General features: G+C 38.1%; 40 protein-coding genes, 1 pseudogene and 3 other annotated features. Of the genes and pseudogenes, 38 read left to right on the top strand and 3 right to left on the bottom strand.

Annotated elements, in window-relative coordinates:
- From BM163_RS09780 to BM163_RS09640, 29 genes are all read left to right on the top strand, one after another.
- Positions 1-183, top strand: a 183-nt coding sequence (locus BM163_RS09780; protein WP_143088218.1) for a zinc ribbon domain-containing protein, incomplete at its 5' end; no start/stop codon positions are given.
- A 1,174-nt stretch (positions 184-1,357) separates the two neighbouring features.
- Positions 1,358-4,636 (top strand): DNA polymerase III subunit alpha, encoded by a 3,279-nt coding sequence (locus tag BM163_RS09775; protein ID WP_089802640.1) that lies wholly within the window; start codon positions 1,358-1,360, stop codon positions 4,634-4,636.
- A 194-nt stretch (positions 4,637-4,830) separates the two neighbouring features.
- Positions 4,831-6,024 carry an NAD(P)-dependent malic enzyme gene (locus tag BM163_RS09770; protein ID WP_089802639.1) on the top strand — a complete coding sequence of 398 codons (1,194 nt, stop codon included), beginning with the start codon at positions 4,831-4,833 and terminating at the stop codon, positions 6,022-6,024.
- Positions 6,002-6,592 (top strand): FadR/GntR family transcriptional regulator, encoded by a 591-nt coding sequence (locus BM163_RS09765; protein WP_229675548.1) that lies wholly within the window; start codon positions 6,002-6,004, stop codon positions 6,590-6,592. The genes BM163_RS09770 and BM163_RS09765 overlap by 23 nt, the downstream gene beginning before the upstream one ends.
- A 14-nt stretch (positions 6,593-6,606) precedes the next feature.
- Positions 6,607-7,470 carry an acetyl-CoA carboxylase, carboxyltransferase subunit beta gene (gene accD, locus BM163_RS09760; protein ID WP_089802637.1) on the top strand — a complete coding sequence of 288 codons (864 nt, stop codon included), beginning with the start codon at positions 6,607-6,609 and terminating at the stop codon, positions 7,468-7,470.
- On the top strand, positions 7,470-8,423 hold the full coding sequence (locus BM163_RS09755; RefSeq protein WP_089802635.1) for an acetyl-CoA carboxylase carboxyltransferase subunit alpha: 954 nt from the start codon (positions 7,470-7,472) through the stop codon (positions 8,421-8,423). Before accD ends, BM163_RS09755 begins: the two co-directional genes overlap by 1 nt.
- A 208-nt stretch (positions 8,424-8,631) precedes the next feature.
- On the top strand, positions 8,632-9,591 hold the full coding sequence (pfkA, locus tag BM163_RS09750) for a 6-phosphofructokinase (RefSeq protein WP_089802633.1): 960 nt from the start codon (positions 8,632-8,634) through the stop codon (positions 9,589-9,591).
- A 48-nt stretch (positions 9,592-9,639) separates the two neighbouring features.
- A complete protein-coding gene (gene pyk, locus BM163_RS09745) occupies positions 9,640-11,403 on the top strand; it encodes a pyruvate kinase (protein ID WP_089802631.1) in 1,764 nt (587 codons plus the stop codon).
- A gap of 119 nt (positions 11,404-11,522) precedes the next feature.
- On the top strand, positions 11,523-11,918 hold the full coding sequence (locus tag BM163_RS09740) for an FxsA family protein (protein WP_089802629.1): 396 nt from the start codon (positions 11,523-11,525) through the stop codon (positions 11,916-11,918).
- A gap of 218 nt (positions 11,919-12,136) precedes the next feature.
- Positions 12,137-12,607 carry a DUF441 domain-containing protein gene (locus BM163_RS09735; RefSeq protein WP_089802627.1) on the top strand — a complete coding sequence of 157 codons (471 nt, stop codon included), beginning with the start codon at positions 12,137-12,139 and terminating at the stop codon, positions 12,605-12,607.
- A gap of 20 nt (positions 12,608-12,627) precedes the next feature.
- Positions 12,628-13,743: a citrate/2-methylcitrate synthase gene (locus BM163_RS09730; protein ID WP_089802625.1), complete on the top strand. Its 1,116-nt coding sequence runs from the start codon at positions 12,628-12,630 to the stop codon at positions 13,741-13,743.
- Positions 13,744-13,785: 42 nt separating this feature from the next.
- On the top strand, positions 13,786-15,057 hold the full coding sequence (gene icd / locus BM163_RS09725) for an NADP-dependent isocitrate dehydrogenase (protein WP_089802623.1): 1,272 nt from the start codon (positions 13,786-13,788) through the stop codon (positions 15,055-15,057).
- Between the two features lie 274 nt (positions 15,058-15,331).
- Positions 15,332-16,027 (top strand): response regulator transcription factor, encoded by a 696-nt coding sequence (locus tag BM163_RS09720; RefSeq protein WP_089802621.1) that lies wholly within the window; start codon positions 15,332-15,334, stop codon positions 16,025-16,027.
- Entirely contained in the window at positions 16,024-17,397 is a 1,374-nt protein-coding gene (gene pnpS / locus BM163_RS09715; RefSeq protein ID WP_089802619.1) for a two-component system histidine kinase PnpS, read from the top strand. Before BM163_RS09720 ends, pnpS begins: the two co-directional genes overlap by 4 nt.
- 143 nt (positions 17,398-17,540) lie before the next feature.
- Entirely contained in the window at positions 17,541-20,171 is a 2,631-nt protein-coding gene (gene polA, locus BM163_RS09710) for a DNA polymerase I (RefSeq protein ID WP_089802617.1), read from the top strand.
- 16 nt (positions 20,172-20,187) lie between these two features.
- The gene (mutM, locus tag BM163_RS09705) at positions 20,188-21,021 is read left to right on the top strand and encodes a DNA-formamidopyrimidine glycosylase (protein WP_089802615.1); all 834 of its coding nucleotides are present in this window, start codon (positions 20,188-20,190) and stop codon (positions 21,019-21,021) included.
- A gap of 16 nt (positions 21,022-21,037) precedes the next feature.
- Positions 21,038-21,655: a dephospho-CoA kinase gene (gene coaE, locus BM163_RS09700; protein WP_089802613.1), complete on the top strand. Its 618-nt coding sequence runs from the start codon at positions 21,038-21,040 to the stop codon at positions 21,653-21,655.
- A 245-nt stretch (positions 21,656-21,900) separates the two neighbouring features.
- Positions 21,901-22,278 (top strand): adenosylmethionine decarboxylase, encoded by a 378-nt coding sequence (gene speD / locus BM163_RS09695; protein ID WP_143088216.1) that lies wholly within the window; start codon positions 21,901-21,903, stop codon positions 22,276-22,278.
- Between the two features lie 185 nt (positions 22,279-22,463).
- The gene (locus BM163_RS09690) at positions 22,464-22,841 is read left to right on the top strand and encodes a cytosolic protein (RefSeq protein WP_089802608.1); all 378 of its coding nucleotides are present in this window, start codon (positions 22,464-22,466) and stop codon (positions 22,839-22,841) included.
- Between the two features lie 41 nt (positions 22,842-22,882).
- Entirely contained in the window at positions 22,883-23,347 is a 465-nt protein-coding gene (gene nrdR, locus BM163_RS09685; RefSeq protein ID WP_089802606.1) for a transcriptional regulator NrdR, read from the top strand.
- A gap of 133 nt (positions 23,348-23,480) precedes the next feature.
- On the top strand, positions 23,481-24,845 hold the full coding sequence (locus BM163_RS09680; protein WP_089802604.1) for a replication initiation and membrane attachment family protein: 1,365 nt from the start codon (positions 23,481-23,483) through the stop codon (positions 24,843-24,845).
- Between the two features lie 65 nt (positions 24,846-24,910).
- A complete protein-coding gene (gene dnaI, locus BM163_RS09675; protein ID WP_089802602.1) occupies positions 24,911-25,846 on the top strand; it encodes a primosomal protein DnaI in 936 nt (311 codons plus the stop codon).
- Positions 25,847-25,915: 69 nt separating this feature from the next.
- Positions 25,916-26,143, top strand: a binding site (T-box leader).
- 76 nt (positions 26,144-26,219) lie between these two features.
- The gene (gene thrS / locus BM163_RS09670) at positions 26,220-28,172 is read left to right on the top strand and encodes a threonine--tRNA ligase (protein WP_089802600.1); all 1,953 of its coding nucleotides are present in this window, start codon (positions 26,220-26,222) and stop codon (positions 28,170-28,172) included.
- Between the two features lie 240 nt (positions 28,173-28,412).
- Positions 28,413-28,545: a sequence feature (ribosomal protein L20 leader region), on the top strand.
- A gap of 106 nt (positions 28,546-28,651) precedes the next feature.
- Positions 28,652-29,173, top strand: coding sequence for a translation initiation factor IF-3 (infC, locus tag BM163_RS09665; RefSeq protein ID WP_089802598.1), 522 nt, complete (start codon positions 28,652-28,654; stop codon positions 29,171-29,173).
- Positions 29,174-29,208: 35 nt separating this feature from the next.
- Positions 29,209-29,403 (top strand): 50S ribosomal protein L35, encoded by a 195-nt coding sequence (gene rpmI / locus BM163_RS09660; protein WP_089802596.1) that lies wholly within the window; start codon positions 29,209-29,211, stop codon positions 29,401-29,403.
- 43 nt (positions 29,404-29,446) lie between these two features.
- The gene (rplT, locus tag BM163_RS09655) at positions 29,447-29,806 is read left to right on the top strand and encodes a 50S ribosomal protein L20 (RefSeq protein WP_089802594.1); all 360 of its coding nucleotides are present in this window, start codon (positions 29,447-29,449) and stop codon (positions 29,804-29,806) included.
- Positions 29,807-29,886: 80 nt separating this feature from the next.
- Positions 29,887-30,165: a DUF1294 domain-containing protein gene (locus tag BM163_RS09650; RefSeq protein ID WP_089802592.1), complete on the top strand. Its 279-nt coding sequence runs from the start codon at positions 29,887-29,889 to the stop codon at positions 30,163-30,165.
- Positions 30,166-30,207: 42 nt separating this feature from the next.
- The gene (locus BM163_RS09645) at positions 30,208-30,693 is read left to right on the top strand and encodes a dUTP diphosphatase (RefSeq protein WP_089802590.1); all 486 of its coding nucleotides are present in this window, start codon (positions 30,208-30,210) and stop codon (positions 30,691-30,693) included.
- A 31-nt stretch (positions 30,694-30,724) separates the two neighbouring features.
- Entirely contained in the window at positions 30,725-31,801 is a 1,077-nt protein-coding gene (locus BM163_RS09640) for a M42 family metallopeptidase (protein WP_089802588.1), read from the top strand.
- Positions 31,802-31,887: 86 nt separating this feature from the next.
- Here BM163_RS09640 and BM163_RS14120 read toward each other — a convergent pair whose 3' ends face one another.
- Both BM163_RS14120 and sspI read right to left on the bottom strand, forming a co-directional pair.
- Positions 31,888-32,478, bottom strand: coding sequence for a lytic transglycosylase domain-containing protein (locus tag BM163_RS14120; RefSeq protein WP_089802586.1), 591 nt, complete (start codon positions 32,476-32,478; stop codon positions 31,888-31,890).
- Positions 32,479-32,622: 144 nt separating this feature from the next.
- Positions 32,623-32,835, bottom strand: a complete 213-nt coding sequence (sspI, locus tag BM163_RS09630) for a small acid-soluble spore protein SspI (protein WP_089802585.1) — start codon at positions 32,833-32,835, stop codon at positions 32,623-32,625.
- A gap of 96 nt (positions 32,836-32,931) precedes the next feature.
- Between sspI and BM163_RS09625 the strand changes: the two genes are divergently transcribed.
- From BM163_RS09625 to pheT, 3 genes are all read left to right on the top strand, one after another.
- A complete protein-coding gene (locus tag BM163_RS09625; RefSeq protein ID WP_309250425.1) occupies positions 32,932-33,675 on the top strand; it encodes a TrmH family RNA methyltransferase in 744 nt (247 codons plus the stop codon).
- 128 nt (positions 33,676-33,803) lie between these two features.
- Positions 33,804-34,049: a binding site (T-box leader), on the top strand.
- A 55-nt stretch (positions 34,050-34,104) separates the two neighbouring features.
- Positions 34,105-35,139, top strand: a complete 1,035-nt coding sequence (gene pheS / locus BM163_RS09620; RefSeq protein ID WP_089802581.1) for a phenylalanine--tRNA ligase subunit alpha — start codon at positions 34,105-34,107, stop codon at positions 35,137-35,139.
- Positions 35,140-35,161: 22 nt separating this feature from the next.
- Positions 35,162-37,588: a phenylalanine--tRNA ligase subunit beta gene (gene pheT, locus BM163_RS09615; protein ID WP_089802579.1), complete on the top strand. Its 2,427-nt coding sequence runs from the start codon at positions 35,162-35,164 to the stop codon at positions 37,586-37,588.
- Between the two features lie 19 nt (positions 37,589-37,607).
- Here the strand turns inward: pheT and rnhC are convergent, their stop codons facing one another.
- On the bottom strand, positions 37,608-38,537 hold the full coding sequence (gene rnhC, locus BM163_RS09610) for a ribonuclease HIII (protein ID WP_089802577.1): 930 nt from the start codon (positions 38,535-38,537) through the stop codon (positions 37,608-37,610).
- A gap of 122 nt (positions 38,538-38,659) precedes the next feature.
- Here rnhC and zapA point away from each other — a divergent pair, with 122 nt between their 5' ends.
- The 6 genes and pseudogenes from zapA to BM163_RS09580 all read left to right on the top strand — a co-directional run.
- A complete protein-coding gene (zapA, locus tag BM163_RS09605) occupies positions 38,660-38,926 on the top strand; it encodes a cell division protein ZapA (RefSeq protein ID WP_089802575.1) in 267 nt (88 codons plus the stop codon).
- 1 nt (position 38,927) lies between these two features.
- Positions 38,928-39,455, top strand: coding sequence for a CvpA family protein (locus BM163_RS09600; RefSeq protein ID WP_089802573.1), 528 nt, complete (start codon positions 38,928-38,930; stop codon positions 39,453-39,455).
- 116 nt (positions 39,456-39,571) lie between these two features.
- Positions 39,572-41,311, top strand: a complete 1,740-nt coding sequence (polX, locus tag BM163_RS09595; RefSeq protein WP_089802571.1) for a DNA polymerase/3'-5' exonuclease PolX — start codon at positions 39,572-39,574, stop codon at positions 41,309-41,311.
- 9 nt (positions 41,312-41,320) lie between these two features.
- Positions 41,321-43,663: an endonuclease MutS2 gene (locus BM163_RS09590; protein WP_089802569.1), complete on the top strand. Its 2,343-nt coding sequence runs from the start codon at positions 41,321-41,323 to the stop codon at positions 43,661-43,663.
- Positions 43,664-43,755: 92 nt separating this feature from the next.
- Entirely contained in the window at positions 43,756-44,070 is a 315-nt protein-coding gene (gene trxA, locus BM163_RS09585; protein ID WP_089802567.1) for a thioredoxin, read from the top strand.
- Positions 44,071-44,259: 189 nt separating this feature from the next.
- Positions 44,260-44,476, top strand: a pseudogene (locus tag BM163_RS09580) (hypothetical protein); the annotation flags it as partial.

The following is a 44,476-nucleotide window of genomic DNA, read 5'->3' as shown; positions in this document are numbered from 1 at the left end:
CAGCTTGTCAAAATAGACAAATGGTTCCCCTCTACAAAAACTTGCTCTAACTGTGGTTTTGTAAAAGAAATCAAATTATCAGAGCGCACTTATCGATGTGATTGTGGATTAAACCTTGATAGAGATTATAATTCAGCACTCAATATCAAAAAAGAAGGTATTCACTTATTAGCAAGTGCCTAATGAAAATATAAACTCTTGGAACAAGAGGGTTAGCTTGGTCAATTTCGTCAGCTATCAAAAGTGGCGATTACCCAAGAAGCCCCCACTTCAAGCAACCCGTAAGGGTGGTAAGTGGTGGGAGTAGTTCACTAAAGATGACTCTCTTAAGGTGGTCATTCAATACAAGAAAAATGGGGAATACGAAACTTTAGAACGAGACTTTTTACTAAAAGATTACATGCAAAAACACTGAATTTAAGAGTTCATATTAAATAGTTAAAAAAGATGAATGAAAAACAGCCCTACAGTTGTTATAAAAAATTGTGGGGTTGTTTTTCTGTGGTTAAATGGGTTGATCATTTTAGAGTAAGAAGATACCTGTCACCGTCATAACACAGTGAAGGAGTGGGTAACAGAGCGTTACGGTTAGATAACCACTTCTGGACGAGAAGATGCCCAATTGGGTAACTTTGTATTTCATTATCGGGCAGAGAGTCACACCCTCACCTTTAAGATAATCGCTTAGTGTGTGATTAGCCTCTCTGACGTTGTTTTCCCTTATGGTCAAGATTATGTCACGCATGCCGTTTTGATACAAATGCATCTAAAAGATAAGGAAAAGTACGGAAAGCCCATTGGATGGTCACTTGAGGACCATGGTGACTACTACAACGTTAAATGTTTGATTGACGTGTCGCCTGTACCCTATGTGAATGCCTCAACATCAACCGGCATGATTGGATGCAATGGACGTTTATGACGTGCACCCCGTTTTTTGTCAGAACGCAGGTGTTCTATAAGACAGAACGATTTAACCAAAGCAAGTTGTGCACTATTTCCCCAAGAGGCTTTAACAGATGTTGAGAAAATAGGTTTGCGGCTAGAAAACCCCCTGCTTAGTTGAACGAGCAGGGGGCACCTTTGTCGTCCCCTTTTGGAATCATCTTCCTCAAATGTTCATTAGAATGTTAGGTGGGGATAGTTCAATTAGAATTTAACGGGTTGAGTCGAGTGTTTTTTAGGGCAATGATGCTGGGTAAGGCATTTTCGCTTAAAGACGGATGAAAGATAGGAAATATGCTACACTAGAGGTATGTCGATATATGTGATTTGATTATCGCTGCATATTGATTTGAACGACTATATGTAATAAACTAGGGAGAAGAACGTACGTTTCCTGGAGGTGGAATTTAACGTGATACATTTAAGGGTAAGAAGTGGTTATAGCTTTATGCAGAGCACAGTGAAATTGACCAACTACATAACCTTCGCAAAAGAACATCAATTAAATAGACTTGTTTTGACAGATGATGATACCTTATTCGGAGCGTATAACTTCTACGAACTGTGTTTAAAACACCAAGTGACACCTGTTATTGGTATGTCAATTAAAGTTAAATCCGATGACTTAACAGAGCGTGTGCTAATCTATTGTAAAAATTACCAAGGTTATCAGGCATTGATGGAGCTAAGTTCATATACCCAGCTTAATAAAGAACCGATTTCAATGGCTCAATTAAAAGATTATGATGAAGATATAAAAATTATTGTGCCAGACAAGTTTCTCTTACGCAAAGCAGATCAAGAGATGTTAACTTTAGCTATAATCGATCAGTGCTTAGCTGAGTGGCCAAAAGAAACACATATAGGCCTTTCAAAGTTAACGGTATCTGAAGCTGTTTTACAACATGAAAAGACAGTTTTGTTGACGGATGTCTGCTATTTAAGACTGGAAGAAAAGGAAGCGTATCAAGCATTACGCAAAATGGACAAGCAAAATAATCAAGACAGCGCCGACGCTGGTCACCATTACTTAACTCAAGAAGAACTTATCAATCAAGTGCCAGAAACCTTAATTAACCGAACGAATCAATTTACACAAGCGTGTACGTTTGATATGCCGCCAAAGGAAAAACTCTTACCGAAATTTCCGTTACCTGAGAATCAATCACCTCATCGTTATTTAACTAAACTATGTGAAGAAGCGCTAGAGAAGCGCTACGGTGCTCATGAAGTAGCAAAAGAACGCCTCAAATACGAACTTGCTGTCATTAATAAAATGGGTTTCAGTGATTATTTTTTAATTGTTTCAGACTTCATTCGCTATGCACGAGAAAATCAAATTATGGTGGGACCAGGACGTGGATCGGCTGCGGGGTCCATTGTAAGTTACTTACTCAACATTACGCTAATTGATCCGCTGAAATACGGCTTGTTATTTGAGCGGTTTTTGAACCCAGAGCGAGTAACGATGCCTGATATTGACATTGATTTTTCAGATTACGGGCGAGAAAAAGTAATTCATTACGTCAAGGATAAATATGGGCGAGAACACGTAGCTCAAATTGGCACGTTTGGAACATTTAAAGTACGATCAACAATCCGTGAACTGGCAAAAGTATATCATCTGCCTGATGATACTTTACAGTATATTCTTAAATTATTGCCTCATGACCCCTCGCTAACCATTGCGCGAGCGGTCAAAGAGTCGCCAGACTTGCTAAGTTATATTAAGCAGTCGGATGAATTACAGCGCTTCTTTAAAATTGCCCACACAATAGAGGATTTGCCGAGGAATTTATCAACGCATGCAGCAGGACTCGTTATCTATCATGATTGTCTAACAAAGCACACGCCATTAACGTTAGATAGTGAAGGGCATTATTTAACACAGTATAATATGACTGATTTAGAGTCAATTGGCCTACTTAAAATCGACTTTTTAGGACTGAAAAACTTAACCATTATTGAACAGATTGTTAAAGATGTGAGGAAAAAACATGCGCCCGATTTTAAGATTGAGGACGTCTTACTAGATGATGTGAAAACATATGATTTATTGACCAAAGGTCATACATTAGGGGTTTTTCAGTTAGAATCAAAAGGGATGCAAGAGACATTGACACGGTTAAAGCCAACACATTTTGAAGATATTGTTGCCGTAAATGCTTTGTATCGTCCAGGTCCGATGGCCTTTATTGACACGTATATTAAACGTAAAGAAGGACGTGAACAGGTTCAGTATCTACACACTGATTTAGCGCCGATTTTGTCGGACAGTTATGGTGTATTAATATATCAAGAACAAATCATTCAAGTGGCGCATCAATTTGCTGGCCTTACTTTGGGCGAAGCCGATTTATTACGTCGTGCTGTTAGTAAGAAAAACAAAGAAGCTATCGAGAAAGCGAAAGTAAGATTTTCATACGGATGTTTACAAAAAGGTTATAAGCCAGCGATTGTTGAAGAAGTTTTTTCTTGGATTTTAAACTTTGCTAATTATGGTTTTAACCGTAGTCATGCGGTTAGTTACAGTATGATTTCATATCAACTGGCTTTTTTGAAAGCTCATTACCCTAAAAGTTTTTATACGGCTTTATTAAATGATGCTTACGGATCACAAGAGAAGTTGATGCAGTATGGTCATGAAGTGAAACGAACGGGTATTAAATTGCTTGCACCAAATGTAAATCAAAGCCTGCATGCGTTTACTTCAGAAAAATACGGTATCCGTATGGGGTTGAGAGCAATAAAAGGGCTAAGTTATCCAGTCATTGACGCTATAGTCAAAGAACGCCGCATAGCGCCATATCAGAGCTTATATGACTTTTGTTTGCGTGTGCCTTTAGATATTGTCAAAAGAAAAGATATTGAAACACTGGTGCTTGCAGGTGCGTTTGATATTTTTAATATAGAACGTGCAGCCCTCTTACAATCCATTGATGCTGCGATTGAAAACGGTACGCTATTTGGTGATATTAGGGGTGATATTGACTGGTTAGACGGTTTTTATCAGATGGAAGAACAATATCCAGACGTCGAACCGATGCCATTAATGGAAAAGCTTAGTTTTGAAAAGGCGCTTGTCGGTATGTATGTTTCTGAGCACCCTTTAAGGCATTATCGACAACAGATTAGGCAACACGGGATTGTAAGTTTAAGTTTCTTAGCGGATGATGGCGTGGTTAAGGAAGTCTATCATATAGTGGCCTATACTGAAGCATTACGCGCGATTAGAACCAAGCGCGGGGAATCAATGGCTTTTTTACAGTTATCTGATGAAGATGCCGAATTTGATATGGTTATATTCCCTGAACAATATCGGGAATATAAAGCGCGACTAGAAGAAGGGCAATTTGTTCAAATTGAATGTAAATTGGAAGAACGTCAAGGAAGGAGACAGGCAATTTTACAAACGGTGTCGACTTTTAGTTTTGATAAGATGCAAGAGGAGAATGTAACGGGTCTAGCCTACTATATTCAGGTCTTAGAATCCTCATTAAATGATGTCTTAGAAAAACTGCAACCACTTATGAGAAAGTATCCAGGTGCCTGCCCTGTTATGCTTTATCAAGCGAGAGATAAGCAACTGTATAAACTTAAAGCGGAATATTATTTAAAAGATCATTATGCTGTAAAAAAACAGTTAATCATAATGTTTGGTGAGGCCAACGTTAAACAAAAAAATATATAGCAATTATCGCCCCTTCAAATCGACATTAAACATGTTGCGTGAGTATTTGAAGGGTTTTTTGCTTCAAACTCGTTAGAAAGTTCGATATTTTCCGAATAAGAGGGGTTGTTATTTACACTAGGTACTAATTTGGTGTAAGATAGTTTTTAGAGTGGTCAGACCAGTAGAAAAAATAAAAAGGGTGGACATTGTTGATGACATTAAGAGAAGAAGCTTTGAACATGCATAAAGAAAATCGTGGTAAGTTAGCCGTCAAATCAAAAGTTGCGATTAACGATAAGCGCGACCTTAGCCTGGCATACTCACCTGGAGTTGCAGAACCGTGTCTTGAAATAGAAAAAGATGAAACAAAAGCGTATATGTACACAATGAAGTCAAATATGGTAGGGGTTGTTACTAACGGAACAGCTGTCTTAGGTCTTGGTGCAATTGGCGCCCAAGCTTCTTTACCTGTCATGGAAGGTAAAGCTGTGTTATTTAAAAACTTTGCTGATGTGGATGCTTTTCCCATTTGCTTAAATACAACTGACCCAGATGAGGTTATTAAAACAGTTGAATTAATGGCACCTACATTTGGTGGCATTAATCTTGAAGATATAAAGGCACCTGAGTGCTTTTATATTGAACAAACATTAAAAGAACGTCTTAATATTCCCGTCTTTCATGATGACCAACATGGGACGGCTATTGTAACACTTGCAGGATTAGTTAATGCATTACATCTTGTTAAGAAAACATTTGCTGAGATTAAGGTTGTCATAAATGGTGCAGGTGCTGCCGGTATCGCCATCGTTAAGCTATTACACTACTTTGGTGTAAAAGATATGATTTTGTGCGATTCTAAAGGTGCTGTTTATAAAGGGCGAGAGACAAGTATGAATAAAGAGAAAGAAGCTGTACTGGCTTACACAAATAAAGACAACCAAACAGGTAGCTTGCGAGAAGTTATGAAAGATGCAGATGTCTTTATTGGTGTTTCGCTGAAAGATTTAGTTGATGAAGATATGATCCGCTCAATGAAACGTGATCCGGTTATTTTCGCAATGGCCAATCCAGACCCGGAGATTACACCAGAGCGTGCTAAAAAAGCAGGTGCCCGTGTGATTGGTACAGGCCGGAGTGATTATCCTAATCAAGTAAACAATGTTCTTGCGTTTCCGGGTATTTTTAAAGGTGCTTTAGCAGTTAATGCAACAGATATAAATGAAGAAATGAAAGTCGCTGCTGTACATGCTATCGCAGAAATTATTGATAAGAAAGATTTACATGAAGAGTATGTCATCCCAGATCCATTTAACCCACAAGTAGCTTTAGCGGTAGCGGAAGCTGTTAGTAAGGCGGCTATTAGGAGTGGTGTAAGTCAAGGTGAATGCATTGATCAACAATAAGCCTCGCACTAAAGCTTACCAAAATGTGTTAGAGAAAATAAAAGATTATATTCAGATTGATCAGCTTAAGCCAGGGGATCGGTTACCTTCAGAGCGAGAGATGGCTGAAGATTTAAAGTTAAGCCGCTCTACTGTCCGAGAAGGTCTAAGAGCCATTGAACTTTTAGGGTTAATTGAAACAAGAAGAGGAGAAGGGACGTTTTTACGTCCTTATCAATCCTATCAGACGTTATCATTATTAGCTGGTTTTATTTTTCAAGATGCCAAAACGAAAGAAAATGTTGATGAGACACTGGTCATGATTGAAAATCTAATTGTCGATTTAGGTCGCTGTCGAGGTCTGAGCAAAATACAACATAAGTGGTCGGGCCACGGTTACAGTTATTGGTGTCGTCGCGGCTACAAAGCAACATTTGAGGTCATTTTAGATGTGATGGATAATCAGTTGTTAGAAAAAATATGGTATTTACTTTACGCTTTTTATTTATCAATTGAAGATAAGCAACATATAAGAACAGTAAAGGATTTATTTAAGTTATTTGATGTAGAAATTAAAGCTGAACAATAAAGGGGGAGTCATTGATGCAGTTTAAGAATATCTTTCATAAAAAGAAAAAGTATGCGTCAATTCCAACAGAAAAAGCAAAGCAAGATATTCCAGAAGGACTTGTAGAAAAGTGTAGCTCATGCGGAAAGATTTTTTACGAAAAAGAATGGTCTCAACAGTTAAAAGTATGCCCGAATTGTGGGACACATCATAGATTAACGGCATATGAACGGATTCAGTCATTACTAGATGACAATACATTCATCGAATGGGATCAACAGATGGAGACAACAAATCCACTAAACTTCCCCGACTACCAAGAGAAATTAAAAAAAGATCAACAAAAAACGGGTTTAAAGGATGCGGTTGTCACAGGTAAAGGAACCATTAACGGTTTCCAGACAGCGATCGTCGTGATGGATCCTTTCTTCCGAATGGCGAGTATGGGCGCCGTTGTTGGTGAAAAAATCACACGTACGCTTGAAAATGCTCGTGTTGAGCAATTGCCTGTTATTATCTTTACTGCCTCAGGCGGTGCTCGCATGCAAGAAGGAATGATTAGTTTGATGCAGATGGCAAAGACGTCAATGGCCGTTGATCGCTTCAGTCGAAGTGGTGGTTGTTTAATTAATGTATTTACTCATCCAACAACGGGCGGTGTAACCGCAAGTTTTGCTTCGATTGGTGATTATCATTTTGCTGAACCGAAAGCATTGATTGGTTTTGCGGGACGACGCATTATTGAGCAAACAATCCGCGAGAAGTTGCCAGAAGATTTTCAAACAGCGGAGTTTCAACTTGAACATGGTCAAGTGGATAAAGTGATACACCGCCATGAACTAAAGACGGTATTAACAACTGTCCTTGACATGCACCAAGTGAAAGGGCGTGAGAGATAGTGAGACAAGCATTGGCATTCGAAAAACCTATTGTAGAGTTAAAAGATAAAATAAAAGAACTAAAAAAGCTGGCAGAAGAGAATGATTTAACACTAGATGATGAAATTAAAACGATGGAACAAAGACTGGAACGTTTAGAGCAAGATGTTTATGATCATTTATCTATTTGGGATCGCGTTCAGATAGCGAGACATCCAGAAAGACCTACAGCACTTGATTATATCGATCGCTTATTTACTGGCTTTATTGAACTACATGGTGATCGATTGTTCCGAGATGATCCGGCGATTATTACAGGCATAGCTAAATATAAAGATGTGCCTGTAACGATTGTTGCCCAGCAACGCGGGAAGAACACAAAAGAAAATTTATATAGAAATTTTGCCAGTCCGCATCCTGAAGGTTATCGAAAAGCTTTACGTCAAATGAAGTTAGCAGAAAAATTTAATCGTCCAATCATTAGCTTGATTGATACAAAGGGGGCGCATCCAGGTAAAGGCGCAGAAGAACGAGGTCAAGGTGAAGCAATTGCTCGAAATTTAATGGAAATGGCACACTTAACAGTACCGATTATTGCGATTGTCATCGGAGAAGGTGGCAGTGGTGGTGCTTTAGGTATTGGGTTGGCTGATCAAGTGCATATGCTAGAAAATGCGACGTATTCTGTTATTTCGCCAGAAGGTGCGGCTAGTATCTTATGGAAAGATGCAACGAAAGCTGAACAAGCAGCAGAATCTTTAAAGATTACAGCGAAAGACCTAAAAAAGCTTGGAATTATTGATGAAATTATCCCTGAAGTAAGAGGTGGGGCCCATAGAGATGTCACAATGCAAGTTGCATATCTGGATGCTTACTTAGAAAAAACGATGCAGTATTTAGCTAAAATTCCCGCAGAACAGTTACCGGAATTAAGATGGAGTAAATACAAGAAATTAGGAGGAGTTATCGAATAAAAATCGTAAGTGTATGGCAAAAAGTATGAAAAAATCTTAAAACTTAGTTAAAATATTAAATTATCTTGAAAACACCCCTAATTCTCTTGATTTAGGGGTGAGATTTTGTCGGCTTTCATGTATAATCATAGATGAAATTACATTCATCGATAATGTATGTTATAATGAGTGAGTTTTAAAAGAGAAAGAAGCTAATTGAGGTGAAAGCATGAAAAGAATTGGAGTTTTAACTAGTGGGGGCGATGCTCCAGGTATGAACGCAGCGATTCGTGCTGTTGTTCGTAAAGCGATTTATCATGACATGGAGGTTTATGGCATCTATAATGGATACCAAGGCCTTATGGACGGTAAAATCGAGCAGTTGAATGTAGGTTCAGTTGGTGACATCATCCAAAGAGGTGGTACGATACTTTATTCTGCGCGTTGTGAAGAATTTAAAACAGATGAAGGTCAGAATAAAGGGATTGAACAGCTGAAGAAATTAGGAATTGAGGGCCTCATCGTTATCGGCGGGGATGGTTCATTCCAAGGTGCTGCAAAATTAACAGCTAAAGGGTTCCCGTGTATTGGTATTCCTGGAACGATTGATAATGATATCGCAGGGACTGATTACACGATCGGTTTTGATACAGCGCTTAATACGATTATAGAAGCTGTTGATAAAATCAGAGACACAGCGACGTCACATGAGCGTACGTATGTCATCGAAGTTATGGGGCGTGATGCAGGAGACTTAGCATTATGGGCAGGTCTAGCCAACGGTGCCGAATCAGTGCTAATTCCTGAAAAAGACGAACCATTTGAAAACGTCGTTGATCGTCTAAAACGCGGCTCTGAGCGTGGCAAAAAGCATAGTATTATTATTCTTGCTGAAGGTGTAGGTAGTGGTTTTGAGTATGGTAAAAAGATTGAAGAAGCAACCAACTTTGAAACACGCGTAACAGTCCTTGGGCATATTCAGCGTGGAGGACGTCCTACAGGTGCGGATCGTGTACTTGCAAGTCGCCTAGCTGGAAAAGCCGTCGATTTATTACTCGATGGTAAGGGTGGACGTATGGTTGGTATTCAAAACAACCAACTGGTTGATCATGACATTATCGAAGCGTTAAATCAAAAGCACAATGTCGATATGTCTCTATATCAACTTATGACTGAAATATCTATCTAAATATAAATAGATAAATGTGTTGTAAAATTTCAAGGAGGAATTTATCAAATGAGAAGAACTAAAATTGTTTGTACAATTGGACCAGCTTCAGAATCAACTGAAAAGTTAGAACAGTTAATCGAAGCGGGAATGAACGTTGCACGTCTGAATTTTTCACACGGTGATTTTGATGAGCATGGTGCTCGTATTAAAAATATTAGAGAGGCAGCAGCTAAATTAGGTAAAACTGTTGCAATTCTTTTAGATACGAAGGGACCAGAAATCCGTACAGGTACGATGAAAGACGGTCAGGTAGACATCGTCAAAAATCAATTCATTAACATCACAATGGACGAAGATTTCCTAGGGACAACTGACAAATTTGCCGTTACTTATCCAGAATTAATTAACGACGTACATGTTGGTTCAAAAATCTTACTAGATGATGGCCTTATCGAACTTGAAGTTGTTGAAATTCTTGAAGATCAAAAAGAATTAAAAACAAAAGCTTTAAACTCAGGTTTACTTAAAAATAAAAAAGGTGTAAACGTACCAAATGTAAGTGTCAACTTACCAGGTATGACTGAAAAAGACGCGCAAGACATTTTGTTCGGTATTGAACAAGGCGTTGATTTTGTTGCGGCATCATTTATCCGTCGCGCATCTGACGTGTTAATGATTCGTGATCACTTAGATAACAACGGTGGTAAAGATATTCACATTATCCCTAAAATCGAAAACCAAGAAGGTGTCGATAACTTAGACGCGATTCTTCAAGTAGCTGACGGTTTAATGGTTGCACGTGGGGATTTAGGTGTTGAAATTCCACCAGAAGATGTGCCAGTTGTGCAAAAAGATATGATTCAAAAATGTAACATTGCAGGTAAGCCAGTTATTACAGCAACACAGATGTTAGACTCTATGCAACGTAACCCACGCCCAACGCGTGCTGAAGCATCTGACGTTGCCAACGCTATCTTTGATGGCACAGATGCCATTATGCTTTCAGGTGAAACTGCTGCGGGTGATTACCCTGTTGAGGCTGTTCAAACAATGCACCGCATTGCCCTTAAAACAGAATCAGTATTGGATCACAAAGCCATCTTAGACCGTCGTTCTAAAACAAGTGAAATGACAATGACAGATGCGATCAGTCAGTCTGTTAACCATACAGCAATGAATCTTGATGTTGATGCGATTCTTACGCCGACAAACAGTGGTCAAACAGCGCGCATGATTTCTAAGTACCGTCCTAAAGCGCCAATCGTTGCCGTTACTTTTGATGAAAAAGTAAGCCGTCGTTTAGCTCTTTCATGGGGTGTTAATGCCATTACAGGTGAATTTGCTTATACAACTGATGAAGTGTTAGATCTTGCGATTGAACGTGGTCTTGAAACAGAGAAATTCCATCGTGGTGACCGTGTTATTATTACAGCAGGTGTACCTGTTGGTGAACGCGGAACAACAAACATGATGAAAGTACACATCATTGGAGATGTATTAACACATGGCCAAGGTGTAGGTAAAGGTTCAACAATCGGCCGTGCTGTGTTTGCTAAAAACGCACAAGAAGCAAACGAAAAAGCAAAAGTAGGCGACATCTTGGTTACTTTAGGTACAGATAAAGATATGATGCCTGCACTTGAAAAAGTAAGTGCCATTATTACTGTTGAGGGTGGTTTAACTTCACATGCTGCTGTTGTAGGTCTTGATCTTGCAATTCCAGTTATTGTTGGTGTTGACAATGCAATGGAAGTTATTGAAGAAGGAAAAGAAATTACCATTGATGCTAAAAAAGGCGATATTTACGCAGGGCGCGCAAGCATTCTATAATTCGCCAAATAACCTATATCTTTGTTATAATAAGAGGAGACTTCGGTCTCTTCTTTTTTTCACATATAATGAAAATCGAGAAGTTGTGAAGTTATTTTGATTAAGAGAGGTAAGATACTATGTGGAAGTGGCTTGTGTTAACGATTATGATCATGCCCGCACTTGAGCTTGGTGTGATTTTATGGGCAGGTTCAATCATCGGTGGTTGGTCTGTTTTTGGGTTTATTTTATTTACGGGTTTTATCGGTGCCATTCTTGCTAAACAACAGGGAACAGAGACATTGCAACGTGCCAATATGCGGATGCAAGTTGGTCATATGCCTGGTGAGCAAATTTTTGATGGAATATGTATTCTAGTTGGTGGGCTATTACTTCTTACGCCAGGCTTTATTACCGATACGATCGGTTTTAGTCTTCTCTTGCCAATAACAAGAGGCCCGTTAAAGAGAATACTTAAGCATCAAATAGAACAAATGGTACAAAACGGTCAAGTTATGACTTTTCGTCGCTTTTAATATGTTTATCGATTGATAATGTCAATATAAAATATGCATAACATGTGTATTTTTCCAGAGTGAAGATTCAGATATTTCGTTATATTCAAATGAATTCATGCTTGAAGACTGTATTTTTTATACGATTTATGTTAAGATTATTCGGGAAATGCATCTTAATATGTTATCGATTCATATTAATTAAGAGCAAATGGCGAACAGGGAGATTGAGGGAAGTTATGTTTAATCAATCAACATTATTTTTAATCATATTACTATTACTCGGTTATTTTGGTAAAAACCAATCCATTATCATATCTGTTTATATTTTATTAGGTCTTCAATTGTTTAAATTTGATGCGAAATTGTTTCCTTTTATTCAAGAGCGAGGGATGAGTATTGGTGTTACCATCATCACTTTATCTGTACTCATTCCTATTGCCACAGGTGAGATAGGGTTTACCGAGCTACTAGAAAGTATAAGGAACTATTATGGTTGGATTGCTTTAGGATCAGGTTTATTTGTTTCTATTGTGGCAAGAGGAGGACTTGGTTTACTAGCCAACGATCCGCATTTAACGACAGCACTCGTCATGGGAACGATATTAGCCGTAGTATTTTTACAAGGGGTTGCGGTGGGACCATTGATTGGTGCAGGCATTGCTTATATGATAATGAACATCGTTGATTATGTCATGAAATTACTTTAACAGACAGGGGAGGATATGTAATGTCGACATCTAAAGGATTAGAAGGTATCATCGTTGCCGAAACAGATATTACCTCAATTGAAGAAGGTAAATTGAGTTATGTAGGCTATAATATTGATGATTTAGCAGATTTTGCGACTTTTGAAGAGGTCATCTATTTACTATGGCATAAACAGTTGCCAAGTGAAGAGGAATTACATAAATTAAAGACGCAACTTTTTGAAGAGATGACATTAGAGTCATCATTTATTGAACAGCTTCGTTATATGGTTGTCGATGAAGCGCATCCGATGGATGTGCTAAGAACAGCGGTATCGTTACTTAGTTTATATGATTCAATACATGACCCTGAAGATACGGTAGCGAACATAAATCGTGCTATTAGAATACAGGCGAAGTTAGCCATGATTATTACATCGTTTAATCGATTAAGAAACAATCAGCCGCTCGTAAAACCAATGTCAAACCTTAGCTATGCTGAGAACTTTTTGTACATGTTACACGGAAATGAAGTAGAGCCTCTTGAAAGTGAAGCGTTTAATAAGGCGTTAGTGCTTCACGCAGACCACGAGCTTAATGCCTCTACATTCACTGCGCGTGTTTGTGTCGCTACTTTGTCAGACTTATACTCAGGCCTTACAGCGGCCATTAGTGCACTAAAAGGACCACTGCATGGTGGTGCTAATGAACAAGTCATTAAGATGTTGATGGATATTAAAGAGGTAGAGTCTGCCATTCCGTATGTGAAAGAAAAAATGGCCAATAAAGAGAAGATTATGGGGATGGGACATCGTGTCTATAAACAAGGCGATCCTCGGGCAAAACATTTAAAAAACATGTCTAAACAAATTACGCAACTAAAAGGAATGCCAGAGTGGTATGAAATGTCTGAAAAGATTGAAGCTTTTGTAAAAGAAGAAAAAGGATTGCCAGCGAACGTTGACTTTTATTCAGCGTCAATGTATCATGCACTAGGCATTCCACATGATTTATTTACACCTATTTTTGCGATGAGCAGAACATCAGGGTGGGTGGCGCACATGCTTGAGCAATATGCCAATAATCGATTGATTCGTCCGCGTGCAGAATACGTAGGGAAAGAAAATCAAACATATCAACCTGTGAATGAACGTTAAAAAACGTTTACCTATATATAAAATCTCAAGGAGGAAATCTAGATGACTCAAGGTGAAAAAATTACGGTAGAACAAGGGGAAGTTATAACACCAAATCATGCTATTATCCCATTTATTGAAGGGGATGGAACGGGTCCTGATATTTGGAACGCTGCAAGTCGCGTATTACAAGCTGCTGTTCAAAAAGCTTATGATGGGAAAAAATCTATTGTTTGGAAAGAAGTATTAGCAGGTGAAAAAGCCTTTAATGAAACAGGTGAATGGCTTCCAGAAGCAACACTTGATGCCATTCGTGAATATAAAATTGCGATCAAAGGGCCACTTACAACACCAATTGGTGGCGGTATTCGCTCATTAAACGTCGCATTACGTCAAAAATTAGATTTATTTACTTGCTTACGTCCGGTGCGTTATTTTGATGGTGTACCATCACCTGTTAAGCGTCCTGAAGATACTGATATGGTCATTTTCCGTGAAAATACAGAAGACATTTATGCGGGGATCGAATGGGCCGAAGGTTCTGATGAAGTGAAAAAAGTGATTGATTTCTTACAAAATGAAATGGGTGTTACAAATATTCGCTTCCCGGAAACTTCTGGTCTTGGTGTAAAGCCAGTTTCAGAAGAAGGAACAAAGCGTATTGTGCGTGCAGCGATTGATTATGCGATTAAAGAAGGCCGTAAGAGTGTCACCCTCGTCCACAAAGGTAACATTATGAAGTTTACTGAAGGAGCCTTTAAAAACTGGGGATATGAATTAGCCGATACAGAATTTAAAGAGCACGTCTTTACTTGGGCAACGTATGACAAAATTGTTGAAGAAGATGGAAAAGAAGCAGCCGATCGTGCACAAAAAGAAGCAGAGGCTGCTGGGAAAATTATTGTTAAAGATGCGATTGCGGATATCTTCCTTCAACAAATTTTAACGCGTCCCAAAGAGTTTGATGTGGTTGCTACGATGAACTTAAATGGCGACTACATTTCAGACGCACTTGCAGCACAGGTAGGAGGTATTGGTATTGCTCCTGGTGCCAATATTAACTATGAGACAGGTCATGCTATTTTTGAGGCGACTCACGGTACAGCACCTAAATATGCAGGGCTAGATAAAGTTAATCCATCATCTGTTATTCTATCAGGTGTATTAATGTTAGAACACTTAGGATGGAATGAAGCAGCGGACTTAATTACTAAAGCAATGGATCGGACAATTGGTTCAAAGGTGGTAACATATGATTTTGCTCGCCTGATGGACGGTGCAACAGAAGTTAAAACAAGCGAATTCGCTGATGCTTTAATTAGTAATATGGCATAATATTTGTTCGAACGCATAATGACTAGTGTTTTAGTTATTATGCGTTTTTTTGTTAGTAAAAGAAGGATCAAAATCAGGTCAGTTTAAAAAAGAAATATATTAATAGAAAAAATAGATGTCCTTATATAATCACTCATCTTCATTTGAATTCAAAAATTTACATAAACTTTACTTTGTAAAGTAAATTTAACGGATTGTTTTAATAGTCTGACTTTCATTTATTGACTAAACAGGCTATGATAAATGTGAACGAAACGTGAAGGAGGTATGAAGGTTGAGTAAAAAAATATTGATTGTTGATGATGAAGAATCAATTGTTACCTTGTTACAATATCATATAGAAAAAGCGGGTTTTAAAACAGATGTGGCATACTCAGGTACTGAGGCGCTCGCCAAAGCGATGAAGCATGACTATGAGCTTATTGTGCTTGATTTAATGTTACCAGGTATGGAGGGAACGGAAGTTACTAAAGCGTTACGACGTGAAAAAATAGATAGTCCTATTCTAATGCTAACCGCAAAAGATGATGAATTTGATAAAATTCTAGGGTTAGAGCTAGGTGCGGATGATTATTTAACAAAGCCGTTTAGTCCAAAAGAGGTTGTTGCAAGAATTAAAGCTATTTTACGTCGGACTAATAAACCTAAAGAAGAGGAATCCGTCTACTTGTCCCTTGGTAACTTGACTATTTATCCAGAACAGTATGAAGCGATGCTTGAGGGAGAACCATTAACGTTTACGCGAAAAGAATTTGAGTTGTTATTTTATCTCGCTAAACATAAAGGGAAAGTCTTATCACGTGATCAATTACTGACGGCTGTGTGGAATTATGATTTTGCCGGAGATACGCGTATCGTTGACGTTCATATCAGTCATTTACGTGAAAAAATCGAACCCGACACTAAACAACCTATCTATATAAAAACCGTTCGAGGGTTAGGTTATAAAATGGAGGAACCTAAAATATGACACCAAACCGTCGTCTCTTTTTGTCTCAATTGATGGCTGTGAGTGGATTATTTGTTTTGCTTGTTTATGCCATTGTACCTTTAGTCTCTGGGAGTGAGCAGTATATTGTTTTCTTTTTACTGACAGGAGCGTATTTTGCGATCATTTTACTATTTTATCAAGTGTATAAAAATTATGTTCGCCCAGTAAGATATTTAAGTCATACGATTGAATCTCTCGTGAACGGGAATTACAATGTACGCGTATACGAGGACTATCATATTGATACTGGACGCTTACAAGGGGCTATCAACAAGTTAGCTCGCCACCTACAAGACTTAAATCGACAAGAAAAAATGCATGCACGGCAACTTAACAGTGTCATTGAAAATATGGCGAGTGGGGTTATGTTGATTGATCAACAAGGCTATGTACATTTAGTAAATAAGCGCTTCGTGGATTTATTTGGTCTTGAGCGCGAACGATATACAGAAGCTTTATATTACGACGTTTTAGACCAGGAACAAATTCACGAAACGATCCAGGAAGTATTTTTATATGAACAGCCGATTAAGAATGAAATGACACTAACGAAAGATCTAACTACGTACCACTTAGAAGTTATTGGAGCGCCTTATTTTAATCGTTCACATGATTTAAGAGGAGCTGTACTTGTCTTCCATGATGTGACTGAATTTAAGCGCTTAGAGCAAATGCGCAAGGACTTTGTGGCTAATGTATCGCATGAATTAAGAACACCAATCACATCAATCAAAGGTTTCGCAGAAACGATGCTTGAAGATGATTTAGACAAAGATTTAAGAGTGCGCTTTTTATCGATTATCTACAAAGAAAGTCACCGTCTCCAATTATTGATTCAAGACTTACTAGATCTTTCAAAACTTGAAAAATCTGCATTTCAACTGAATTATCAAACTGTAAATATGGATCATTTAATACAAGAGTCTGTGGAAATGGCAAAAGTTCAGGCAAAAGAGAAAGACATTCGCCTAGTAATTGAAGGCGATACAAACCTAACACTATTAGCAGATTATGATCGTTTAAAACAAGTCATACTCAATTTGATCTATAATGCGATTAATTATACACCAAGCGAAGGTATAGTCACGATTAGCATTACTGACGCGTTAGGTTATATTAAGGTTGATGTCTCAGATAATGGAATGGGTATTGATGCTGCATCTATTCCAAGAATTTTTGAACGCTTCTATCGTGTCGATAAAGCGAGAAGTCGAAACACCGGTGGGACCGGTCTAGGTTTATCGATTGCTAAACATATTATTGAAGCGCACCAAGGGCGTATTGATGTTCACAGTGAAGTAGACAAAGGTTCAATATTTACGATTGTATTACCGAAAGAACAGGCATAAAAGGTCTGTTCTTTTTACTGTGGTCATTATATAATGACGCGACAATATAGGTATAATCAGTTTCGTTTTTTAAATTATGAAAACGTGATAAGATAGGAATAGTATATACTGTTAAAGGATGAATAATTTAGAGGAGTGAGAGTATGTCAGATAAAAAATTAGTATTAATTGATGGAAATAGTGTGTTATATAGAGCATTTTTTGCTTTGCCGTTATTATCCAATAACAAAGGAGTACATACCAATGCTGTCTTTGGGTTTACGAAGATGCTGCTTAAAATTTTAGAGCAAGAATCACCTACGCATGTTCTTGTTGCATTTGATGCAGGCAAGACAACATTCCGTCATGAAACGTATAAAGAATATAAAGGTGGTAGACAAAAAACGCCACCTGAGTTATCAGAACAATTTAATATAGCACGTGAATTGCTAGAGGCCTTTCAAATCAAACATTATGAACTTGAAAATTATGAGGCTGACGATATTATTGGTACGCTCTCTAAACAAGCTGAAACAAAAGGTTTTGATGTTGCCATCATTACTGGAGATAAGGATATGCTGCAATTAGCTTCGGCAAATATAGCTGTGCAGCTAACGAAAAAAGGCATCAGTGAAACGGAAAGTTATACACCGGATTACTTAAGTCAACAATTAGATATTCGTCCTGAACAAATCATTGATATGAAAGCACTTATGGGAGATGCTTCAGATAATATTCCTGGTGTGCCAGGTGTTGGTGAAAAGACAGCCATCAAATTGCTTAAGCAATTTGGAACATTATCACAAGTCTATGAATCGCTCGATCAGGTAAGTGGAAAAAAACTAAAAGAAAACCTAATCAACTATAAAAATGATGCATTTATGTCCTATCAACTGGCGACAATTGATCGGTCATCTCCGATTGAAGTTTCATTAGATGAGACTGAGTATAAAGGTTATGATATGACGCAAATGCGCGCACTCTTCGCAACTTTGGAGTTTAAGTCGCTTATGTCAATTATCGATCCTGATCAAGTCGAAGAAACAACAACATTAAAAGATATGACTGTTGAAGTTGTTGAAGATTTTCAGTCAATAGAATTAACGGGAAAAGAAAGTGTTGTTGTTGATTTTCTGACAGAACAGTATCATATAGATACACTTTTAGGTGTAGGGATCAGTAACGAGCATCATCATTATTTCCTCACAAAAGAAACAGTCGAAAAAGATAAGGCGTTTCATGCATATCTTGAAGATCTTCAGATGGAAAAATATACTTTTGACGCAAAAAAAATGTGGGTAGCTTTTAAACGAATGGGTATTGAAGTAAGGGGTGTGACATTTGATTTGTTGCTAGGTTCTTACTTAGTGAATCCGTCAGAAAACAATCATGATATTCCGTCTATCGCTAAACGCTATGAATCAATAGGTGTCAGAGAAGATGAAGATGTATATGGAAAAGGGAAAAAATTAGCTGTACCGGATAATGAGACATTACAAGACCATATCACAAGAAAAGCGCATGTTGTCTATTCATTGAAAGAACCGATTGAGCTCGGGCTAAATGAAAATGCCCAAATGGCGTTATTAGAAACATTAGAATTACCTCTTAGCCAAATTTTAGCTGAGATGGAACAACGTGGCGTAAAAGTTGACCAAGAAAAACTAGAATCAATGCAAATCGAGCTCGCAGGGCGCATTAAAACATTGGAAGAAAATATTTACGACACCGCAGGGGAAACCTTTAATTTAAATTCACCGAAGCAACTAGGTGTGGTGTTATTTGAAAATCTTGAGTTGCCTGTGATAAAAAAAACGAAGACAGGCTATTCAACATCTGCGGATGTGTTAGAACAGCTAAAGAAATACCATCCTATTATTGAAGATATTTTGTTGTATCGTCAGCTTCAAAAACTTCAATCAACCTATTTAGAAGGCTTACTAAAGGTTATTCATCCAGATGGTAAAATCCATACACGATTCAATCAAGCTCTAACACAAACAGGTCGATTGTCGTCGACAGACCCTAACTTACAAAACATTCCGATAAGGCTTGAAGAGGGGCGACGTATTCGACAAGCATTTGTCCCGAGTCAAGATAACTGGGAAATATTCGCTTGTGACTATTCTCAGATTGAACTGCGCGTACTTGCACATATCGCTGGCGATGAAAAACTTATTCAAGCTTTCAAAGAAGGAAGAGATGTTCATACACAGACAGCAATGGATGTTTTTCACGTGTCAGAAGAAGAAGTAGATAGTTTAATGCGTCGCCAGGCGAAGGCAGTTAATTTTGGTATTGTTTATGGCATTAGTGATTATGGCTTATCGCAAAATTTAGGTATCACACGTAAAGAAGCGAAGGCATTTATCGACCGCTATTTTGAGAGTTATCCTGGTGTGAAAAAATATATGGATAATATAGTTAAAGAGGCGAAGCAGCTTGGTTACGTAACGACATTGATGCAACGTCGACGTTATTTGCCAGATATTACGAGCCGTAACTTTAATCAACGTAGTTTTGCAGAGCGTACAGCTATGAACACACCTATTCAAGGAAGTGCCGCTGATATTATCAAGAAAGCAATGATTGACTTAGCTAAGCGCTTGAAAGAAGAAAATCTTCAAGCAAATGTGTTGCTTCAAGTACATGATGAGCTTATTCTAGAAGCACCGAAAGAAGAAATTGCGCAATTGGAAGTGCTGGTACCAGAAGTGATGGAACAAACCGTTGCTTTAACTGTGCCATTAAAAGTAGAATATTCACATGGCCCGACATGGTATGATGCGAAATAAGAATGGAGAATGAATTATGCCAGAGTTACCGGAAGTAGAAACAGTCAGAAGGACGCTAGAACCACTAATTATCAATAAAAAAATAAAAAACGTTACCGTCCGCTACCCTAAAATGATTAAAAAACCAGATGATGCGCTTGTTTTTTCTGCATTTTTAGAAAACCAGACGTTCAGAGAGATTAAACGACGTGGGAAGTTTTTGTTGTTTATATTAGATGATTTGGAATTTGTCTCGCATTTACGTATGGAAGGTAAATTTGGGGTGTACGATGATCAAACACCACTAAATAAACATACGCATGTCATTTTCTCTTTTACTGACGGTACCAGTTTACAATACAACGATGTAAGAAAGTTTGGTACAATGCATCTTTTTAAAAAAGGTGAAGCGTTAGATAGGTTACCAATGAAGCAGATTGGTGTAGATTTATATCTCGATGCAGTTGACATTGAAAGGCTGTATCCTAAAATAAATAAGTCTACGCGTGCCATTAAAAATATCTTACTCGATCAGCAACTGATTGCAGGTCTTGGTAATATTTATGTTGATGAAACACTATTTCGAGCTAAAGTACACCCAATGACGCGCGGACATCTGTTAACATATGATGAAGTTTATCGTCTATTAATAGAAGCGGAGAAAGTCATTCATCAAGCCGTTAAACATGGTGGCACGACCATTCGTAGCTATACAAATGGTCGTGGTGAGATGGGGATGTTTCAACAAACGCTTTATGTCTACGGTCAAACAGGGGTACCTTGTTCTGTTTGTTCTACGGCTATTGAAAAAACCAAAGTATCTGGTCGCGGAACGCATTATTGCCCGGTCTGTCAGATAATGAATGCATAGGGGGGCGATTTTACGTATGTCACTGATTATCGGTTTAACAGGTAGTATCGCGACTGGTAAAAGTACCGTCCTAAGTTATTTCAAGAGTAAAGGCGTTCCTGTCATTGATGCAGATTATATTGCACGAGAAATTGTTGAGCCCAACCAGCCCGCATTAAAACAAATTGAATTGACATTCGGTTCAGATCTTATTAAAGCCGACGGCACGCTTGATCGCGCAAAGCTTGGTGAGTTGATTTTTGATGAACCTACCCAGAGAAAACAGTTAAATGATATTATGCATCCAGCTATTGTTAAACGAATGATAGAACTTCGGGATGAGTTAGTAGCGCGCCATGAACCAATCATTATACTGGATGTGCCGCTATTATTTGAAGGTGATTTAGCCTACTTAGTTGATCGGATTGTTGTGGCATATACTAATGAAACACTTCAGCTTAAACGCTTGATGAAACGAGATCAACTAACAAAAAAAGCAGCGCTAAAAAGAATTCAGTCACAAATTTCAATAGAAGAAAAAAAACGATGGGCTGATGATGTGATTGATAACAACGGGACGTTAGAATCGACAATCAAACAATGTGACGTTCTATTTCATGACTATGAGAGGATAGGATCTCAAGTGAATGCTTGATTTGAATTTATGCTGTATGAGAAAATATGCTGTTAGAGATAGAAAATTATTGTTTTTTTAAAAAACAGTTGCGTTAAGTAACATTTCGATATATAATTTTCCTGCGCGTGCATTTTGATATGATGTACAACAATATGAAAATGTGCAGTTGATTGCTTAAAGGGTTAGGACCTCTTTGGACTAACTTTCCCCCGTGGCAATTATGCTTACATTTTACAAAAAAGAATTTAGGGGGAGTGTTTATAATGGACACAATGGGAAGACACGTAATTGCAGAAATGTGGGATTGTAATATTGATATTTTAAATGACATGGGTAAGATTGAACAAATTTTTGTTGATGCCGCACTAAAGTCAGGTGCTGAAATTCGCGAAGTAGCTTTTCATAAATTTGCACCACAAGGTGTAAGTGGTGTGGTAATTATTTCTGAATCACATTTAACAATCCATAGTTTTCCAGAACATGGTTACGCAAGTATTGACGTGTATACATGTGGAGATATTATTGATCCAAATGTTGCCTGTGATTATATTGCGGAAAGTTTAGAATCCAAACGTCTTGAGCGCGTGGAAGTACCAAGAGGTCTTGGTCCAATTCAAGTTCCAAAATCAGAAGCACTTTAAATAGATAACTCCTCTCAGTGAATACGATCTGAGAGGAGTTTTTACGTGAATGAAATAAATATGGTATTTTTGATTGTTTTTGTGTAAAGAACATGGAAATATAGAACTTGGTATCGTTTTCTCCTCATAAACATGTTAAAATATATGGTGCGTACATGTATAATAGTAAATGATGAGGTGTAAACATGGGATTTAAAGAATCATTCAATAAGTATTTTAATAATCATTCAGAAACAAGTGAAAAGCATTGGGATCCAAAATTAAAGAGTAAATACTTCAAAACGACAAAAGATCGTGGATTTGATGCGGTGATGGCGTACTTTAAAAAGAACCCCAATTGTGAAGTTAAAGCTTCGTCACAAGAGCGTGGGGAAATTACAGTTAATTATAAAGGGAAACGTCGTGCCTTTGTGGTGGCAACCATTATTATGGTGAAACCATTCAGGACATCGGTCGATTTTTCAGTTACGACTGAAGGCGGTCTATTTGATTTAGGTTTTAGCCACAACTTAATTTCAACATTATACGATGACTTAAAGCAGGAAATGGAACTTGTTGATTAATTAGCAAAACATAACAAATATTTATAAGGAGGGGTTTAACGATGCGATGTCCTAACTGCCAAGATAAGCATACTCGGGTATTAGATTCCCGACCCATTGAAGATAATCAAGCTATCAGACGTCGACGCGAATGTGAAGCTTGTTCGCATCGTTTTACAACCTTTGAGCGCATTGAAGAAATGCCGCTTATTGTTGTGAAAAAAGAGGGTGTACGAGAGACGTTTAGTCGCGAAAAACTTGTGCGAGGCTTAATGAAAGCTTGTGAGAAACGACCGGTAGCACTTGAACAACTAGAAACATTGGCTTTAGATGTTGAAAGAACCCTGCGTGGACGAGGACAGTCAGAAGTAGAGAGTAATGATATCGGTGAACTTGTCATGGAAGGTTTAAGTCAAATTGACGAAGTGGCCTATGTAAGATTTGCTTCTGTGTATCGACAATTTAAGGATATTAATGTCTTTTTAGATGAATTAAAAGAGCTTATTCAAGATGATAAAGAATCATAAGGTAGTCAAGGTTTTAAACTTACTTATTTTCACACTATATGTTCCAACACTAGTAATGAGCCGCTCGGCTCATTTTTCATTAGGATAGAACGCAAGCACTAAAGAAAGATTAATATGAGAAAGGACGAATTTGATGCATCAATCCATTGGAAAGGTATTACCTGCGGATGGCTATCGCACAACGAAAATGTTTGATTTATCAGATGAACAATATCAAGCGTTGTATCAGTTATATCAACCGGTTATCGGAATCGAAGCACTCAGTTTATATATGACATTGTATCATCAGATTGCGTTTCATGATCGTCACTCGCATCATTATTTAATGCAATTATTAAATCAATCACTGACATCAATTTATGATGCACGACAGAAAATTGAAGCGATTGGTTTATTAGAGACATTTCGTTATGAAGATGATAACCAAACATTATATGATTTTTATTTAAAAGCACCGATGACACCGGTTGGCTTTATGTCCGATGATATCCTTGGTCAAATGTTGTATCATCAAATTGGTAAACAAAAATTTCATTCGTTAAAAACAAAGATTTTAGAACGGACGGCATTTGAAACCTCAGGTGAAAATGTGACAAAAACGTTTTCGGATGTGTTTTTACATCAACCTGTTGATATAGGGAATCAACAGGAGACAGAGGATAAAGAGCTAAAAATATCAGCCCAATCTAAAATGAACTGGATTGAAGATACGGTTATTGATTTTGACTGGCTCAGTCAAAATTTACAGGCGCGCATGTTAGATGTTGACGTTATTTTAACAAGAGAACACCAACAATTTATTAATCAGATGGCTGTTTTATATGGGTTATCAAATAGTGAAGTAGACAAACTTCTTTTGTGGTCGATTGATTCAGAACACAGGTTAGATAAAGAGGCATTTAAAGAAGCGTGTCTTGATGCAATGGATGTCCAGCCGTCTAAGCAACAAGTGATTGTACAACGGGAACGTATAAAGACACAAGGATCAACAAATCAAACATCAACGAAGCCGTTATCGAAAAAAGCCCAGTTTATTGATCGCATGGAAACAATTAGTCCGAAAGAATTTCTTGAGGATTTATCAGGCGGTGCTAAAGCTTCCGCACAAGACATAAAAATGATCGCTGATATTATGGAAAAGCAACAATTAAAGCCAGGGGTTATGAATGTGCTGATTCATTATGTTATGCTAAAATCAGATATGAAGCTATCGCGTGCATATTTAGAAAAAATCGCGAGTCACTGGTCGAGAAAGAAAGTCACTACGGTGAAAGATGCAATGGCATTAGCTAAAGAAGAGCATACGAAATATCAATCAAATGATTTTAAAAAGAATTATCCGAAAAGAAAAACTGGACGTGAAGCTGTGGTACCTGATTGGTTTAAAAAGCAAAAATCAAATCAAATAAATCAGCAACTATCAAATGAAGCGACAAAGGAAAGTAATGAGGAAATTGATGCGCTTTTAAAATCTTTTCAAGCAAAGAAAAATAAATAATTATTAATGTGGGTAATAAACGCGATTTAATGATCATGTGAGCAAAAAAACAAGGTGGTGAAATGATGGAACCGATCAATGTGCCGTTAAAAAAATGGATGAAAAAAAATCAATCCTTTCAAGAAACATATCAGAAAATGAAGCGGGAAATTCTACAAGATGCTGAAATAAAGAGAATTATTGATGCGAATGATGAGATAGATAGTAAAGCTATTGACCGACAACTCATGACATTGTATGAGTATTACTCTCAAAATAGAGACTGCATCAATTGTCCGGATAATGGTTGCATAAATAATGTTCTACCAGGTTATAAGCCTATTTTAAATGTTAAGGGAGATACGTTTCACTTAACATATGAAAAGTGCGACTATACTAAAATAGAAGAAAAACAAAAACAGCGTCAAGCTAAAATTAAGAGTTTATACATGCCAAAAGATATTTTAGAGGCGCGTATCGAAACAATTGATAGTGAAAATGCTGATCGTCACCAAGCGATTAAAGCACTGTTAAAATATGTTCATCAATTAGATAATGGTTTGCCGGAAAAAGGGTTCTATTTCCACGGCCCATTTGGTGTAGGTAAAACATACTTCTTAGGTGCACTCGCAAATGAATTTGCTGATCGTGAAATTGAAACGATGCTCATTTACATGCCAGAGTTTGTGAGAGAAATTAAATCATCTTTTAAAGATGATTCTACTTCTGATAAAATTGAAGCTTTTAAACAAGTGCCAGTGCTAATGATAGATGATATCGGCGCAGAATCTCTTTCGAGTTGGTTTAGAGACGAAGTGCTTGGGTCTATTCTGCAATACCGAATGATGGAACGCTTACCTGTTTTCTTTAGTTCGAATTATGATTTAACTCAATTAGAGTCGCATTTATCACAAACATCGCGAGGAGATATTGAAGTACTCAAAGCAGGTCGAATTATCGAACGTATAAAACAAGTGAGTAACCCTATTCTTATTCATGCGAATAATCGACGAGAAAGCTAGAGTGATTTTTGCTAATGGTCTTGATTTTTTTAAAAATCAAGACTATAATACAAGTCATAATTCAAAAAAACAAAAGTATTGATGAGGACACGATGAGTGACTCTGTGCAACTAGAGAGGAAAACCTAGAGCTGAAAGTTTTCTTTGCACATTCATTTAATTACCACCTCTGAACTCCACTTCTGAACGTCATGTTATCAGTAGGAAATGGCGGTAACTCTCCGTTATAGAGTTTAATGAGCCAAACAGAACTGTTTGGGAATTAGGGTGGAACCACGAGCTAACGCTTGTCCCTTTGCTGTAATCGCAGAGGGATAGGCGTTTTTATATTATCCTTTGTGATGACAAACTAACTATTTTAAGGAGTGAAAAACATGGTAGAACAAATTAAATTAATATTCCCAGATGGGAACGAAAAACACTTTAACCAAGGAACAACAGGTGAAGATGTTGCACAATCCATCTCACCAGGCCTTAGAAAACAAGCGGTTGCGATTAAATTAGATGGTGAATTAATCGATTTACGTCGACCGTTACCACATGATGGAGAAATTGCCATTGTTACCTCACGTGATGAAGCGGGCCTTGAGATTTTACGTCACTCGACAGCACATTTAATGGCTCAAGCAGTCAAGCGCCTTTTCGGTGATGACGTTAAGTTGGGGGTTGGTCCGACAATTGAAGAAGGCTTTTATTACGACATTGATATGGACCACCAACTTACACCAGAAGATTTACCTAAAATTGAAAAAGAGATGCAACGTATCGTTGATGAGAACATTGAAATTAAACGTGTCGAAGTTTCGCGTCAGGAAGCATCTGATCGATTCAAGGCTATTGGAGATGATTTGAAGCTTGAATTATTAGAGGCGATTCCAGCTGATGAGACAGTCACTATTTATGAACAAGGGGAATTTTTTGACCTTTGTCGTGGTGTTCACGTACCACAGACAAGTAAATTAAAAGTATTCAAGTTGTTAAGTATTTCAGGTGCTTACTGGCGCGGAGACAGCAATAATAAGATGTTACAACGTATTTATGGAACGGCGTTCTTTAAAAAAGAAGAACTGACACATCATTTACACGTGCTTGAGGAACGTAAAGAGCGTGATCACCGTAAACTAGGAAAGGAACTTGATCTTTTTACTGTTTCACAAAAAGTTGGTCAAGGCTTACCGCTTTGGTTGCCTAAAGGGGCAACAATCCGTCGAATGGTTGAACGATACATTGTTGATTTAGAAGAACGTCTCGGTTATGACCATGTATATACACCTGTACTTGGCAGTGTTGAACTATACAAGACAAGTGGACACTGGGATCATTATAAAGACGACATGTTCCCAACACTGGAAATGGATAATGAAGATTTAGTTCTTCGCCCAATGAACTGTCCTCACCATATGATGGTATATAAAAACCAACTATATAGCTATCGTCATTTACCTGTACGTATTGCTGAACTTGGTATGATGCACCGTCATGAAATGTCTGGTGCTCTCGCTGGGTTACAGCGTGTTCGTGCTATGACGTTGAATGATGCGCATATTTTTGCGCGACCAGATCAGCTAAAAGATGAATTTATTCGCGTCGTTGAGTTGATTCAACATGTGTACCGTGATTTTGGATTTGAAGATTACTCATTCCGCCTATCTTATCGTGATAAAGACAATACAGAAAAGTACGTAGATAACGATGAAATGTGGGAGAAAGCACAAGCACTCCTAAAGGAAACAATGGAAGAAATGAACCTGGATTATGTTGAGGCAGAAGGTGAAGCCGCTTTTTATGGTCCTAAGCTAGACGTTCAAGTGAAGACAGCGCTTGGAAAAGAAGAAACATTATCAACGGTACAATTAGACTTTCACTTACCAGAACAATTTGATTTAACGTATGTTGGTGAAGATGGTAAGGATCACCGTCCAGTTGTTATTCACCGTGGGGTTGTATCTACAATGGAACGTTTTGTTGCCTTCTTAATCGAAGAATATAAAGGTGCGTTCCCAACGTGGTTAGCGCCAGTTCAAGCGCGTATTATCCCGGTATCTAATGATGTTCATCAAGACTATGCGAAGAAATTAGAAGATCGTCTGAGAATGGAAGGCTTCCGTGTTGAACTTGATGTACGTGAAGAAAAATTAGGTTACAAGATTCGTGAAGCGCAAACAGAGAAGATACCTTTTGCCCTTGTTGTTGGGGATAAAGAGGTAGAAGACATAGCAGTTAATGTTCGCCGTTATGGTGAACAAGACCAAAAAACACTTGCGCAAGATGATTTTATCGCTTTAATGAAGCAAGATATAGAGAAAAAATCAAGAAAAGACGTATAAAAAGCTGGAGGGCCAATGGTTGAGTGGTTGGCTTACTTTTGAGTTATATAAAACAAAGAGCAACGATTTCTTGTTTGAAATCGTTGCTCTTTGATAAGACTTTATAGTTCCATTTTTAAAACATGCTGTTTATTAAAGTAGCGCGCATCAAGCCACCTTGTTCATAAAAAAGTTGTTAAATAACGTTGACAATCAACTACAGGGATGCTATGATAATAAAAGTGAAATTGAATATGATCTTTAGACAAGTAGAGGCACCCGCTTCTCGCCTGATCGACACAATCAATGTAGTTGCCAGGTTATCACATTCTGAATTTTTGAAGATGACAGGATATGTGTGGGTGCTTCCAAGTACCGACACTTTTTTTATTGTCTTTAATGGCTAAGTTTTTATACACTTGTCAATGACCACGATAAAGGTCAGGTTCTTACAAAGGCCGGTCATAGTTCATGCCGCTGTTAAAAAAACTCGGAGGTGGATGATTATTAGCAAAGATATGAATGTCAATGAGAATATTCGCGCACGTGAAGTTCGTCTTATTGATTCTAATGGAGATCAACTTGGTGTTAAATCACGTACTGAGGCGCTTGAAATTGCCGCAACACGTAACTTAGATTTAGTCCTTGTTGCACCAAATGCCAAACCGCCAGTATGTCGTATTATGGATTACGGTAAGTTTCGTTTTGAGCAACAGAAAAAAGATAAAGAAGCACGCAAGAAGCAAAAAATCATTAATGTCAAAGAAATCCGTCTTAGCCCGGGTATCGAAGAGCATGACTTTAATACAAAGCTTCGTAATGCACGCAAGTTTTTGGAAAAAGGAGACAAAGTAAAAGTGTCTATTCGTTTCCGTGGTCGTGCCATTACGCACAAAGATTTAGGTCGTAAAGTTCTCGAACAAATGGCTGAAGAATGTAAAGATTTATCAACAGTTGAGCAAAAAGCTAAAATGGAAGGCCGTAGCATGTTCTTAATGCTTGCGCCGATCAATGAAAAATAAGCTTTAATTTATATGCTTTTAAGGAGGAACTACTCATGCCAAAAATGAAAACACATAAAGGCACTCAAAAACGTTTCAAAAGAACTGCTTCAGGTAAACTAAAGCGCGGTAGTGGTTACACAAGTCACTTAGCAGCTAACAAATCAACGAAGCAAAAACGTAAGTTGCGTAAAGGTGGCCTTGTATCTGCAGGGGACCAAAAACGTATTGATCAAATGTTACCAAGATAACTAAACACAAGACATTCGGTAAGATATATAGGAGGGAATTATTATGGCACGTGTTAAAGGTGGAACAGTCACACGTAAGCGTCGTAAACGCATATTAAAATTAGCAAAAGGGTACTACGGTTCAAAACATGCCCTATTTAAAGTAGCAAAGCAACAAGTTTGGAAATCAGGTCAGTATGCATACCGTGACCGTAAGCAAAAGAAACGTGACTTCCGTAAATTATGGATTGCACGTATCAATGCTGCAGCACGTATGAACGATCTTTCATACAGCCGTCTAATGCACGGTCTAAAATTAGCAGGTATTGAAGTTAACCGTAAAATGTTAGCAGAACTTGCTATATCAGACGAAAAAGCTTTTGCTCAATTAACTGAGCAAGCAAAAACAGCATTAAACAAATAATTAACACATGATTAAAGAGTTGTTTTCTTAACAGAAGACAGCTCTTTTCGTTATGTATAAATGAATGTGAGGGAAATAAGATGGAATGGTTTATTTTCTATCTCGTCATCGTAAATGTCATTGGATTTATTCAAATGGCGGTTGATAAGAGAAAAGCACAGTACAATAAGTGGCGACTACCGGAAAAACAACTATGGTTCGTCAGCTCCATATTTGGCGCGCCAGGCACGTATTTTGGGATGCGATTTTTCCGTCATAAAACAAAGCATAAGCTATTCAAATTTGGATTGCCGGTTTTATCTTTGTTAGAACTTATCGTCATTGTATTTATATTTGCTTATTTTGATTGGAGCTTGTAAAGTAAAAGGTATAAATGATACATATTATTTAGGGGGTTACTTATGGAACTGACGACTTTATTTAAACGACAGAAAGAATTAGATGATTATATTGAACAAAAACACGATTTAAAATCACGAGATTTATTTGATGAGAAAATCTTAGCACTCTTTGTTGAAATTAGTGAATTAGCTAACGAAACGCGCTGTTTTAAATTTTGGAGTTTGAAAGAACCGAGTCCTAAGCAAGTGATTTTAGAAGAGTATGTTGATGGGATTCACTTCTTGCTTTCTTTAGGATTATCAAGAAATCTAACACCAGAAAAAGCAGAGCCCTTTGAACAAGAAATCACAACAACAGCTCTATTTAATCAAATGTATCGCGCCATTGATTATTTTAAAGATCAACAAGATGAGCAGACATTCTTAATTGTCTTTGAGCTATACTTAAAGTTAGCGCGTCAACTTGGGTTCACCGATAATGATATCTTAAACGCTTATCATGACAAGAATAATGTAAACTTTAAACGACAAGATAACAATTATTAATGACATTGAATTAAAAAAGGAGAAAAAATAGATGAATGAGAAATTGATGATGTTAAAAGAGCTTACTGAAGCAAAAGGGATATCCGGTCATGAGAAAGAAGCACGTGAAGTTATGGCACGCTATATTAAACCTTATGCAACAGAGATGACGACTGACCGTATTGGGAGTTTAATTGCAAAGAAAGTGGGAAAGGCAGGCGGGCCAAAAGTCATGGTCGCCGGACACTTAGATGAAATTGGTCTTATGGTCACACGAATTGATGATTCAGGCTTTGTCTACTTTCAGACAATTGGCGGTTGGTGGTCACAAGTGATGTTGGCGCAAAGAGTGACAATTATGTCGTCTCAAGGTGATATCACAGGAATCATTGGTTCAAAGCCGCCCCATATTATGCCTGCAGAGGCTCGTAAGAAACCGTATGAAATTAAAGATATGTTTATTGATATTGGTGCGTCCAGTATGGAAGAAGCTAAAGCATTTGGTGTTAAACCTGGAGACTCAGTTGTACCCTATTTCGAATTTCAGCCGATGAAAAACGAAAAATTGTTACTGGCAAAAGCCTGGGATAACCGTGTTGGTTGCGCTATAGCAATTGAAGTGCTGAAAGCACTAAAAGACGTTGATCATCCAAACGTAGTATATGGTGTTGGAACTGTACAAGAAGAAGTGGGGCTTCGCGGAGCAAAAACTGCCGCAAATGCTATTCAACCTGATATTGCTTTTGCGGTGGATACTGGTATTGCTGGAGACACGCCGGGCATTTCAGCGAATGAAGCTGATAGTAAAATAGGAGACGGGCCTCAAATTATCATTTATGATGCTTCAATGATTTCGCATAAAGGTGTTAGAGACCTCGTTGTTGATACGGCGGAGAAGCATGATATTCCCTATCAGTATGCGACGATTGCTATGGGGGGAACGGACAGTGGTTCTATTCATTTGACAGCTAATGGTGTACCGGCGTTATCAATTGGGGTTGCCACAAGGTATATTCACTCACATGCTGCGATTATTCATCAAGATGATTTGGATAATGCTGTGAAGTTAATTGTTGAAGTTATCAAGCAGCTAGATGAGGAAATGGTTAAAACCATCACTTTTGGTTAAGGTTTAATGATTCAGTACCAAAAAAACGGATGACCAGTTTAGTAGGCCATCCGTTTTTTATATCGTTTGACAGATGTATCAAGTCATTAACTGAGCAAATGTTGTATTTTCTTAACATATTGTGTTGTTTCGTTAAAAGGTGGTATGCCTCCGTAGCGATCAACATTCCCTGGCCCTGCATTATAGGCGGCAAGTGCAAGTGTTTCGCTGCCATTATAACGCTCCAGCATTTGGGCTAAATATTTAGTGCCACCCATGACGTTTTGGTATGGATCAAAACGATCTGTTACACCTAAACCTTCTGCTGTTTTTGGCATCAGTTGCATTAAGCCAACCGCCCCTGCACGACTTACAGCATCAGCCTTAAAGTTTGATTCTGTTTGAATAACTGCGCGAATCAACTGCGTATTCACTCCGTAAGTTTCACTTGCCTGTTGAATAATATCATCTAAGCCAGTAGGTGTATACTGAATATTAACTGGCATTGTCTGGAAAGTGGGCGTTGTTTGTAATCGGTTTTCAATGATATCTCTGATTCTCATCTCCGGCTGTGATGTCGCCTCTGATAAAATTGCTTCAAAGTCAAGTGAGCCTGTTACAGCAGTGTTATTTAAATTATTTTGAAAGTTAGCGATTGATTGCAATTGCATCATCTCACGCATCATTTGTATAGCCATTATAGTAACCCCTCAGTATAGATTATGTTTTAAATGAACGCACTCGTAATTTCACTCCTAGTCTTAGTTTAGCTAAAGTTTATTTGAAAGTAAAGAAGTTTTAAATGGATTTGCCGGCACAAACTACGCGGTGCCGGCAAAGAGTTAAGATGCTTGAAGCGTCTTTGATAATTCTTCTAACATTGCCTGTTTATGTTCAGCTGATGCCTGTTGCCAATGTAATTCAAATAAATAGCCTAAACCAGGTAAGAGTTGTTCTTCGTGTGATTTAAGAGCATCACGAATGGTTGCCTCTAATTCACTTGGTGTGACATTCATTAGTTTTTCTTTTAGCGCCATCCGAATGTTAAGATTCATGTTCCATCTCCTTTACCTATTGATATAAATAGTTTGACCACTATTGACTTCATTATGTATGATAGAGAAGACATTTTTAAATAGAACGGAAAAAGGGTGAGTTTTTTGATAACATCAATAAAAAATGAAACAGTTAAACGCTGGATGAAATTGCATAAGAAAAAATATCGTGAACGATATGGCCAGTTTTTATTAGAAGGTGACCATCTTGTAGAAGAGGCTATAAAGAGTGACTGGGAAGTGTCTGAATTGATTATCCGAGAAGACCGAGATATACATACATGGCAAAATGACTACCGTATCACAGTCGTAAACCACCAAGTATTTCAAGCACTTACAGAAACGCCAGCACCGCAAGGGGTAATGGCGGTGATTAATATGAAAGATAACGTAATAAACACGTTAAAGAAACTTCTTGTGCTCGACAATGTCCAAGACCCAGGTAATGTTGGAACAATGATTCGCACAGCTGATGCATTTAATTATGATGGCGTCATTCTTGGGAAAGGCACCGTCGATCTGTTTAATGATAAAGTCATACGAGCGACGCAGGGGTCTTTGTTTCATATACCCGTAATAAAAAGAGATCTACGTACCCTATTGCCTGAACTAAAACAGAACGGCCTTACTGTTATTGCCTCAACATTAGAAGAATCTGTGCCATTAAATCATATTGACCCGATGGATAACTTTGCGATCATTGTTGGTAACGAGGGCAGTGGTATCGCTCAAGATATTCAGGAACTGAGCGATATTCGTGTGAAAATCCCTATCCCAGGTCAGGCAGAATCGTTAAATGTGAGTATTGCCGCAGCAATAGTAATGTACCACTGTCAATAAGTAGACTAAGGTAGGCAAGATCTTTACTAATAACGTGATGATGAAATTATTTTCAATTCAACCATTGCGAGATTTGTTTTTTTTCACTATACTAAAGGATAGATGTAAACTGAAATTATATGACGATATAAAAAGCAAAGAACGAGCCAAGTACGTTTAATGCATAAGCCATTGATTAGGGATGTTTTGCCGAGACTGAAAGCAAAACACGTGGAGCATAGACAGAATTCACTCGGGAGCTGTTCATGGGACCTTTTTTATAATTTAAAAAAGTAAAATGATACCGGACATAACCGTTCGTTAACAAATGAGAGTGGGCAAAGCAAGACTTTGTCAACAAGGGTGGTACCGCGATCGATAGCCTCGTCCCTTTTTGGGAGGGGTTTTTTATATTGTCTAAAAGTTAATCATTTGAAGGAGGAGATCATAATGCAAGAGAAATTACATGCACTAAAAGAAGAAGCGCTAACCAAAGTAGCGCAAGCAGAGGATTTAAAAGCGTTAGAAGCGGTTCGAGTGGGCTATTTAGGAAAAAAAGGACCGATGACAGAAGTATTAAGAGGTATGGGTAAACTATCACCCGAAGAACGCCCCGTTGTTGGTGAATTAGCAAACAAAGTGCGCGAAGCTATTACAACAGCACTTGAAGAGAAAAAACAACGGTTTGAGGCAGACGTGTTAAATACTCAATTAAAAACTGAAACGATTGATGTTACGCTTCCAGGACGTCCTGTTAACTTAGGTGGCCCACACTTACTAACATCCATTGTTACGGAGATTGAAGATCTCTTTATTGGCATGGGCTTTGATATTAAGGAAGGACCAGAAGTTGAGACGGATTACTATAACTTCGAGGCATTAAACTTACCGAAAGATCATCCGGCACGGGATATGCAAGACTCTTTTTATATTACAGAAGAGCTACTACTTCGTACCCATACTTCACCAGTTCAAGCACGAACGATGGGTGAGTATAGAGGAAATAAGCCAGTGAAAATGATTTGTCCAGGTAAGGTTTATCGACGAGATACAGATGATGCCACACACTCACATCAATTTACTCAAGTAGAAGGTTTGTATGTGGATAAGAACGTACGCATGAGTGATTTAAAAGGTGTACTCAATCAGTTTGCGAAACAGTTTTTCGGTGAAGAACGTGAAATTCGATTACGTCCAAGCTTCTTCCCGTTTACTGAACCGTCTGTCGAAATGGATATTTCATGTAAGGTTTGTCATGGTAAAGGCTGTTCTGTTTGTAAGCAAACAGGTTGGATTGAAATTTTAGGTGGCGGTATGGTTCACCCAGATGTACTGAAAATGGCAGGGTATGATCCGGAAATTTATAGTGGATTTGCATTTGGTATGGGACCAGAGCGGATTGCGATGTTGAAATACGGTGTCGATGATATTCGCCACTTCTATACAAATGATCAACGGTTCTTAACACAGTATCATAAAGCTTAAGATTTTAGAGGAGGAATAAACAGTGCTAGTTTCATTAAATTGGTTAAAACAATATGTTGATTTGGGTAGTGAAACACCCGAGTCACTTGCAGATAAAATTACTAAGACAGGTATTGAAGTTGAGGGGATTGAATACGTCTCAGAAAAACTAAATCATGTGGTCGTCGGCTATGTAGAATCATGTGAGAAACACCCTGATGCCGATAAATTAAACGTAACAATCGTTAATGTTGGCACAGAGACAATACAAATCGTTTGTGGCGCACCAAATGTCAAAGCGGGTCAACACGTTATTGTCGCAAAAGTCGGCGCAGTACTTCCGGGTAACTTTAAGATTAAAAAAGCTAAATTACGTGGTGTTGAATCTAACGGCATGATTTGCTCTTTACAAGAACTCGGTGTAAAGGAGCAATTTGTCCCGAAAGACTTAGCGGACGGTATTTTTGTCTTTGATGAAGAGGTAGAAGTTGGTCGTGATGTGACGTCATATTTAAACTTGGATGATGCGATTTTAGAGCTGGGTCTTACGCCAAATCGCTCTGATGCATTAAGTATGTTAGGTGTTGCTTATGAAGTTGCGGCAATTCTTAATGAAAAAGTGCAGCTACCTAATGTTTCATACAATACATCAACCAAACGAGCGTCTGAGTTAGTTAATGTAGAGGTAGAGGCTAAAGAAGATAATCCTTACTACGGTGCATTTGTTGCGAAAAACATCACCATTAAAGCTTCTCCGCTTTGGATGCGTAATTACTTAATGGCTGCAGGTATTCGTCCTATTAACAATGTCGTTGATATTACAAATTATGTTTTGTTAGAATATGGTCAACCATTACATGCATTTGACTTAGACAAATTTGGTTCAAATCAAATCGTTGTAAGACGAGCAGAAGCAGAAGAAAAATTCAAAACTTTAGATGAAGAAGTTCGCACGTTAAATGCCGAGCATTTAGTGATTACAAATGGTGAAAGACCACATGCACTTGCAGGTGTGATGGGTGGTTTTGAATCGGAAGTATCAGAAACGACGCGTACCATATTACTGGAAGCGGCTTATTTTGATGGAAAGCGTGTGCGTCAAGCTGTAAAAGATCATGGTCTAAGAAGCGAATCAAGTACGCGTTTTGAAAAAGGTGTTGATCCAAACCGTGTTAAAAAAGCAGGATTCCGAGCGCTTCACTTATTAGAGAAATATGCAGATGCGACGATTTGCCAAGGTGTCAGTGAATACGATGCATTGGATTATGAAGAAAAAGATGTTGTTATAACAACAGAACGTATTAACGAACGTCTTGGTACAACGATTAGCGATGATGAGATTATCGTTATTTTAAATAAACTACAGTTCAATTATACTCAATCAGGTTCTAGTTTTACGGTACATGTACCGACGCGTCGCCAAGATATTACTATTTTTGAAGACATGTTAGAGGAAGTAGCACGTATTTATGGCTACGATCATCTTGATTATACTCTTCCTGAAGGTGGGCAATTTGCTGGTAAGTTAACAGAGCGTCAAGCCCTTAAACGCTTTGTTAAGCAAGTAATGGAGGGGGCAGGTTTGTCTGAAGCCATTACTTATTCATTAACAACGACAGAGCGAGCGACCCGTTTGGTTGCCCCGGATATTAAAGTAAAAGCTGTCTCACCTGTTCGATTAGCTATGCCTATGAGTGAAGAACATTCGACTCTGCGCTTAAGTATCTTACCAGAACTATTAGCGGTTGCGAGTTACAATCAAGCACGAAAAGAGAAAGATATTGCCCTCTATGAAATAGGTACAGTGTTTGTTTCCGATGAAAAAGAAGTAACGAAACAACCTAAAGAACTCAACCGTTTATCTGGTGTGATGCAAGGTGCGTGGCTATCACATCCATTCCAACAAGAGCAAAAATCAGTCGACTTTTACGTTGCGAAAGGGATTGTGGAAACATTAATTGAACGACTAGGTGTAGACGTTCAATTCACTAAAGCTGATATAGATGGTATGCATCCGGGCAGAACAGCAGAAATCTTTGCAAACAATCAATCCATTGGTTTTATTGGACAAGTGCATCCAACTTTAGCAAAAACGTATGATTTAAAAGAGATTTACGTCTTTGATCTTGATTTAGAATACCTCTATGATGCGGTCGATGTTGAGCCGAGATTCGTCCAAATTCCGCGCTTCCCATCCATGTCAAGAGACATTGCTTTAGTAATGGACGGAGTGACACCAAGTGGAGAGGTGTTATCAACAATAAAAAGCGCAGCTGGTGAGCACCTGTATAGCGTTCATGTTTTTGATGTCTATCAAGGTGACAACTTGCCTGAAGGTAAAAAATCACTCGCCTTTAATTTACGCTACCTTGATCCAACGCGAACACTCACAGATGAAGAAGTAGAAGCGAGCTATATGCATGTGTTAGAAGCAGTAAAAGCAAGGCACGGTGCTGTCTTAAGAGCTTAAAAAACTAAAAAGCAGAGGCTTATTTATTTAAGTAAGCCGCTGCTTTTTCTGTGTTTTTAAAATGTACTTTCGCATAGTGTGTGAGGCATTCTTTGCCCTTTTTTTTGATTAAATAACTGGCGGCCTGATCAACTTTTTTAGAAGCACCTTTAGGTAGGGTGAAGCCAACTTTTTCACTTAACTTATCCATTTCTTTCACAAAACTAAACCGTGCGAGAATGGATGCGCATGCTACGCTGATGGCGTGTGATTCGGCTTTTGTTACAAAAAAGGAGTTGTTGGGTAGTGTTTTTCCTTCAGTCTTTAAATGATTGATGTAGACTTTAGGTGTAGCAAACTGATCAATGATTATACCGTCAGGAACTGTAGGCGCTATTTTTTTCAGTAATTTAGTAATCGCTGTGTGATGGAGCATCGTTTTCATCTTCCCTTGAGACCAACCTTTTTGTTGCAACTGGTTATACTTTTCATTATGCAAGATAACGAGGGAGTAAGGAATGTCCAATTGAAGGATTGTTTTTGCTAATGTTTTAATCGTTTCATCCGTTAAGTTTTTTGAATCTTTCACACCTAGTTCTTTTAATAAAGGAATGTGTGTGTCTTTTACATAACAGCTACATACAGTTATTGGACCAAAATAATCGCCCGTACCAGTTTCATCAGAACCGATGGTGCTTTTAGTATAAAGCGTGGTGTCCGGCATATATTGATGCGTATTCACTTGACTAGATGTCTTCGTCTGCTGAGCGTCAGTTGTCCAACGGCTCGCTTCCACTTCTGGTGACTGGCCTTGAAACATCACTTTTTTCGACCTGTAAGCGGTAATAGTGACTCCGTTTTTTTTCGCTTGAAATGCAGCGTGTTGAGGTGTTTTAGTTTGATAGGTTTGGTAGTAATCCGTCATTTCTTTTAGCGTATCGTCTGATACGTGGTGGATAATATGTCCCATAAGCACTCCTCTTTCTTTAGTATAGGGTCATTATATCAAACAAAATAGGAATAGAATAGTTTCCTAAATCGTCAAGTTCATGTTAAGATAAATATTAGGATTTTATTAAAGGGGGTATACAGGTGACCCAGGCGAAAAAAACACGTGCTAATGTTGATATATATGGAAAGCACTACACCCTTGTGGGGGAGGAAGACCTTCATCACATGCGTATGGTGGCAAGTGTTGTGGATGATAAAATGCGCGAAATTTATCAAGCGAATAAAAGTTTAGATACGACACGATTAGCCGTTCTTACGGCTGTGAATACGATGAATGATTATTTGAAATTAAAAGAGGCGTACGATGCGCTAGAACAAAAATTGCATAAGAAAGAGGACCAAGACTAAAATGATGGATTTAATTTTAATGTTGTTACTGATTTTCGGGATATTACGTGGTTTAAAAAGAGGTTTAATCGTCCAAGTATTTCATTTTGTAAGTTTCTTTATTGCCTTTATGGTTGCTTCTCAGTTTTATAAAGGATTTGGGGATTTTTTAGAAATGTATATTCCTTACCCACCTCTTCGAGGCAATACATGGGCCTTCTTTGAAACGACCTTTAATTTAGAAGCCGCTTATTACTATATGATTGCTTTTGTTCTCTTGTTTTTTGCAACAAAAGTTGTTTTATCAATCATTACAGCGATGCTTGATTTTGTCGCAGAATTACCCCTGCTTAATATGGTTAATAAAGGACTTGGGGCTGTATTTGGTTTCCTTGAACAATATTTAGTCTTATTTATTATCGTATTTGTGTTATCTTTAATGCCGGTTGAGCAAATACAATCATTGATTAGTGATTCTAATATTGCGCGGTTTATGATCGAACAAACGCCGGTCTTCTCTGATAGGATTATGTCTTTGTTGTTTAGATAGTTATAGTGTTAGTCGAGAAGCCAGATATGGTTTTTTAACAGATTCAAGAATGTTAAACAAAGGCCCTTGTATTGTGTGTACAAGGGCCTTTCCTTCATAAAAAAGGAGTGATATATATGGTTAATACTAAAGATGATGCAGTAAATAAAAAAGATATCATCTATTTACTAGAAAAAATCGCGATTTATTTAGAGTTACAAGGGGAAAATCCCTTTAAAATATCGGCCTATAGAAAAGCGGCTCAAGCTTTAGAAACAGATCCACGTTCGCTAAGTGAAATCGATGACTGGTCAACGATTAAAGGTATTGGAAAAGGCACCCAAAGTGTCATTACTGATTTTCTTGAGTCAGGAACATCAGAAACGCTGAGACAGTTACAAGAAGAGGTCCCAGAAGGTTTGATACAACTTTTAGATATACAAGGTTTAGGTGGAAAGAAACTTGCCCGATTATATCAAGAATTAGGCATTGAGAATAAAGCAGATTTAAAACTGGCCTGTGAAAATCATAAAGTTGCAGAACTTAAAGGTTTCGGGAAAAAGTCAGAAGAAAAAATTTTGACTGGTCTACTGAGTTTAAATGAACAACCAGATAGGTTGCCATTTGATGCGGTGAGAGGTGTGAGACGATCCATTGAAACAGCATTAGCTAATATGGCTTTTGTTGAACGATTTAGCATTGCTGGTAGTATGCGACGGATGCGGGAAACAGTGAAGGATTTAGATTTTATTATTTCAACATCCGCACCCAACAAGGTAAAAGAGCAACTGATAAAACTAGATCATGTCAAAGACGTGATTGCTAGTGGTGAAACAAAAGTATCGGTCGTGATTGAAGACCAGTTTGATGTGAGTGTAGATTTTAGAATGGTAGCGGATGAAGCTTTTGCGACCACATTGCATCATTTTACTGGATCTAAAGATCATAATGTGATGCTGAGACAGTTAGCTAAATCGCGCGGAGAAAAGATTAGCGAATACGGTGTAGAAAATTTAGCAACAGGTGAGACTAAAACATTTAAGTCAGAAGAAGATTTTTTCAACCATTTTGATTTATATTTTATTCCGCCTGAAGTGAGGGAAGCTAAAGGGGAATTTGAACATTCAAGTACCTTCAATCGCCTTGTGACGTTGTCTGATATTAAAGGTGACTTACACATGCACACCACCTGGAGTGATGGGGCACAATCGATCGAAGAGATGGCTCGATTTGCCGAGGCAAAAGGGTATGAGTATATTGCAATTACCGATCATTCTAAGTTTTTACGCGTCGCCAATGGTTTGAATGAAAAGCGTTTAAGAGAACAAAGGCAAGAAATCGAGCGGGTGCAAAACCATTTTCCTAACCTTAAGATATTAGCCGGGGTTGAAATGGATATTTTACCTGATGGTAGCTTAGATTTTGATAACGCCTTCTTGCAAGAACTTGATTACGTTATTGGTGCTATTCATTCTTCCTTTAATCAAACAGAAGAAGAAATAATGACACGTCTGTTTACGGCGATGGAAAACCCGTATATCAAACATATCGCGCATCCAACGGGTCGAATTATCGGTAAGCGTAAAGGCTATCATGTAAACATGGAAAAGTTGATAAAAAAAGCAAAAGAAACGCACACTATTTTAGAACTTAATGCAAATCCAAAGCGTTTTGACTTAAGTAGTGAGTGGCTAAAAGTCTGTCAAGAGCATGGTGTAAAAGTAACGATCAACACAGATGCCCATAGCAAGGATACGCTAGATTTTATGGCTGAGGGTGTGGGTGTTGCTAGACGTGGTTGGCTTTTGAAAGATACGGTCGTTAATACATGGCCACTAGCAGAGTTAGAGGCGTATTGGAAGAAAAAACAAGAATAAGGTGATACGATGAACGAAAGAATATATCGCGTATTAGAGTTTAACAAGATCATTACTCGATTAGTTGAACAAGCAGATACGTCGTTAGGTAAAGAGCTCGCAAAACAAACAAAACCTCAAACAGACATTGAATCCGTTCTTAAGCTACAAGATGAAACAGACCAAGCGGTTCAAATTTTACGTTTAAATCAAACATTGCCATTTGGTGGTATCAGTGATATTCGTCCGAGCATTAAACGTGCAGAGATTGGTGGGGTGTTAAGTGCTTCTGAATGTTTACACATTCAAAGCACATTATATGGTACAAAGAACATTAAACGTTATATCGATCAAATGGAAGAGCCAGATGCCCCATTGATCCGAGCGCTTACGGAAGAATTAGAACCCTTATCGTCACTTGAACGCGAAATAAAGGCGTGTATTGATGATCATGGTCATGTGATGGATCAAGCATCGGATGCCTTACGTCAAATTCGTTCGAAGATTAGAACAAGTGAGACAAGGATTCGAGAACGCTTAGAAAACTTAACACGAACGAAAGCTAATATGTTGTCTGATGCTATTGTGACAATAAGAAATGACCGCTATGTTTTGCCTGTAAAACAAGAATATCGTCAAGCCATTGGTGGTATTGTTCATGATCAATCAGCTTCTGGTCAAACGCTTTTTATGGAACCACAAAGTGTGGTTGAAGTAAATAATCAATTATCAGAAGCAAGAGTGAAAGAACAAATTGAAATAGACAAAATCTTAAAAGAACTGTCAATGAAAATTGCCGTCGAGCATATGGCGTTAAGGCATAATGTTGATGTATTAAGTGCGCTTGATTTCATATTCGCTCGGGGGAAATTATCACAAGTCATGCATGCGGCTATGCCTAAGATGAATGATCAAGGCTTTATAGAAATGAAACAGGCGCGTCACCCACTGTTAACTGACGATGAGGTTGTTGCCAATGACATTATACTTGGTAAAGATTTTCATGCGATTGTTATTACTGGACCGAATACGGGTGGTAAAACGGTGACACTAAAACTCGTAGGCTTACTAACATTAATGGCACAATCTGGTTTACAAGTCCCCGCACAAGATGGCTGTGAGCTCGCTGTCTTTGAAGATGTCTTCGCTGATATAGGCGATGAACAATCTATCGAACAGAGTCTCAGTACATTTTCTTCACATATGACGAATATTGTTAAGATTTTATCGCATGTTAATGATAGAACGTTGGTTTTATTTGATGAGTTAGGCGCAGGAACCGATCCTCAAGAAGGCGCAGCACTAGCAATGGCTATACTTGATGAGGTTGTGGGGAAACAAGCGCGTGTTATCGCCACAACACACTATCCGGAGTTAAAAGCATATGGCTATAACCGTAAAGGTGTCATTAATGCGTCCGTTGAATTTAATGTTGAAACACTTAGACCAACGTACCGTCTTCTTATTGGTGTTCCAGGGCGGAGTAATGCCTTTGATATTTCACGTCGTCTCGGTTTAGATGAAACGCTTATTTCCTCAGCAAAAGAATTAATTGGTACCGATACAAAGAGTGTTGATCATATGATTGCCTCACTTGATACTGCGAGACGACGAGCGGAAGATGATTACGCAGAAGCTGAAGCTTATTTAAATGAAGCAGCTATGCTCAAACGTGATTTGGAGCGTAAATGGCAGGAGTTTGAACAAGAACGTGAACGTTTGTTTGAAAAGGCAGAACGAAAAGCTGAAAAAGCTGTAGAACAAGCACGCCAAGAAGCGGAAGCGGTCGTTCAAGCGATGAGAGAAATGAAGACAAACCACGAACTTAAAGAGCATGAATGGATAGAAGCAAGAAAACTCTTCGATGATGCGAAGCCAAACTTAATGAAAAAAGAAGAAAAACAAGTAAGACAACAGGTAAAGAACGAAACGCTTAACGTTGGAGACGATGTTCTTCTTATCACCCTTAACCAAACAGGTACGATTATGGAAAAAATCTCTGAAAAAGAGTACCAGGTACAAGTAGGTATGATGAAAATGAAAGTCAAAAAAAATCAGTTAGAAAAACTAAAGCCGAAAAAAGAAAATGCAACGCGACCAGTAGCTACAGTGAAAAACAAAGTAACTGGAACTAAACCAGAACTAGACTTGCGCGGTGAACGCTATGAAGATGCGTTACAACAACTAGATAAATATATTGATGATGCATTACTCCAAGGTTATCCGCGAGTTACAATCATTCATGGTAAGGGAACTGGCGCTTTACGCCAGGGGGTCCAAGCATTTGCGAAGCGCCATCGCCATATTAAATCTGCTACAACTGGAAGTGCTCAAGAAGGCGGTAGTGGTGTTACTATTTTTGAGTTTAACTAATTGTGAGCAGAACACTAGCCAATAAAAACCCCAGGGTGGTATACTTGGCATTATAGAAATCATTGATAATATTTTTTAGGAGGAATTATATAATGGCAACTGTAAAAGTAACAGATCAATCATTTAAAGACCAAACAGCAAAAGGTTTAGTCGTTGTAGATTTTTGGGCACCATGGTGTGGTCCTTGTAAAATGATTGGACCTGTGTTGGAAGAACTTTCTGATGAAATGGCAGACAAAGTAACTATCGCTAAATTGAACGTCGACGAAAATCAACAAACAGCTGGGCAATATGGCGTTATGAGTATTCCAACCCTTCTTTTCTTTAAAGATGGTGAAGTTGTTGACCAAGTTGTTGGTTTCCAACCAAAAGAAGCTTTAGAAGCACGTATTAATCAATATGCCTAATTCAAAAAAGAGCCGAAAGGCTCTTTTTTACTTTTCAGTCTGTATCGAGCAGTCTATAAGGGCTCTATACTAAATGTGGTGGTACCCCTTGATCTGACATGCCCTTAGCTTATATCAAAAAAACACACTTATACACCCTCATTTGTTAAACTATAATCGACGAAAAAAATAGAGAAATGAGGGGTATAAGTGCAAGACAAGTTTATCATAAAATTGTTAGGAATTGAAGATAAGCATGTGGAATTATGGGATGTGGATGAATCAAAGTCAAAGTTACAAGCATGGATAACAACGAAGGTAAAAACACAAAAATGTCCGAAGTGTAAAGCACGTACAAGAAAGGTTCATGCGTATTTCGACCAAACAGTCGAGTCTATTGGTGGTCTTCATAAGCCATTAACATTAC

The sequence above is a fragment of the Halolactibacillus alkaliphilus genome, assembly GCF_900115465.1.
GTDB lineage: Bacteria > Bacillota > Bacilli > Bacillales > Amphibacillaceae > Halolactibacillus > Halolactibacillus alkaliphilus.
The sequence above is the reverse complement of the archived record's forward strand: the minus strand, read 5'-3'. Positions and strand labels throughout refer to the sequence as shown.

Excerpts from the sequence above, each read along its gene's own strand:
- pyk (WP_089802631.1), top strand. The coding sequence starts at position 9,640 with ATGAGAAGAACTAAAATTGTTTGTACAATTGGACCAGCTTCAGAATCA.
- BM163_RS09590 (WP_089802569.1), top strand. The coding sequence starts at position 41,321 with ATGAACGAAAGAATATATCGCGTATTAGAGTTTAACAAGATCATTACT.
- polA (WP_089802617.1), top strand. The coding sequence starts at position 17,541 with ATGTCAGATAAAAAATTAGTATTAATTGATGGAAATAGTGTGTTATAT.
- rpmI (WP_089802596.1), top strand. The coding sequence starts at position 29,209 with ATGCCAAAAATGAAAACACATAAAGGCACTCAAAAACGTTTCAAAAGA.
- BM163_RS09645 (WP_089802590.1), top strand. The coding sequence starts at position 30,208 with ATGGAACTGACGACTTTATTTAAACGACAGAAAGAATTAGATGATTAT.
- thrS (WP_089802600.1), top strand. The coding sequence starts at position 26,220 with ATGGTAGAACAAATTAAATTAATATTCCCAGATGGGAACGAAAAACAC.
- BM163_RS14120 (WP_089802586.1), bottom strand. The coding sequence starts at position 32,478 with ATGGCTATACAAATGATGCGTGAGATGATGCAATTGCAATCAATCGCT.
- speD (WP_143088216.1), top strand. The coding sequence starts at position 21,901 with ATGGACACAATGGGAAGACACGTAATTGCAGAAATGTGGGATTGTAAT.
- BM163_RS09735 (WP_089802627.1), top strand. The coding sequence starts at position 12,137 with ATGTTTAATCAATCAACATTATTTTTAATCATATTACTATTACTCGGT.
- BM163_RS09680 (WP_089802604.1), top strand. The coding sequence starts at position 23,481 with ATGCATCAATCCATTGGAAAGGTATTACCTGCGGATGGCTATCGCACA.
- BM163_RS09730 (WP_089802625.1), top strand. The coding sequence starts at position 12,628 with ATGTCGACATCTAAAGGATTAGAAGGTATCATCGTTGCCGAAACAGAT.
- BM163_RS09650 (WP_089802592.1), top strand. The coding sequence starts at position 29,887 with ATGGAATGGTTTATTTTCTATCTCGTCATCGTAAATGTCATTGGATTT.
- dnaI (WP_089802602.1), top strand. The coding sequence starts at position 24,911 with ATGGAACCGATCAATGTGCCGTTAAAAAAATGGATGAAAAAAAATCAA.
- infC (WP_089802598.1), top strand. The coding sequence starts at position 28,652 with ATGATTATTAGCAAAGATATGAATGTCAATGAGAATATTCGCGCACGT.
- rnhC (WP_089802577.1), bottom strand. The coding sequence starts at position 38,537 with ATGGGACATATTATCCACCACGTATCAGACGATACGCTAAAAGAAATG.
- BM163_RS09640 (WP_089802588.1), top strand. The coding sequence starts at position 30,725 with ATGAATGAGAAATTGATGATGTTAAAAGAGCTTACTGAAGCAAAAGGG.
- BM163_RS09690 (WP_089802608.1), top strand. The coding sequence starts at position 22,464 with ATGGGATTTAAAGAATCATTCAATAAGTATTTTAATAATCATTCAGAA.
- BM163_RS09600 (WP_089802573.1), top strand. The coding sequence starts at position 38,928 with ATGATGGATTTAATTTTAATGTTGTTACTGATTTTCGGGATATTACGT.
- nrdR (WP_089802606.1), top strand. The coding sequence starts at position 22,883 with ATGCGATGTCCTAACTGCCAAGATAAGCATACTCGGGTATTAGATTCC.
- sspI (WP_089802585.1), bottom strand. The coding sequence starts at position 32,835 with ATGAATCTTAACATTCGGATGGCGCTAAAAGAAAAACTAATGAATGTC.
- trxA (WP_089802567.1), top strand. The coding sequence starts at position 43,756 with ATGGCAACTGTAAAAGTAACAGATCAATCATTTAAAGACCAAACAGCA.
- icd (WP_089802623.1), top strand. The coding sequence starts at position 13,786 with ATGACTCAAGGTGAAAAAATTACGGTAGAACAAGGGGAAGTTATAACA.
- pnpS (WP_089802619.1), top strand. The coding sequence starts at position 16,024 with ATGACACCAAACCGTCGTCTCTTTTTGTCTCAATTGATGGCTGTGAGT.
- coaE (WP_089802613.1), top strand. The coding sequence starts at position 21,038 with ATGTCACTGATTATCGGTTTAACAGGTAGTATCGCGACTGGTAAAAGT.
- pfkA (WP_089802633.1), top strand. The coding sequence starts at position 8,632 with ATGAAAAGAATTGGAGTTTTAACTAGTGGGGGCGATGCTCCAGGTATG.
- BM163_RS09740 (WP_089802629.1), top strand. The coding sequence starts at position 11,523 with ATGTGGAAGTGGCTTGTGTTAACGATTATGATCATGCCCGCACTTGAG.
- BM163_RS09770 (WP_089802639.1), top strand. The coding sequence starts at position 4,831 with ATGACATTAAGAGAAGAAGCTTTGAACATGCATAAAGAAAATCGTGGT.
- accD (WP_089802637.1), top strand. The coding sequence starts at position 6,607 with ATGCAGTTTAAGAATATCTTTCATAAAAAGAAAAAGTATGCGTCAATT.
- rplT (WP_089802594.1), top strand. The coding sequence starts at position 29,447 with ATGGCACGTGTTAAAGGTGGAACAGTCACACGTAAGCGTCGTAAACGC.
- mutM (WP_089802615.1), top strand. The coding sequence starts at position 20,188 with ATGCCAGAGTTACCGGAAGTAGAAACAGTCAGAAGGACGCTAGAACCA.
- polX (WP_089802571.1), top strand. The coding sequence starts at position 39,572 with ATGGTTAATACTAAAGATGATGCAGTAAATAAAAAAGATATCATCTAT.
- pheS (WP_089802581.1), top strand. The coding sequence starts at position 34,105 with ATGCAAGAGAAATTACATGCACTAAAAGAAGAAGCGCTAACCAAAGTA.